This is a genomic window from Streptomyces sp. NPDC014894 (assembly GCF_043080985.1).
GTDB lineage: Bacteria > Actinomycetota > Actinomycetes > Streptomycetales > Streptomycetaceae > Streptomyces.
In genome coordinates, this window is record NZ_JBIBWD010000003.1 from 170682 (window position 1) to 227757 (window position 57076).

General features: G+C 74.1%; 48 protein-coding genes and 2 tRNA genes (2 of these 50 only partly in view). 24 read left to right on the forward strand and 26 right to left on the reverse strand.

Translation table 11 applies throughout. From position 1 onward, the window contains the following. Window positions 1-1035 carry the 5' portion of an amidase gene (locus tag ACF089_RS08735; RefSeq protein ID WP_392023759.1) on the reverse strand. The gene continues 378 nt to the left of window position 1, outside the view, so the window shows 1035 of its 1413 coding nt (coding positions 1-1035); it begins with the start codon at window positions 1033-1035; its stop codon lies beyond the left edge, outside the window. Window positions 1036-1369: 334 nt separating this feature from the next. Here ACF089_RS08735 and ACF089_RS08740 point away from each other — a divergent pair, with 334 nt between their 5' ends. The 3 genes from ACF089_RS08740 (at window position 1370) to ACF089_RS08750 (ending at window position 5449) form a co-directional block, all read left to right on the forward strand. After that, window positions 1370-2089, forward strand: coding sequence for a decarboxylase (locus ACF089_RS08740; RefSeq protein WP_392023761.1), 720 nt, complete (start codon window positions 1370-1372; stop codon window positions 2087-2089). Between the two features lie 292 nt (window positions 2090-2381). Beyond that, on the forward strand, window positions 2382-3503 hold the full coding sequence (locus ACF089_RS08745; RefSeq protein WP_392023763.1) for an LLM class flavin-dependent oxidoreductase: 1122 nt from the start codon (window positions 2382-2384) through the stop codon (window positions 3501-3503). Between the two features lie 227 nt (window positions 3504-3730). Continuing rightward, window positions 3731-5449: a glycosyl hydrolase family 18 protein gene (locus ACF089_RS08750; RefSeq protein WP_392023765.1), complete on the forward strand. Its 1719-nt coding sequence runs from the start codon at window positions 3731-3733 to the stop codon at window positions 5447-5449. Window positions 5450-5668: 219 nt separating this feature from the next. Here the strand turns inward: ACF089_RS08750 and ACF089_RS08755 are convergent, their stop codons facing one another. Next, the gene (locus ACF089_RS08755; RefSeq protein WP_392023768.1) at window positions 5669-7447 is read right to left on the reverse strand and encodes a putative bifunctional diguanylate cyclase/phosphodiesterase; all 1779 of its coding nucleotides are present in this window, start codon (window positions 7445-7447) and stop codon (window positions 5669-5671) included. Between the two features lie 454 nt (window positions 7448-7901). On the opposite strand from ACF089_RS08755, the gene ACF089_RS08760 reads away from it, so the two are divergent. Beyond that, a complete protein-coding gene (locus ACF089_RS08760; protein WP_392023771.1) occupies window positions 7902-9188 on the forward strand; it encodes a M6 family metalloprotease domain-containing protein in 1287 nt (428 codons plus the stop codon). A 71-nt stretch (window positions 9189-9259) separates the two neighbouring features. Here ACF089_RS08760 and ACF089_RS08765 read toward each other — a convergent pair. Beyond that, window positions 9260-9333: transfer RNA gene (locus tag ACF089_RS08765), tRNA-Lys, on the reverse strand. Further along, the gene (locus tag ACF089_RS08770; RefSeq protein WP_392023774.1) at window positions 9324-9959 is read right to left on the reverse strand and encodes a bifunctional DNA primase/polymerase; all 636 of its coding nucleotides are present in this window, start codon (window positions 9957-9959) and stop codon (window positions 9324-9326) included. Before ACF089_RS08770 ends, ACF089_RS08765 begins: the two co-directional genes overlap by 10 nt. A gap of 377 nt (window positions 9960-10336) precedes the next feature. Between ACF089_RS08770 and ACF089_RS08775 the strand changes: the two genes are divergently transcribed. Further along, complete coding sequence (locus ACF089_RS08775; RefSeq protein WP_392023777.1) at window positions 10337-10870, forward strand: GNAT family N-acetyltransferase; 534 nt, start codon at window positions 10337-10339, stop codon at window positions 10868-10870. Window positions 10871-10900: 30 nt separating this feature from the next. On the opposite strand, the gene ACF089_RS08780 is transcribed toward ACF089_RS08775, so the two are convergent. After that, entirely contained in the window at window positions 10901-11242 is a 342-nt protein-coding gene (locus tag ACF089_RS08780; protein ID WP_392023779.1) for a hypothetical protein, read from the reverse strand. Window positions 11243-11374: 132 nt separating this feature from the next. Next, entirely contained in the window at window positions 11375-11974 is a 600-nt protein-coding gene (locus ACF089_RS08785; RefSeq protein ID WP_392023781.1) for a histidine phosphatase family protein, read from the reverse strand. Window positions 11975-12201: 227 nt separating this feature from the next. Here ACF089_RS08785 and ACF089_RS08790 point away from each other — a divergent pair, with 227 nt between their 5' ends. Genes ACF089_RS08790 through ACF089_RS08805 form a run of 4 tightly spaced genes read left to right on the forward strand, consistent with a single transcriptional unit; the run spans window position 12202 to window position 17117 of the window. Further along, the gene (locus ACF089_RS08790; protein WP_392023783.1) at window positions 12202-13101 is read left to right on the forward strand and encodes a phosphatase PAP2 family protein; all 900 of its coding nucleotides are present in this window, start codon (window positions 12202-12204) and stop codon (window positions 13099-13101) included. After that, window positions 13031-14194: a hypothetical protein gene (locus ACF089_RS08795; RefSeq protein ID WP_392023786.1), complete on the forward strand. Its 1164-nt coding sequence runs from the start codon at window positions 13031-13033 to the stop codon at window positions 14192-14194. The genes ACF089_RS08790 and ACF089_RS08795 overlap by 71 nt, the downstream gene beginning before the upstream one ends. Next, on the forward strand, window positions 14185-15771 hold the full coding sequence (locus ACF089_RS08800) for a hypothetical protein (protein ID WP_392023789.1): 1587 nt from the start codon (window positions 14185-14187) through the stop codon (window positions 15769-15771). Before ACF089_RS08795 ends, ACF089_RS08800 begins: the two co-directional genes overlap by 10 nt. Then, window positions 15768-17117 carry an AAA domain-containing protein gene (locus ACF089_RS08805; RefSeq protein WP_392023791.1) on the forward strand — a complete coding sequence of 450 codons (1350 nt, stop codon included), beginning with the start codon at window positions 15768-15770 and terminating at the stop codon, window positions 17115-17117. Before ACF089_RS08800 ends, ACF089_RS08805 begins: the two co-directional genes overlap by 4 nt. Before the next feature lie 275 nt (window positions 17118-17392). Here ACF089_RS08805 and ACF089_RS08810 read toward each other — a convergent pair whose 3' ends face one another. Continuing rightward, window positions 17393-18847, reverse strand: a complete 1455-nt coding sequence (locus tag ACF089_RS08810) for a tetratricopeptide repeat protein (RefSeq protein WP_392023793.1) — start codon at window positions 18845-18847, stop codon at window positions 17393-17395. 247 nt (window positions 18848-19094) lie between these two features. On the opposite strand from ACF089_RS08810, the gene ACF089_RS08815 reads away from it, so the two are divergent. Beyond that, the gene (locus ACF089_RS08815; RefSeq protein ID WP_392023796.1) at window positions 19095-19541 is read left to right on the forward strand and encodes a hypothetical protein; all 447 of its coding nucleotides are present in this window, start codon (window positions 19095-19097) and stop codon (window positions 19539-19541) included. 506 nt (window positions 19542-20047) lie between these two features. Further along, window positions 20048-20920: a spermidine synthase gene (locus ACF089_RS08820; protein ID WP_392023799.1), complete on the forward strand. Its 873-nt coding sequence runs from the start codon at window positions 20048-20050 to the stop codon at window positions 20918-20920. Window positions 20921-20952: 32 nt separating this feature from the next. Here the strand turns inward: ACF089_RS08820 and ACF089_RS08825 are convergent, their stop codons facing one another. After that, on the reverse strand, window positions 20953-21534 hold the full coding sequence (locus tag ACF089_RS08825; protein WP_392023800.1) for a hypothetical protein: 582 nt from the start codon (window positions 21532-21534) through the stop codon (window positions 20953-20955). Window positions 21535-21643: 109 nt separating this feature from the next. On the opposite strand from ACF089_RS08825, the gene ACF089_RS08830 reads away from it, so the two are divergent. From ACF089_RS08830 to ACF089_RS08840, 3 genes are all read left to right on the forward strand, one after another. Beyond that, on the forward strand, window positions 21644-22369 hold the full coding sequence (locus ACF089_RS08830) for a response regulator transcription factor (protein WP_392023802.1): 726 nt from the start codon (window positions 21644-21646) through the stop codon (window positions 22367-22369). Next, window positions 22366-23781 (forward strand): ATP-binding protein, encoded by a 1416-nt coding sequence (locus ACF089_RS08835; protein ID WP_392023804.1) that lies wholly within the window; start codon window positions 22366-22368, stop codon window positions 23779-23781. The genes ACF089_RS08830 and ACF089_RS08835 overlap by 4 nt, the downstream gene beginning before the upstream one ends. Before the next feature lie 491 nt (window positions 23782-24272). Further along, on the forward strand, window positions 24273-25307 hold the full coding sequence (locus ACF089_RS08840) for a LacI family DNA-binding transcriptional regulator (RefSeq protein WP_392024738.1): 1035 nt from the start codon (window positions 24273-24275) through the stop codon (window positions 25305-25307). Window positions 25308-25433: 126 nt separating this feature from the next. Here the strand turns inward: ACF089_RS08840 and ACF089_RS08845 are convergent. The 4 genes from ACF089_RS08845 to ACF089_RS08860 form a co-directional block, all read right to left on the reverse strand. After that, window positions 25434-25506 (reverse strand) — tRNA-His (locus tag ACF089_RS08845). Between the two features lie 113 nt (window positions 25507-25619). Next, window positions 25620-26222, reverse strand: a complete 603-nt coding sequence (gene orn / locus ACF089_RS08850; RefSeq protein ID WP_392023806.1) for an oligoribonuclease — start codon at window positions 26220-26222, stop codon at window positions 25620-25622. A gap of 9 nt (window positions 26223-26231) precedes the next feature. Then, the gene (locus ACF089_RS08855) at window positions 26232-27434 is read right to left on the reverse strand and encodes a GlxA family transcriptional regulator (protein ID WP_392023808.1); all 1203 of its coding nucleotides are present in this window, start codon (window positions 27432-27434) and stop codon (window positions 26232-26234) included. A gap of 386 nt (window positions 27435-27820) precedes the next feature. Further along, window positions 27821-28270, reverse strand: a complete 450-nt coding sequence (locus ACF089_RS08860; protein WP_392023811.1) for a hypothetical protein — start codon at window positions 28268-28270, stop codon at window positions 27821-27823. Window positions 28271-29076: 806 nt separating this feature from the next. Between ACF089_RS08860 and ACF089_RS08865 the strand changes: the two genes are divergently transcribed. Next, entirely contained in the window at window positions 29077-29598 is a 522-nt protein-coding gene (locus ACF089_RS08865; protein WP_392023814.1) for a universal stress protein, read from the forward strand. Window positions 29599-30084: 486 nt separating this feature from the next. Here the strand turns inward: ACF089_RS08865 and glmS are convergent, their stop codons facing one another. From glmS to ACF089_RS08880, 3 genes are all read right to left on the reverse strand, one after another. After that, entirely contained in the window at window positions 30085-31902 is a 1818-nt protein-coding gene (gene glmS, locus ACF089_RS08870) for a glutamine--fructose-6-phosphate transaminase (isomerizing) (RefSeq protein ID WP_392023816.1), read from the reverse strand. Window positions 31903-32075: 173 nt separating this feature from the next. Then, entirely contained in the window at window positions 32076-32318 is a 243-nt protein-coding gene (locus tag ACF089_RS08875) for a hypothetical protein (protein WP_392024740.1), read from the reverse strand. A gap of 145 nt (window positions 32319-32463) precedes the next feature. Further along, complete coding sequence (locus ACF089_RS08880; RefSeq protein ID WP_392023818.1) at window positions 32464-33363, reverse strand: DUF4429 domain-containing protein; 900 nt, start codon at window positions 33361-33363, stop codon at window positions 32464-32466. Between the two features lie 198 nt (window positions 33364-33561). Here ACF089_RS08880 and ACF089_RS08885 point away from each other — a divergent pair, with 198 nt between their 5' ends. Continuing rightward, complete coding sequence (locus tag ACF089_RS08885) at window positions 33562-35157, forward strand: beta-N-acetylhexosaminidase (protein ID WP_392024742.1); 1596 nt, start codon at window positions 33562-33564, stop codon at window positions 35155-35157. A gap of 171 nt (window positions 35158-35328) precedes the next feature. Here ACF089_RS08885 and ACF089_RS08890 read toward each other — a convergent pair whose 3' ends face one another. The 4 genes from ACF089_RS08890 to ACF089_RS08905 are packed head-to-tail and all read right to left on the reverse strand — an operon-like array spanning window position 35329 to window position 41105. Beyond that, the gene (locus ACF089_RS08890) at window positions 35329-36495 is read right to left on the reverse strand and encodes an acyl-CoA dehydrogenase family protein (protein ID WP_392023821.1); all 1167 of its coding nucleotides are present in this window, start codon (window positions 36493-36495) and stop codon (window positions 35329-35331) included. Window positions 36496-36501: 6 nt separating this feature from the next. After that, window positions 36502-37440, reverse strand: coding sequence for a hydroxymethylglutaryl-CoA lyase (locus ACF089_RS08895; RefSeq protein ID WP_392023824.1), 939 nt, complete (start codon window positions 37438-37440; stop codon window positions 36502-36504). Next, complete coding sequence (locus tag ACF089_RS08900; protein WP_392024744.1) at window positions 37433-39469, reverse strand: acetyl/propionyl/methylcrotonyl-CoA carboxylase subunit alpha; 2037 nt, start codon at window positions 39467-39469, stop codon at window positions 37433-37435. The genes ACF089_RS08895 and ACF089_RS08900 overlap by 8 nt, the downstream gene beginning before the upstream one ends. 19 nt (window positions 39470-39488) lie before the next feature. Then, window positions 39489-41105: a carboxyl transferase domain-containing protein gene (locus tag ACF089_RS08905; RefSeq protein WP_392023827.1), complete on the reverse strand. Its 1617-nt coding sequence runs from the start codon at window positions 41103-41105 to the stop codon at window positions 39489-39491. Window positions 41106-41184: 79 nt separating this feature from the next. On the opposite strand from ACF089_RS08905, the gene ACF089_RS08910 reads away from it, so the two are divergent. Both ACF089_RS08910 and ACF089_RS08915 read left to right on the forward strand, forming a co-directional pair. Then, window positions 41185-41781: a TetR/AcrR family transcriptional regulator gene (locus ACF089_RS08910; RefSeq protein WP_392023830.1), complete on the forward strand. Its 597-nt coding sequence runs from the start codon at window positions 41185-41187 to the stop codon at window positions 41779-41781. 94 nt (window positions 41782-41875) lie between these two features. After that, window positions 41876-42655, forward strand: a complete 780-nt coding sequence (locus ACF089_RS08915) for a phosphatase (RefSeq protein WP_392023833.1) — start codon at window positions 41876-41878, stop codon at window positions 42653-42655. Window positions 42656-42694: 39 nt separating this feature from the next. On the opposite strand, the gene ACF089_RS08920 is transcribed toward ACF089_RS08915, so the two are convergent. The 4 genes from ACF089_RS08920 to ACF089_RS08935 form a co-directional block, all read right to left on the reverse strand. After that, complete coding sequence (locus ACF089_RS08920; protein ID WP_392023835.1) at window positions 42695-43684, reverse strand: cation diffusion facilitator family transporter; 990 nt, start codon at window positions 43682-43684, stop codon at window positions 42695-42697. Window positions 43685-43791: 107 nt separating this feature from the next. Continuing rightward, window positions 43792-44664, reverse strand: a complete 873-nt coding sequence (locus ACF089_RS08925; protein ID WP_392023837.1) for an acyl-CoA thioesterase — start codon at window positions 44662-44664, stop codon at window positions 43792-43794. A 5-nt stretch (window positions 44665-44669) separates the two neighbouring features. Continuing rightward, on the reverse strand, window positions 44670-45827 hold the full coding sequence (locus tag ACF089_RS08930) for an acyl-CoA dehydrogenase family protein (protein WP_392023841.1): 1158 nt from the start codon (window positions 45825-45827) through the stop codon (window positions 44670-44672). A gap of 232 nt (window positions 45828-46059) precedes the next feature. Continuing rightward, window positions 46060-47658, reverse strand: coding sequence for a PucR family transcriptional regulator (locus ACF089_RS08935; protein WP_392023843.1), 1599 nt, complete (start codon window positions 47656-47658; stop codon window positions 46060-46062). A gap of 126 nt (window positions 47659-47784) precedes the next feature. On the opposite strand from ACF089_RS08935, the gene ACF089_RS08940 reads away from it, so the two are divergent. From ACF089_RS08940 to ACF089_RS08950, 3 genes are read left to right on the forward strand one after another with little or no spacing between them, the layout of a single operon-like run. Beyond that, on the forward strand, window positions 47785-49284 hold the full coding sequence (locus ACF089_RS08940; RefSeq protein ID WP_392023845.1) for a sodium:solute symporter: 1500 nt from the start codon (window positions 47785-47787) through the stop codon (window positions 49282-49284). A 52-nt stretch (window positions 49285-49336) separates the two neighbouring features. Further along, window positions 49337-50308, forward strand: coding sequence for an agmatinase (gene speB / locus ACF089_RS08945; RefSeq protein WP_392023848.1), 972 nt, complete (start codon window positions 49337-49339; stop codon window positions 50306-50308). Further along, window positions 50305-51987, forward strand: coding sequence for a thiamine pyrophosphate-binding protein (locus tag ACF089_RS08950; protein ID WP_392023851.1), 1683 nt, complete (start codon window positions 50305-50307; stop codon window positions 51985-51987). Before speB ends, ACF089_RS08950 begins: the two co-directional genes overlap by 4 nt. Before the next feature lie 120 nt (window positions 51988-52107). Here ACF089_RS08950 and ACF089_RS08955 read toward each other — a convergent pair whose 3' ends face one another. Together ACF089_RS08955 and ACF089_RS08960 are read right to left on the reverse strand one after the other, a co-directional pair. After that, window positions 52108-52758 (reverse strand): response regulator, encoded by a 651-nt coding sequence (locus ACF089_RS08955; protein WP_392023853.1) that lies wholly within the window; start codon window positions 52756-52758, stop codon window positions 52108-52110. Window positions 52759-52792: 34 nt separating this feature from the next. Continuing rightward, complete coding sequence (locus ACF089_RS08960; RefSeq protein ID WP_392023856.1) at window positions 52793-54007, reverse strand: sensor histidine kinase; 1215 nt, start codon at window positions 54005-54007, stop codon at window positions 52793-52795. A gap of 107 nt (window positions 54008-54114) precedes the next feature. On the opposite strand from ACF089_RS08960, the gene ACF089_RS08965 reads away from it, so the two are divergent. Both ACF089_RS08965 and ACF089_RS08970 read left to right on the forward strand, forming a co-directional pair. Further along, window positions 54115-55038, forward strand: a complete 924-nt coding sequence (locus tag ACF089_RS08965) for an ABC transporter ATP-binding protein (RefSeq protein WP_392023859.1) — start codon at window positions 54115-54117, stop codon at window positions 55036-55038. Window positions 55039-55040: 2 nt separating this feature from the next. Next, window positions 55041-55784 carry an ABC transporter permease gene (locus ACF089_RS08970; protein WP_392023861.1) on the forward strand — a complete coding sequence of 248 codons (744 nt, stop codon included), beginning with the start codon at window positions 55041-55043 and terminating at the stop codon, window positions 55782-55784. 75 nt (window positions 55785-55859) lie between these two features. Here ACF089_RS08970 and ACF089_RS08975 read toward each other — a convergent pair whose 3' ends face one another. Beyond that, a complete protein-coding gene (locus ACF089_RS08975) occupies window positions 55860-56267 on the reverse strand; it encodes an ATP-binding protein (RefSeq protein WP_392023864.1) in 408 nt (135 codons plus the stop codon). 180 nt (window positions 56268-56447) lie between these two features. Between ACF089_RS08975 and ACF089_RS08980 the strand changes: the two genes are divergently transcribed. Beyond that, a protein-coding gene (locus ACF089_RS08980) for a GntR family transcriptional regulator (RefSeq protein WP_392023867.1) crosses the window boundary here: on the forward strand, window positions 56448-57076 show its 5' portion. It continues 130 nt past the right edge of the window; the window shows 629 of its 759 coding nt (coding positions 1-629); the start codon lies at window positions 56448-56450; its stop codon lies off the right edge, out of view.

A 57076-nucleotide genomic window follows, 5' to 3' on the forward strand; every position in this document is an offset into this window, starting at 1 on the left:
CGCCGCGCTCGCCCGCAGCCCCGGGTCCAGCGACTGCCGCTGCCGGGGGCCGAGCCGGTGCAGCAGCCGGGCGGTCCCCGCCGACCACAGGGTGTGGAAGGCCTCCACCGGATCGGCGATGTCCGGATCCGCCTCCTCGATGTAGGCGCCGAGCCCGGCGAGCGCGCTCACCGCCCCCCGTACCGCGGAGGCCACCGCCGGGCGCACCGCGACCTGGCCGCCGAAGGAGGGCGAGTACGCGATCCGCAGCCCCCGGACGCCGTCCTCCAGCGTCGGGCCCACCGCGTCGGCGGGCGGCGGCTGGTAGCCGTCCCGCCAGTCCGTGCCGCTGATCGCGTCGAGCATCAGGGCCGCGTCGGCGGCGTCCCGGGCCATCGGTCCGACCTGGGTGAGCGTCCCGAACGGGCCGGCGGGGAAGAGCGGGACCCGCCCGTGCGTCGGCTTCAGCCCGAAGATCCCGCAGAAGGCGGCCGGCACCCGGATCGAGCCGCCGCCGTCGGTTCCCAGGGCCAGCGCGCCCGCCCCCAGCGCCACGGCCGCCGCGCCCCCGCCGCTGGAGCCGCCCGCCGTACGGGAGGGATCGTAGGGATTGCCCGTCACCCCGTGCCGAGGCGAGTCGGTCACGGCCTTCCAGCCGAACTCGGACGTCGTGGTCCGGCCCACGAAGACCGCGCCGTGCTCGCGCAGCCGGGCCACCGAGGGCGCGTCCTCGGCGGCCGCCACCCCCTCGCCGACGGTCAGCGAGCCGTGCAGGGCGGCCGTCCCGCGCTGCGGCAGCAGATCCTTCACGGTCACCGGCACCCCGTCGAGCAGCCCCCGGGGCTCCCCGCGCCGCCAGCGGTCCGCCGACGCCTCGGCCAGGGCGAGCGCCCCCTCGGCGTCGGACCGTACGAACGCGTTGACCCGGGGCTGCGCGGCCGCGATCCGCTCCAGCGCGGCGCGGGTGGCGTCGACGGGGGTGAACTCCCCTCCGCGATATCCGAGGAGCAGTCGGCGGGCGGTCAGATCGGCCAGATCGGTCACCGGAACAGTCATACCGGGGACGTACCCACGTTTGACTCCGCCCACGTGCGGGAACGGCGTTCCGGCCGCCCGCCCGGAAGACCGCGCCGGGTCCGCCGCGAGCCGTACGGCGTACGGACCGGCCCGGGCTCACCCGTACGCCGTACGGCTCCCCGCCCGGCTCAGGACGGTCCGGGCGGCGGGCGCGGGGCCCCGGCGCGGGGCGGCGGTCCGGTTTCCGGGGGGTGTGGCCCGCCGGCGACCGGGCAGGCGCGACCCGGGCGCGCCGATCGCGCGGGAGGCTTGGACCGGGGCCCTCGGTGGTACCTGATGGTCCCGAGGGCGCCGACGAACAGGAAGGCTGGACATGACCACGGTCGGACTTCTCTACCCCGGACACTCCGCCGAGGACGACTTCCCGCGGATGGAGGTCCTGCTCGACAGCGACATCAGGCTCGCCGTCGTCCACACGGAGGCCGATGTGGACGCCCACCGGGTCGCCGCCCTGCTGTCGACGGGCGCGGCCGGCCGGCTCGCCCCCGGCGTGGAGGAGCTGCGGCTCGCGGGGGCCGAGTCGGTGGTGTGGGCGTGCGCCGACGGAAGTTTCGTCTACGGCTGGGAGGGGGCGCACGAGCAGATCAGGTCCCTCGCCAGGACGGCGGGGCTGCCCGCGTCGAGCACCTCGTTCGGCTTCGTCCACGCGGCGCGGAAGCTGGGCGCGTCCCGGGTCGCGGTGGCCGCCGCGCACTCGGAGGAGATCGCCGGGTACTTCACCGAGTTCCTCAAGGCGGCGGGGATCGAGGTGGTCGCCGCCCGCGCGGAGGGGGTCCCGCCGGGGGAGTCCGCCGCCTGGGGCCGCGACCGGATCCTGGAGCTGGCCGCGTCGGCGAACGACCCGGCCGCCGAGGCGGTCCTGCTGCCGGACACGGCCCTGCACACCGTCGCCCATCTGCCGGAGCTGGAGGAGCTGCTGGGCAAGCCGGTCCTCACCGCGAACCAGGTCACCGTCTGGGAAGGGCTGCGCCTCGCCGACCGCCGCGCCTGGTCCCCGGACCTCGGCGCGCTCTTCGCCAAGCCCGCGCCCTGACCACTTGGCCCTGACCACCTGGCCCTGACCGCCCGGTCCCGACCGCCCGCGAGGCCCCCGACCGCCCCGCCCCGCCCCGCCGTGTCCGCGTACCGACCCCGCCCGCGCGGACCCCGCCCCGCGCACCGGTCGCGGGCCCCCGAGGCGCGGCTTCCCGGGCCTCGGGGGCGCGGCTTCCCGGGGCCGCGGGCCCCCGGGGGAGCGGCCCCCGGCGCGCGGTCCCGGGAATAAACGGAGACTCCCTCCTGTCACCCCTGCTGTACGTTGCCCCACCCGTAGGAGGACAGACCCCGTGCATCCGACACCCCCCGGCGTGGGCGACGGCGCCGACGGCGCGATCGCGGGCGTGGCCCGCGGCAGCGCGCCCGCCCCCCTCTCCGTCCTCGACCTGGTCACGGTCGGCGCCGGCTCCACCTCCGCCGAGGCGCTCCGCACCAGCGTGCGCATCGCCCGCCTCGCCGAGTCCCGGGGCTACCACCGGCACTGGGTCGCCGAGCACCACTCGATGCCGGGGGTGGCCTCCTCCTCGCCGGCCGTGATCCTGGCCCATCTCGCCGCGCACACCCGTCGCATCCGGCTGGGCTCCGGCGGGGTGATGCTCCCGAACCACGCGCCCCTGGCGATCGCCGAGCAGTTCGGCACCCTGGAGGCCCTCGCCCCCGGGCGGATCGATCTCGGGCTGGGGCGCGCGCCCGGCACCGACGGCGGGACGGCGGCGGCCCTGCGGCGCGGCGTCCAGTCGGGCGAGGGCGCCGAGGACTTCCCGCGGCAGCTGGCCGAGCTGACCCGCTTCCTGGACGACGACTTCCCCGAGGACCACCCCTACGCCCGGATCCACGCCGTCCCCGGCCCGGTCCAGGGCCCCGCCGCCCGCCCGCCGCTGTGGCTGCTCGGCTCCTCGGGCTTCAGCGCCCGGCTGGCGGGGGTGCTGGGACTGCCCTTCGCCTTCGCCCACCACTTCTCCGCGCGGAACACCGTTCCCGCGCTGGACCTGTACCGGGACTCCTTCCGCCCCTCCCCCGCGCTGTCCGCCCCGTACGCCCTGATCGGCGTCTCCGCGCTGGCCGCCGACGACGAGCGGGAGGCCCGGCGGCAGGTCCTCACCGGGGCCCTGTCGATGCTGCGGCTGCGCACCGGGCGGCCCGGGCTGATCCCCACGCCCGAGGAGGCCGAGGCGTACTCCTTCTCCGCCCCGGAGCGCGAGTTCGCCGAGAGCTGGCTCGCGGACGTCGTCCACGGCACGCCGGACGCCGTGCGGGAGGGGCTCGACGCCCTGCGGAAGCGCACCGGCGCGGACGAGCTGATGCTCACCGCGCACGCGCACGGCGGGGAGAGCCGGCTGCGCTCCTACGAACTGATCGCGGACGCTTACGAGTTGCCCCGAGAAGTGGCTTCCGACGGGATTCATTCCTGAACGGTTCCTATGGCTTGTTCAACACACCCTTAACCGGTCCTTAAGCCGCTTGTCATGGAGATGGCAAGCGGCTTTTCTTATGCCTGAACGGCGCTGACGAGCGGTTTCTCTCCGGGATTGGTCTAGTCCTTCTTTGGTCAAGACCATTGACGAGGGTGGCCGGTTCGCCGACTGTTCTCCCAACTCCTGTTTCAGGAGCCCCGTTTCCCCCCACACGGAGGCTGCTCGTGAGCTCCCGCAGACCATTGATCGCGGCCATGACGACGGCGGCTGTCGCCGCCGGCGTCCTGGCAGGCTTCGCCGCCACCGGCACCGCGAGCGCTTCCGCCCCCGGAAACGCCGCCGCTGCCGCCCCCACCACCGGCGGCGTGAAGATCGCGTACTACGACCAGTGGAGCGTGTACGGCAACGCCTTCTACCCGAAGCACCTGGACACCCGGGGCATCGCGGGCAAGCTGGACATCATCAACTACTCGTTCGGCAATATCCACCCCACGGATCTGACCTGCTTCCAGGCCAACAAGGCGGCGGGCGACGACAACAACCCGAACGCCGGTGACGGCGCGGGCGACTCGTACGCCGACTACCAGAAGACGTTCAACGCGGACACCAGCGTCGACGGCGTCGCCGACCGCTGGGACCAGCCGATCGCGGGCGTCTTCAACCAGTTCAAGAAGCTGAAGGCCAAGCACCCCAAGCTGAAGATCAACATCTCGCTGGGCGGCTGGACCTACTCCAAGTACTTCCACGACGCCGCGAAGACCGACGCCACCCGCAAGAAGTTCGTGGCGTCCTGCATCAAGCAGTACATCGACGGCGACCTGCCGGTCGCGGACGGCTTCGGCGGCGTCGGATCGGCCGCCGGCGTCTTCGACGGCATCGACATCGACTGGGAGTACCCCGGCTCGAACGGCGGCCACCTGGGCAACCACTACGGCCCCGAGGACAAGGCCAACTTCACCCTGCTCCTGGCCGAGTTCCGCAAGCAGCTCGACGCCCGCGGCGCGGCCAACGGCGGCAAGAAGTACCTGCTGACCGCCGCCATGCCGGCCGGTCAGGACAAGATCAAGCACATCGAGACGGACAAGGTGGGCGCGTACCTCGACTACGCGAACATCATGACGTACGACATGCACGGATCCTGGCGCTCCAAGGGCCCGACGTACCACCAGTCGCCGCTCTACTCGCCCGCCTCCGACCCGACCGACCCGATCGCGCCGGGCACCGAGAAGTACTCGATCGACAACGCCATCAGCGCGTGGATCGACGGCAAGCCCGCCTACGGCATCGCGGGCGGCTTCCCGGCGAAGAAGATCACCCTCGGGTACGAGATGTACTACCGCGGCTGGAAGAACGTCCCGGCCGGCGCCAAGAACGGTCTCGGCGGCTCCGCCAACGGCGGCAGCGCCCCGCGTCCCCTGAGCCAGGGTGCGGGCATCGCCAACTACAACGAGCTGGGCGGCATCGTCGACAACCCGGCGACCACCTTCTGGGACGACGAGGCGAAGGCCTCGTACTTCTACAAGGACGGCGAGTTCTTCACCGGTCTCGACAAGCGCGCCATCCAGGCCCGCGCCGACTACGGCCACAAGCGCGGCCTCGGCGGCGCGATGCTCTACTCCCTGATCGGTCTGGACACCCAGACCAAGCTGCTCAACGACGTGGTCGCCGCGGTCGGCGCCTCGCCGTCCAACCCGGACCCGTCGCCGAGCAACCCCAACCCCTCGCCGTCCAACCCCAACCCGTCCCCGAGCAACCCGAACCCGTCGCCCTCCAACCCGGGACCGGGCTGCACGGCGGCGGCCTGGACGACGAGCGGTACGTACAACACCAACGCGCTGGTCTCGCACAAGGGCCGCGTCTGGAAGGCCGGCTGGTGGACCCAGGGCGAAGAGCCCGGCACCACGGGCCAGTGGGGCGTCTGGCGCGACCAGGGCCCCTGCTGAACCAACTCCCCGCCCGTAGCGGTCCCTGTCAGCCGGCCCCACACGGCTGACAGGGACGGGCACCCGAACCACTGAGTCCCCCCACACTGCCGCCCCCGCCCGGAAGCCCACCACTTCCGGCCGGGGGCGGTATCCATGCGCCCGCGGCCCTCACGGCGCCCTCGGCCCTCGCGGCCCCGGAGGGAGGGAGAGCCGCGCACCCGGCGGCGGCCCCGCGCCTCAGGCCGAGAGCCGCGCACCGAGCAGCTCGCCGATACGGCCCGGGGGAACGGCCCGCGAGTACAGCCACCCCTGCCCGGTGTCGCAGCCGATCCGGCGCAGCCGGTCCGCCTGCCCGGCCGTCTCCACGCACTCCGCCGTGACGGTGAGCCCCAGCCGGTGGGCCAGCTGGACCATCGCCTCCACGATCGTCTCGTCCGCCGGATTCGGATGGGCCTCGTCCTGGAAGCCGCGGACGAACGAGCCGTCGAGCTTCAGCACCGAGACCGGCAGCCGGCTGAGATACGCCAGATTCGAATACCCGGTCCCGAAGTCGTCGATCGCGATCCGCACGCCCATGTCGCTCAGCGCCTGGAGCGCCTGGAGCGGCCGCCCGGCCGACCCCATCAGCGCCGACTCGGTCAGCTCCAGCTGGAGCAGCCGGGAATCGAGCCCGGTCTCCGCGAGGATCTCCGCCACATCCGCCACCAGGTCCGAGTCCCAGACCTGCCGTACGGCGACATTGACGCTCATGAACAGCGGCGGCGACTGCGGATGGTCCCGCTGCCACTGCCGCGCCTGCCGGCAGGCCGTGCGCAGCACCCACTTCCCCAGCTGGACGATCGAGCCGTCCTCCTCCGCGATCCCGATGAACCGATTCGGCGTGAGAGTCCCGAACTGCGGGTGCTCCCAGCGCACCAGCGCCTCCACGCCGCGCATCGCGCCGTCCGCGAGACCCACCAGCGGCTGGTACTCCAGCGCGAACTCGCCGCGCTCCACGGCCGGCCGCAGGGTGGAGGCGAGGGACTGCCGGGTCACCCGGTGCGCGTTGCGCTCCGGGTCGAAGAGGGTCCAGCGCGCCTTGCCGTCCTCCTTCGCCCAGAACAGCGTGGTGTCCGCGGCCTGCATCAGCGCCGTGGCGGAGGTCCCGGCGACGGTGCGCTCGACCACCCCGATCGACGCCGACACCGACAGCCGCTGCCCGTCGAGGTCGAACGGCCGCTGGAGCGCCTCCAGCACCGTCCGGGCGACGTCGGCGAGCTGCTCCGTCCCCGTGGAGTCCTCCACCAGCACGGCGAACTCGTCCCCGCCGAGCCGGGCCACCAGATGGCCCCCGCCGGTCCCGGCGGCCCCGCCGCTCTCCCGGTCGCCGCCCGCGCACTCGGAGAGCCGGTCGGCGACCGCGGCGAGCAGCCGGTCCCCGACCCGGTGGCCGAGGGTGTCGTTGATGGCCTTGAAGCCGTCCAGATCGAGATAGCAGAGCCCGATCCGGCCGGTGGAGCCGTGCTCGTACGCCGAGGACTCCAGGGCCGCGGTGAGCCGTTCGAAGAACAGCGCCCGATTGGGCAGCCGGGTCACCGCGTCGTGCATCCGCAGATGGCGCAGGCGCGCCCGCAGCGCGCGCCGGTCGCCCACGTCCGCGACGCACAGCAGCACACTGCGGCTCTCGGGCAGCGGGGCGAGGGTGACCTCGGCCCACAGGGTGCGCCCGTCGGGGTGCTTGAGCCGCCGCGTACAGCGGAAACGGGAGCGCCGGCCGCGCAGCACCTCGCGGTAGGCGTGCCAGATGCGCCGGTCCGAGGCGAGATCGATCAGTTCGGCCGCCGGCTGGGCGCACAGCGCCGCGGGATCGCCGCCGAGCAGCGCCCCGAGAGCCGGATTGGCGCTGACGATCTGGCCCTTGTGGTCGACCAGGGCCATGGCGACATGGGCCGCGGCGAACGCGGCACGGTAGTCGCGCAGTTCGGAGATCGAACAGCCGTTACGCTCCGTGATCCGCTGCCGGGTCCTGCCGGGCACTGCGACTCCCGTGGGCCCTGTTCCTTCGGAGGTTGCGCTCACCGCTCACTCCCGTAATGCAGTTGTGTCGTACAGGGGCGTACAGATGTGGTCGGGAAAGGTCGGGTACTTGGGCAAAGAGGTCGGGAAAGTGTGCCGATCATAGGGGCTGCTCCCAGCGCCGTACCAGCTCCGCCACATGGGTGGTGCCCGTTCGCGGGCCCGGTCGATCGTTTCTGCGCGGGTCTTTACCGAGGCCGTTGCCAGAGCGACCGGATGTGACATTCCGTGACCTCCCGGAGTGTCGCCGGATCTCGGCCGGATGACGGACCGATGTCGGGCAGGTCACCCGACTGGGGCACCGGAACAGGGCGTATGCCTGTAAAACACCACAAGGTGGTTGAGGTGTCTCCCATATCCGCAGCCGGAGGTCCACGTGGAGGGTCAGCAGTCACCCGAGGGAACACCCGGGGGAGTGGAACCCGCTCCCGCGCGCGCGGGCGGGCCGCCGGGAGACGCCGTGCCCCGGGGCGGCGACGGCGCGCGGCAGCCCCCGGCCGAGCGCGGCCGGCTGCGCAGCGCCGCCGCGGCCCTCACCTCCCTGATGGCGATCGCCGCCACCTCCCTGGTCACCGGCCCCGCCGTGGCCAAGACCTCCACCGCCCCCTGCGCGCTGCCCCGCACCCAGGCCCACCACTCCCTGGGGCTGGACACCTGGAACGCCGCCTATCCCCGCCCGCTCCGCGAACTCGACGCGGTCATGATCTTCCTGTCCTTCCCGGACGCCGAGCCGGACCTCTCCCCGGAGCTGCTGGCCGCCGACCACTTCCCCGCGACCAGCGAGTTCTTCGAGCGGGCCTCGTACGGGAAGTTCCGGCTGCGCGCCGATCCGCGCCCCGGCTGGGTGCGGATGCCGAAGGCGTCCACCGCGTACGGGATAAGCCGTGACTGGGACCCCGAGCGCCGGGGCGCGTATCTGCGGGACGCCTTCCGGGCCGCCGATCCGGAGGTCGACTTCTCGCGGTACGACATCGTCTATCTGGTCGCCGACCCGGACGCGCCGGGGGTGGACTCCGACGCCACCAAGGTCGTCAACTTCGACCGGCCGCTGAGCGCGGACGGCGTCGAGATCAAACGGGTGGTCACCGTCTTCGAACGGCATCCGCCGGACCGCAATGTGCTGGCCCACGAGACCGGGCACGTCTTCGATCTGCCGGACCTCTACCACCGGCCGACGGACGGGAAGGGCGACTGGGACACCTATGTCGGCGACTGGGACGTGATGGGCAGCCAGTTCGGGATGGCCCCCGACCTCTTCGGCTGGCACAAGTGGAAGCTGGGCTGGCTGGACGGGCGGGCCGTGCGCTGTGTCACCCGGCCGGAGCTGATCACCCTGGAGCCGATCTCCGCCCCCGCGCCGGGCGGGGGGCTCGGCACCCGGCTGGCGGTGGTGCGGACCGGGGCGGGCACGGCGCTCGCCATCGAGGCGCGCGGGGCGACGGGCAACGACGCGTCGCTCTGCACCGAGGGGGTGCTGCTCTACCGGGTGCAGTCGGACACGGCCTCCGGCGGCGGTCCCATCGAGGTGCTGGACACCCACCCGGAGAGCGAGGCGTGCTGGGACCAGTCGGTCTATCCGCAGCTGGCGGACGCCCCGCTGGGGGTGGGGGAGACCTTCACCCTGGGCGAGGAGCGGACCCGGGTGGAGGTCGCCGACCGGACCGGGTCGGGGGCGTGGACGATCAAGATCACCACGGCGTAGGCCCGGCCGTCCGGACCTCGCCGGGCGCACGAAAGAGCCCCTCGGCAATGCCGAGGGGCTCTCTCCGTCTGTGCGCCGCCAGGGACTCGAACCCCGGACCCGCTGATTAAGAGTCAGCTGCTCTAACCAACTGAGCTAGCGGCGCCTGCTGACGTCGTAGACCTTAGCACCCTGGTCGGCGCGGTGAAAAATCGATAGAGCGACCTCCGGGGCGGCGGTGTCGCGGGCGGCCCGGACGCAGGCCCAGAGCAGCACCTCGGGCCCCGGCAGCCAGGGGTGCCGGGCCTCCGGCGCGACCAGCCAGCGCGAACAGGCCCCGCTCCGATCGGCCTCCTCGGGCGGCGGGACGGTCACCGCGTCCCCCGTCCCGTGACAGAGCAGCGGCGGTACGGCCCCGCCCCACTCCTCCCATCTCAGCAGCGCGGGCAGCCGGTCCGCCGAGCCCGGCGCGGCGAAGATCAGCATCCGCCCCCGGTGCGCGGCGACCGGTCCGCAGCCGGGGCCCTCCTCCCGGAGCCGGTCCAGCATGTGCCGGCCGAAGACCGCGGGCGCGCTGACGACGTCGAAGACCGAGCCGCAGGGGAGTACGGCGGGCTCCGTCGGCCGGCTCTCCCAGCGGGCCAGCACGGAGCGCGGGCTCGCCCCCGCGGAGGCGAGCCACTCCGCGCCGGGCCCGGTGACCCGGGCGACGGGGTCGGCGCCCTCGCTCTCGGCCGGGGGCCGGTCCCCGCTCGGCCGGTCCTTGTCGGTGTCGCGCAGCCATCCGCTCATACTCAAGATCTACCCGGAGTAACACTCCGGTCGCCGAGTGTCGGCGAAAGTGGGGACAGGGCGGCGCGCGGGCGGTATCGTGCGCCCCGGCATATGCCAGAAGCCTCGGCTCCCGGGCCCGTACCGCCCCGAACCGGGGCACGGCGGTGGCGCGGAATCGTCTCCGCGCACGGCCCGCCCCGGGCGCGGGGGCCCGCCCGGGGCCGGGCGAGTGTACGGACCGCTCCGGTGCGGCCGTCCGGCTTCGCGCCGGGGTGCGCTTACGCTGTGGCGCGGATTGTTTGGGTGTGGTCCCGTCCGGGGCCCCGGGGCTCCGCCCTGGCCCCGGCTCCTCAATCGCCGGAGGGGCTGGCATTCTCTGCGATACGTTGCCCGCCATGACGCGACTCGCCGCCGCCTGGCCGCCCGCCCCGATCAGTACCGAACGGCTCGTGCTCCGGGAGCCCGAGGCGCGGGACCGGGCGGCGGTCATCGAGCTGCTCGCCTCGCCGGGGGTGAACGCCTACCTCGGCGGCCCCCGGCCGCTGGACGAGCTGGAGCGCACGACGCCCGGGACGCCCGCCCGCCGCCCCGGCCTCTTCGTCGTCGAACTGGACGGAGCGATGATCGGCCAGGTCATGCTCACCGTGGACTCGGGACACCTTCCCCAGGCCGCCGGCGCGGCCGAGCTGGGCTATCTGTTCCTGCCACAGGCATGGGGAGGCGGATACGCCGCCGAGGCGTGCGCGGCGGCCCTCGGCTGGTTCGACGCGGCGCACCCCGGCGAGCCGGTGGTGCTCGCCACCCAGACCGCCAACGTCCGCTCGACGCGCCTCGCGGCGAAGCTGGGGTTCACCGAGACCGAGCGGTTCGAGGCCCACGGCGCCGAGCAGTCCTTCGCCGTCCGGCCCCCGGTCACACCGTCCGGCTGAGCCGTCCGGGAGCCCCCGGGGCCCCCGGGGTCACTGGCGCGTCCCGTCGCGGAGCAGCCCCCGGCCGAACTCGATCATCTTCAGGGCGTAGTCCTCGGTCCACCCCGCCCGGTCGGCCACATCGCCCGGGGTGAGCCGGTCGAACCGCCGGGGATCGGCCAGCTGGGCGGCGGCGACCGCCTGGAACTCCACGGCCCGGTCGGTGGCGGCGCGGAAGGCCAGCGCCAGCTCGGTCGACCGGGCGAGCAGCTCCCGAGGGTCCTCCATCGACTCCAGGTCGAAGAAGTGCTCGGGATCGGCGACGGCCTCCGAGGGCTCGAAGAGCAGGGGCGCGGGCCGCATCCTGCGGGCCGGCTGCTGGGGTTCCGCCATGTGCCGCTTCCTCCTCGCACGGGTAGCCGGGTGATCCGGACCGCCCTCCATTGTCCAGGCCCGCGCAAGAGGGCGCGGCCGGGCGCGGGCGGTCGCCCGCGCCCGGCCGCGTACAGCCGGATACCGCCCGGACTACCCCTCCAGATGGCCCGCGTCGTTCCAGCGGTCCACCGCCGGAGCGCCGTACGCCCAGCCCAGGACCGACAGCGACGCCGGATCCAGCTTCAGCCGCGCCGCGAACGACGGGTCGAGACCGAGCCACCGGGAGGCCAGCACCCGCAGAATGTGCCCGTGCGCGAAGACCAGCACATCGCGGTCGGCCGAGCGCGCCCACTCGACGACCTCGTCCGCCCGCGCCGCGACCCGGGACAGCGCCTCGCCGTCCCGTACCCCGTCCCGCCAGATGACCCACTCCGGGCCCGCGATCTCGCGGATCTCCGGCGGCGTCAGCCCCTCGTACGCCCCGTAGTCCCACTCCATCAGCGCGTCCCAGGCGACCGCCCGGTCGCCGAACCCGGCCAGCTCGCACGTCTCAGCCGCCCGCACCAGCGGAGAGGTGCGGACCTCCACGCCCTCCAGGGACGACCACGGGGAGCGCCGCAGCCGCTCGCCGAGCAGCTTCGCGCCCCGCCTGCCCTCCTCCAGCAGCGGAAGATCCGTCCGGCCGGTGTGCCGCCCGGACAGGGACCATTCGGTCTGACCGTGCCGGACAAGCAGGATCCGCGGTGCCATATCACGGCCTCCGTCTGTAATAAGTGCTGGTGATGGCGTTCCATCATCGCTCAAACCCGTACCGCGCAACCTCGGGGGCGAACTCCGCGTCCCTCTCTCAGTCGGCGCTCGCCGACCGCCGGGACCCGCAAAGACGGACCGGTCCGCCGACACCGTACGGTTGTCCGGTGCCCGCCCACCCGAGGAACACCGGGCCACCGGACGACAAACAGGGGGAGAACGCTCGGATGCCGCACCTCGCACCCGGACACCGGCCCCGCTGGTGGACCGAGCTGCTCCTGATAGCCGTGGTCTACGTGGCCTACTCGGCGGGCCGGCTCCTCGCCCGCGGCGACGTGAACACCGCGGTCGACCACGGCCTCGCGATACTCCGGGCGGAGCGGGCGCTCTTCCTCGACGCCGAGACCCCGCTCAACAAGCTCTTCACCGAGACGCCGGCGATCGGCATACCCGCCGACTTCCTCTACGCCTCGCTCCACTACCTCGTCACCCCGGCCATCCTCGTCTGGCTCTTCCGCCGCCGCCCCGCGCACTACCGGGCCGCCCGCACCTGGCTGATGGCCTCCACCCTCCTCGGCCTCGTCGGCTTCACCCTCGTGCCGACCTGCCCCCCGCGCCTGCTCGACGCGAGCCACGGCTTCGTCGACACCATGGCCCAGTACAGCTCCTACGGCTGGTGGGGCGCCGAGGCCAGCGCGCCGCGCGGCATGGGCGGACTGACCAACCAGTACGCGGCGATGCCGAGCCTCCACGTCGGCTGGGCCGTGTGGTGCGGAGTCATCCTCTGGCGGCACGCCCGGACGCCGCTGATGCGCACCCTCGCCGTCGCCTACCCCGTGATCACCGTGATCGTGGTCATGGGCACGGCCAACCACTACTTCCTGGACGCCGTCGCCGGAGCCGCCGTCATGGGTCTCGGAGCGCTCGCCGCCCGGCCCGCGATGCGTCTCGCCGACCGGCTGCGCGAGCGGTTCGCCACCCCCGCCGCCCCCTCGGCGCAGGCGTCTTCGGGCGGTGAGCCCCCGATTGTCGGTGGCGGATGCCAGACTTCCCCGGGTGAGCGAATCCCTGGACAGCGGACCACCTCCGCAGGCGCCGACGACACCACTGCGGCAGCGGCTCGCTGAGCTGCGCGGCCCTGACGCCCGCCCGCGTCCGCTCGACGCCCGTGCGCTGGCCGCCCTCGCGGCCAACCCCGGCTGCGACCGGCGCGCCCTGCTGGACGGCGCCGGGGTCGACAAGGCGGCGCTGGCCGCCGCCCTCGGATCGCCCACCGCCTTCGGCCAGTCCCAGTTCGCCTTCATGCGCGGCAACGCCTTCGAGGCCCGGGTCATCTCCGACGGCGGGGCCGAGCTGATGCGGCTGCTCGGCGCGGAGAGCCCCGGCGGATTCCGGCTGCCCGACCTCGGCGCCGCCGGCCCCGAGGGCCGCGCCGCCCGCACCGCGCTGGCGCTGCGGGAGGCGACCGCCGACGGCGTCTGGACCCTGCTCACCCACCCCATGCTCGCCCTGGAGGTCGCGGGCTCGCCCGCCTATCTGGAGCCCGACGCCGTCGTCGTCGGCCCCGACGGCCGCTGGACCGTGGTCGAGATCAAGTCCTTCCCGATGATCGACGCCTCCGCCGACGCCGCGAAGGTCGGCGCCGCCGCCCGCCAGGCCGCCGTCTACGTCCTGGCGCTGGAGCGGGTCGCCGCCCGCACCGGCGGCGCGAGCGTCGCCCACAGCGTGCTGCTGGTCTGCCCCAAGGACTTCTCCAACCTGCCCACCGCCTCCGCCGTCGACGTCCGCAAACAGCTCTCCGTCACCCGCCGCCAGCTGGCCCGGCTCACCCGCGTCGAGGACATCGCCGCCGCGCTCCCCGACGGGACCACCTTCGACCCGGAGCGCCCGGCCGAGCAGCTGACCGCCGCCGTCGAGTCCGTCCCCGCCGCGTACGCCCCCGAGTGCCTCGCCGCCTGCGAGCTGGCCTTCCACTGCCGGGAGCGGTCCCGGCGGCGCGGCGCGGTCGAGACCCTCGGCCGCTCGGTCCGCGGCGAGCTGGGCGGGCTGCGGACCGTCGGCGATGTGCTGGCCGCCGCCCGGGGCGCCGCCGGCGATCCCGACGACCCGGCCGTCGCCGCCCTCCGCCGGGCCGCCGCCCTGCGCGCCGAGGCCCTGGCGTCCGTGCCGGCCGCCCGCACCGGCCGGCAGCCCCTCCCGGAGGCCGCCGGATGTCGCTGATCGCCACCCTCGCCCGGCTGGAGGCCGTGGAGTCCGGCCGGGCCCGCCCGCTGACCACCGTGCGCCACCGCCATCTCGCCGAGCGCCCCCTCGTCCTCGTACCGCTCACCACCGCGGGCGAGGCCGGGGCCCCGCTGGGCGCGCTCGTCGGCACCGACCCCGAGCGGCCCCGGCTGCTCACCGTCGCCCAGCCGCGCGACCGCGAGCTGCGCTTCGCCTTCCTCGCCGAGCTGGCCGACGCCGTCCTGCCCCATCTGGAGAGCTACGCCGACGACGTCGAGACCGTCGAGCGCAAGGAGACCGACCCGGCGACCGGCAAACGCGTCACCGCCGAGGCCGAGCTGTGCGCCGACGCCCCCCAGCTGATCGTCCCCGGCCGCGCCGCCCTCGACCTCGTCCGCCTCCTCGGCCGCTCCACGCGCTTCCGCCGCACCGCCGAACAGGACCCCGACACGCCCTACCCGGCCCCGCCCCGCGTACCGCTCCTCGGCCGCTGGCTCACCCACTACGGAGAGCGGGCCCGCGTCCCCGGCTCGTCGCTGCTCCTCGCGGCGACCGATCTGCTCAACCGGCACTGGGCGACCGGCCAGTCCTCGCTGGAGGACCAGCACCTGGGCGCGCTGCTCGCCTGGATCGACCCGCCCGACGGCGGCTCGGGCGCCGACGCCGCGCTCCGCGCCGAGCTGGGCCGGGACGCCCAGGGACAGCTGCTCTGCCCGCCCGCGGGACCGGCCACCGACCCCGCCTTCGACAATCGGCTGCTCGCACCCGCGGTGGAGGCGTACGACCGGGTCCGGCTCGCGCTGGGCGCGGCCCAGGAGGGCGCCGAGGCCGACGGCTGGCTCGGCCAGCTCTCCGTCGCCGAGCGGGAGATCCGCCGGCTGCTGCTCACCCAGCTGGAGCCCACCTGGCGGGCGGTCTGGCGCTCCCTGGAGCTGCTGAACGAGCTGCCGGAGGGCCCGAGGGCCGACGACCGCTGGACCAGGGACCGCTGGTCCTTCACCGCCCACCGCGACCGGGTGCGGGCCGGGGAGCCGCCGCAGCCCCGCCGCGACGACGCGGTGACCGCCGCCCGCAAGCTCGCCGCGCGGGAGACCGCCCAGACCCAGCTGGAGGCCCAGGAGGCGCTGGACGACCCGCTGGTGCTGGCCGGGCGCAGGCTGGCCGGCGAGGCGTTCGTCGGGGAGGTCGTCGAGGTGACGATGGCGTGGTCGGAGTCGAAGCGGCCCTCGCCCCGGCCGCTGGTCGCCCTGCGCACCGACGACCGCCCGCACCTCGGCGAGCGCGTCAAGGTGTACCGCTCGCTGGACGGCAGGCCCCAGTCCGCCGAGTTCGTCCGCCAGGAGTCCGACGGCGTGCTCCTGCTCCGGATCACCGACCGGATGGGCCGCGCCAAGGACCCGGCCGAGGGATCCGTGCCGGTCAAGGGCGACCGGATCGCCTGGACCCTGTTCGAACACGACCAGCGGGGCGGCCCGAGGCTGCCGGAGCCGGAGGAGACGCCGTGGACGCACGGCGGCCCGCCCGGCACGGCCGCGGAGGACCCCGACCCGGTGACCCCGGAGGACATTCTGTGACCGTCTTCGAGCCCGCGACCGCCGTCGACCCGGCGGCCGCGGCGGCGGCAGCCACCGAGCGCATCCTCGCCGACACCCTGCGCGGCGCCGACCGGGGCGTGGTCGTGGACTCGCCGCCCGGCGCGGGCAAGTCCACCCTCGTGGTCCGCGCCGCCCGGGAACTGGCCGCCGCGGGCCGCCCCCTGATGGTGATCGCCCAGACCAACGCCCAGGTGGACGATCTGGTGCTGCGCCTCGCCGAGAAGGACCCCGAGCTGCCCGTGGGGCGGCTGCACAGCAATGACCCCGATCCGTACGACAAGGCGCTCGACGATCTGGCGTCCGTCCGCAAGTCCGCCAAGGCCGCCGATCTCGCGGGACTGGACGTGGTGATCTCCACCGCGGCGAAGTGGGCGCACGTCCAGGGCGTCGAGCCGTGGGAGCACGCGATCGTGGACGAGGCGTACCAGATGCGCTCGGACGCGCTGCTGGCCGTGGCCGGCCTCTTCGAACGGGCCCTGTTCGTGGGGGACCCGGGCCAGCTCGACCCGTTCTCGGTGGTGGGCGCGGACCAGTGGGCCGGACTGTCGTACGACCCCTCCGCGAGCGCCGTCTCCACCCTCCTGGCGCACAATCCGGAGCTGCCGCAGCACCGGCTGCCGGTCTCCTGGCGGCTGCCCGCGTCGGCCGCGCCGCTGGTGTCGGCCGCGTTCTACCCGTACACGCCCTTCCGCAGCGGCACGGACCACGGGGACCGCAGGCTCTCCTTCGGGACCGCGTCCGACGGCTCGGCGCACGACCGGGTGCTGGACGAGGCGGCCGAGTCGGGATGGGGTCTGCTCGAACTGCCCGCCCGGCACACCCCGCGCACCGACCCCGAGGCGGTGCGCGCGGTGGCCCGGGTGGTGCGCCGGCTACTGGACCGAGGGGGCGTCGCGACGAGCACCGCCGACGCCGACCCGGCCCCGGTCACCGCCGACCGGATAGCGGTCGGCACCGCCCACCGCGACCAGGCGGCGGCGGTCCGGGCCGCCCTGGCGGAGCTGGGCGTCCTCGAGGTCACCGTCGACACGGCCAACCGCCTCCAGGGCCGCGAGTTCGACGTCACCGTCGTGCTGCACCCCCTCTCGGGCCGCCCCGACGCCACCGCCTTCCATCTGGAGACCGGCCGTCTGTGCGTGCTCACCTCCCGCCACCGCCACGCGTGCGTCGTGGTCTGCCGGGCCGGAGTGAGCGACCTGCTCGACGAACACCCCTCGACCGAGCCGGTCCAGCTGGGCGTGACCGTCAAGTTCCCCGACGGGTGGGAGGCGAACCACGCGGTGCTGGCGCGGCTGGCGGAGCACCGGGTGGCGCTGACGCCGTGAGGCCGGGGGCCCCGCGCGGGGCCCCGAACTCACGCCGATGGCGGGCACGCGGCGGGCGTCGCGGCGGACGGCTGCCGTGACGACCGCCGGCCGCGGACCGTGCTGTGTGCCGTCATGAGCCATCCCCAGAGGTCGGACACCGGCGGGTCGGGGCGAGGGGGTGTTCCGTTCGAACCCCCCGTGCCGTCGCTTGACCCGCGGAGCCGCGGAATGGTTGTGCCGCGCTCCGTCTTCCCGCGGTGATAACCCCGGGCGGCCGGAGCGCGCCGCCCCGGCTACACCTCGCGCACGGAATCCCCGCGTACCGGATCGGCGCGCACCGCGTCCGCGTGCCGGGCGAGGAACTCCGGCACCCCCTCCGCCGACCGGTACGGCCGCAGCCCCGCCGCCGCCGTGCGCAGCATCGAGCGGATACGGGCCGACTGGACCCCGTCCAGCAGATCCAGCACCCGGCTCCCGGCCGCCGCCGACTCCTCGGGGACGCCGCCGTGCGCCAGGTCCACCGCCAGCTCGGCCCGGTAGAGCGCCAGATTGCGGGTGAAGCGGCGGTCCTGGAGCGAGACGGCCCGGCGGGCGTGGCCGGCCGCGCGGTGCCAGTCGCCGAGCGCGGACCAGCACTGCGCCTGGAGCGCCTCCAGCTCCGGCTGCCCGAAGAACGTCATCCACTCGGGATCCGCCTCCGCCGGGCCCCGGTCGAAGTGCCCATGGGCCCGGGCCAGGGCGTGTTCGCACTCGCCGCGGTCGCCGAGACCGGCCCAGCCCCCGGCCTCCCGCAGCGCCAGCAGCGAGAGCAGCCGGGCGGAGCCCAGGTCCCGGGCGGCCCGCAGACCGGCCTGGGCCGAGCGGACCGCCTCCCGGTGCCGGCCCGCGTCCCGGGCGAGGAAGGAGGTGTTGGAGAAGGCGTGCGCCTCCAGCGCCGGATCGCCCGCGACCCGGGCCGTCGCCAGCGCCTCCGCATAGTGCGAGCGGGCCTCCTCGAACCGGGCCGAGTCATGCGCCAGCCAGCCGACCGAGAGGGCCAGCTCGCCCGCGCCGGTGTGCAGCCGGTCCGCCGTGGAGCGCCGGGCCGAGATCCCCGAGTCGAGCAGCGCGTACGCCGCCCGCAGCGGCTGGGCGGCCCGCTGATAGAGGCCGTCGGCGCCGTGCCGGTCGTCCAGCAGCCGGATCCGGCGCACCGCCGACTCCACGGCGGCCACCTCCGGCTCGCCGACCCGCCGCTGCCCCGGTACGGCCCCGGGCTGCCCGCCGCCCGCGCGCAGCGCGGACCCGAGGCCGAGCCCGGAGCCCAGTCCGAAGGAGGCGGCCGCCACGGTGGCGGATCCGCTCGTCATGAACGCGCGACGCAACACATCGGTCTCCTCGTCGCCGTGGCCGGGGCCGTCGCCGGGGGCGGCGGTCCCGCGTCCGGTCAACTCCTCTGAAGGCGGGTCCGGTTCGGCCGGTACGGGGCGGCGCGGCCGTCCGCCGCCGCCCCGTACCGTCTCCCGGGCCGCGAAGCCCAGATCCGCCAGGGTCAGACCCGGGTACATATGAAGGAATACCCGTTCGTACGCGTAGTTGGGGCAGCGGATCTCGCCCGCCTCGACCCGTCCGACATAGCGGGCGTCGCACGACACCTGCTCGCCGATCTGCCGGGCGGCCTTGCGGACGGCCGCGGCGAACTCCCCGGGGGAGAGCTGTCCGCGCAGCCGCCGGAAGGCGGTGTTGGGAACCGCTGGTGGTGCCCCCATGGCCGAGCCCTCTCTCCCAGGCGGCCGCGGACCTCCCGGCGGGCGCGCCGGGACCGTACCCGCTGTGACTGCCTCTCTCACCGCAGTTTGGCCGCAAAAGGGATGAGTCCGCCGCGATCTGCCATGAACTGCCATCCTTTGGGCGGTGTGGTGCCGTAGCCCTTGACGGCCCGGTCCGTTGAACACCTTGGAGGCGCGCTCCGTGCCTCCAGTCGAGCGAGGAGTGATCCCCGTGATGGAGGCCGGCATGCAGACCAGCGCTCTCGGCGGTGTCCGTACGCCCGCGACACCCGAACCGATCTCCGCGGCCCGGCACGGCGGCGGCACCCCACCGGGCGACCGGGGCCGGGGCCGCTGCGATCTGGTGACCGTCCCGGCCCGCCAGGGGCTCGAAGCCGTCGACATCCTGCGCCGCACCGCCGCGCCCGCCGTCGGGCCGGTTCTGCACGACGGCGGCTGCGACACCCTCGGCTTCCTCGTCCCGCCGGGCACGGCCGACGGCTGGGACCTGCCCGGCAGCGCCTGCACCCGGACCGCGGACCGCGCCGCGCGCACCCCCGCCGAACCCCCGGTCCGCGGCACCGGCTGGCTCCTCCCGCCGGACGACACCGACCAGGTCACCGACCCCGCCGTGCTCCGCCACGCCCTCGGCGAAGCCGCCCGCCTCATCGCCGCCGCCGACAGCCGCCGCTGACCACCCCGCCCCGGTCCGCGCCTCCCGCCTGCCCCGCCGGACCCGCCCCGGCCGCACCATCCGGGCGGTGCTCCCCGCACCGGGGCGTTCCTCCGCCATCGGGCCCGCCCCGGTCGCCCCACCACCACGGGCTTCCACCCGGGACCGCCCTCCCGCCACTCGGCCCCCCGGCCGCGCCCCGCGCCGCTCCCGCCCGTACGACGACACCTCCCGTCCGCCCCGTACCCCTCTCCGGCAGGCGGGCCCGAGCGGCAGACCCACCGCCGCCCGCACCCCCTCCGGCAGGCGGGCCGGGCACCCCGCGCCCCCTCCGGCAGGCGGGCCCCCCGCGCCCCCGGGCCCCCCGGGCCCCCCGGGCCCCCGCACCCCCGCACCCCCGGGCCCCCCGCACCCCCGGGCGGCAGGCGGCCCCCGGGCGGCACGCCACGCCGCCGCCCGCCCCGCGCCCCCGGAGGGCCACCCCACCTGCCCGGACGGGCACCCCCACCTGCGGGGATAATGGAGCGATGGCGAAGAGCAAGCGGCGGCGCGCGGGTGGGGGCGGGAAGGTCGAGGCGGTTGTGGCGCGGGTCGGGGGCGGGGTGGCGGAGCTGGTGCCGGATCCGGAGCGGGCGCGGGGGTGGACGCTGCTGATCGACGGGGCTCCGCAGTCGCATGTGGATCTGGACGACCCGGCCGTGCTCACCTTCGAGTACCAGCGCCGTCTCGGCCACGCCATCGATCTCGCCGCGCCGCCCGGCCGGCCGCTCCAGGCCGTCCATCTCGGCGGCGGCGCCTTCACCCTCGCCCGCTATCTCGCCGCGACCCGCCCCCGCTCCACCCAGCAGATCGTGGAGCTGGACGCGGCGCTGGTCCAGCTGGTCCGCGAGCGGCTGCCGCTGGACCCGAACGCGCGGATCCGCGTACGGTCCACCGACGCCCGCGCCGGGCTCGGCAAGCTCCCCGACGGCTGGGCCGATCTCATCGTCTCCGACGTGTTCGGCGACGCCCGCACCCCCGCGCACCTCACCAGCGCGGAGTTCCTCGCCGAGGTCCGCCGGGTGCTGCGCCCCGGCGGGCTCTACGCCGCCAATCTCGCCGACGGCCCGCCGCTCGCGCATCTGCGCGCCCAGGTCGCCACCGCCGCGACGGTCTTCCCCGAACTGGCCCTGGCGGCCGACCCCACCGTGCTGCGCGGCAGGCGCTTCGGCAACGCGGTGCTGCTCGCCTCCGACACCGCCCTGCCGGTCGCCGAGTTCACCCGACGGGTGGCGAGCGACCCGCACCCCGGGCGCGTCGAACACGGCAGGGCGCTCATCGACTTCACCGGCGGCGCGGCCGTCGTCACCGACGCCGACGCGAAACCCTCGCCCGCGCCCCCGCCGACCGCCTTCCAGTGACCGTCCCCCGGCGGTGACCGGGGCCGGCCGCCTCAGCGGTCGTCGAAGACGACCGTCGGCCGGCCGCCGTGCCAGGTGCAGTACGCCGACACCTCACGGCCGTCCTTGGTGAAGGTCACCCGGATCCAGAAGTCCTGCTTCCACACGTCCATCTGCCAGCCCGCGTTGGGCGTCGCCGACACCAGCTCCGCCGACTTCTCGCCGAGATCGAACACCACCCGGCCGCCGTCCACGGTGTACGACTTCACCGTGCCGGCCGACTTCGCGGTCTGCGGAGAGCCGGACGCCATGGGCGTCTTCTCGCCCGCGACCGAGGCCGATTTCGACGCCGTGGCCGACGGCTCGGGCACGGCCTGGCTCGACGGTCCCGGCGAACTCACGGGCGGCTGGGCGCTGGGCTTCGACGTGGGGCTCGGCGGCCGCTTCGTCGAGGAGCCCTGCTCCTTCGTCGGTTCCTTCGTCTCGGGCTCGGTGTCGATCTCGACCGCCAGCGGCCGGTCGTACGCGGTGCCGGACATGACCGTGTGAACGCCCCACCAAGTCAGCGTGACCGCCGCGCCGGTGGCCAACGACCACGCCATGGCATGTACAAGTCCTCTACGCATCGGCCCCATCTTGCACCACCCGCCCCAACTATGTCCCCGACGGGATCGAGCTATTCCGGCCCCCCGCCCCAACTCCCCCGCGCGACCCGGCTGCTCGGCATGGCGTACGGTGCCGCTCATGGCAAGTGTGCTCGTGGTCGAGGACGATCAGTTCGTACGTTCCGCCCTCATCCGGCATCTGACGGAGGCCTCCCATACGGTACGGAGTGTCGGCACGGCCCTGGAGGCGCTCCGCGAGGTCGCCCACTTCCGGTTCGACGTGGTCATCCTGGACCTCGGACTGCCCGATCTGGACGGCTCCGAGGCGCTGAAGATGCTGCGCGGCATCACCGACGTACCGGTGATCATCGCCACCGCCCGCGACGACGAGACGGAGATCGTCCGGCTCCTCAACGACGGGGCCGACGACTACCTCACCAAACCCTTCTCCGTGGAGCACCTCTCCGCCCGGATGGCGGCGGTGCTGCGCCGCTCCCGCGCCTCCGCGGGCGACTCCCCGCCCTCCCGGCTGATCCAGGTCGGCGGACTCTCCATCGACCCGCTGCGCCGCCAGGCCGAACTCGACGGCGCCGGACTCGATCTGACCCGCCGCGAGTTCGACCTGCTGACCTTTCTCGCCGGACGCCCCGGGGTCGTCGTCCCCCGCAAGGAGCTGCTCGCCGAGGTCTGGCAGCAGAGCTACGGCGACGACCAGACCATCGACGTCCACCTCAGCTGGCTGCGGCGGAAGCTCGGCGAGACCGCCGCCCGGCCGCGCTATCTGCACACTCTCCGGGGCGTCGGAGTGAAGCTCGAACCGCCCGGCGACTCCCGTACCGGACATATACGAGGACATCAAAGATGAGATGGGCGCTGGTCAAGGTCTCCCTGGCCGTCACGGTGATGGTGGTGGTGGCCTTCGCCATTCCGCTGGGTCTGGTCATCAAGGAGATGGCCCGGGACCGGGCCTTCACCAACGCCGAGCGGCAGGCGGCCGCCCTCAGCCCCACCCTCTCCATCACCAACGACCGGGTCCAGCTGGAGAAGGCCGTCCAGTCCACCCACGCCGGATCCGTCCAGCGGATGGCCGTGCACATCCCGCCGTCCGAGGCGACCGGCGGCGTCTCCATCGAGATCGGGACGCGCCGCGCCGCCCAGGCCGATCTGGCCACCGTCCAGCGGCTCGGCCGGGCCTCCACCACCGAGGTGCCGCACGGCTGGGCGCTGATCCAGCCCACCGCCATCAACTCCGGCATCGCGCTGGTCGAGGTCTTCATCCCCGACGACGAGGTCTCCAAGGGCGTCACCACCGCCTGGCTGATGCTGGCCGGCGTCGGAGTGGCGCTGATCGTGGGCTCGGTCGCCGTCGCCGACCGGCTCGGGATCCGGATGGTGCAGCCCGCCCAGCGGCTCGCGGGCGCGGCCCACGACCTGGGCGAGGGCAAACTGGGCGCCCGGGTCCCCGAGGAGGGCCCGCCCGAACTGCGCTCCGCCGCCATCGCCTTCAACGCCATGGCCGACCAGGTCGTCCAGCTGCTGGCCAATGAGCGGGAGCTGGCCGCCGACCTCTCCCACCGGCTGCGCACCCCGCTCACCGTGCTGCGGCTGAACGCCGCCTCGCTCGGCGAGGGCCCCGCCGCCGACCACACCCGGGCCGCCGTGGAGCAGCTGGAGCGCGAGGTCGACACGATCATCCGCACCGCCCGGGAGGCCAAGCCGCAGACCACGGCGGTCGGCCCCGGCTCCGGCTGCGACGTCTCCGAGGTGGTCCGGGAGCGGATGGACTTCTGGTCGGCGCTCGCGGAGGACGAGGGCCGCAAGGTCCGGGTCGCCGGGGTGGACCGTCCGGTACGGATCCCGGTGGCCCGCCCGGAGCTGGTCGCCGCCCTCGACGCGCTGCTCGGCAATGTCTTCCGCCACACCCCGGAGGGCACCGCCCTCTCGGTCGACGTCCACAACGGCGACGACGCGGTGATCGTCCTGGTCTCCGACGCCGGGCCGGGGATCGCCGACCCGGAGGCGGCGATGGCCCGCGGCAACAGCAACGGGCGGGACGGCTCCACCGGCCTGGGCCTGGACATCGTGCGCCGGGTCGCCGAGTCCACCGGCGGGGACGTCCGTATCGGCAGCTCCGTCCTCGGCGGCACCGAGGTGCGGATCTGGCTCGGCCTCGACGCGCGCGCCGCGGTCCCGGGGGAGCGCCGGCGCGGCCACCGCCAGTCGGAGCGCAGGCGCTCCCGGATCCCGATCCGCTCCCGAGGCGGCTCCGGGAGGTAGTCCGGTACGCGCCGCCACACCGCCGTACCCCCGGTACGGCGGGCCGCCCCGGCCCCCGGGAGGGCTGTCGCGCGGCTTCGGCGGGGCCTTTTGGGGCCTCAGGGTTAATCGGTTCCGATGCTGCCCTTAAGAGGACTTTAAGAACTCTGGCCAATGTCCTGAATGGTCACTTTGTCTGTTCCGGGGTCGCTAGCGTGCTCATGTACAGCGCTTCCGCGAGGCTTCTCTCTCCGTTCACCCTGCGATCACCCCCCCCCCACAACGGAGAGACGGGCGACCGGGGGCGAGCGTTTCCGCACTTCCGCACCGCCCTTCGAGCAACTCCTGCCCCCCACCCGCGCGTCCCGGTCGGTTCCCCCAATCCGACCGGGACGCGCCTTTTCCCGTTCCCGGATCTCCCGTCGTGGACCTGATGCAACGTCAAACTCCCCTGGGCGTAAGGTTCTCCGCAATTCGGGAAGCCAGGGAAGGCGGTCACGGTGTCTGGGACGATCCGTACGGAGAACGGGGGGCGGAGCACCGGCAGACCCACCCTCGAAGAGGTCGCGGCCCTCGCCGGGGTGGGGCGCGGCACGGTCTCCCGGGTGATCAACGGATCGCCCCGGGTCAGGGACGCCACCCGGGCCGCCGTGCAGGCCGCCGTCGCCGAGCTGGGGTATGTGCCCAACCGCGCGGCCCGGGCGCTGGCCGCCAACCGCACCGACGCGATCGCGCTGGTCGTCCCCGAGCCGGAGGACCGGTTCTTCGCGGAGCCGTACTTCTCCGAGATCGTCCGGGGCGTGGGCGCGGCGCTCGCGGACACCGAGATGCAGCTGCTGCTGACCCTGGCGGGCGGCGACCGCGAGCGCCGCAGGCTGGCCCAGTATCTGGCCGCCCACCGGGTGGACGGGGTGCTCCTGGTCTCGGTCCACGCCGACGATCCGATTCCCGAGCTGCTGGCGGAGCTGTCCGTGCCGCTGGTGATCAGCGGCCGGCGCTCGGGCGCGGAGACGCTCCCCGCGGTCGACGCGGACAATTTCACCGGCGCCCGGGGCGCGGTCGCCCATCTGGCCGCCCGCGGCCGCCGCCGGATCGCGACGATCACCGGGCTGCTGGACGTGTACGGCGCGCAGTGCCGGCTCGCGGGCTACTCGGCGGGCCTGGAGGCGGCGGAACTGGCCCCGGATCCCGCTCTGACGGCCCGTGCCGACTTCACCGAGGAGGGGGGCCGCCGGGCGATGCGGGAGCTGCTGGCGCGCCGCCCCGGGCTGGACGCGGTCTTCGCCGCCTCCGACGTGATGGCGGCGGGCGCCCGGCAGGTGCTGCGCGAGGCGGGCCGCCGCATCCCGGACGATGTGGCCCTCGTCGGCTTCGACGATTCGGCGGTGGCCCGCCTGATGGATCCGGCGCTCACCAGCGTCCGCCAGCCGATCGAGGAGATGGGCCGCACGATGGCCCGGGTGCTGCTGGAGGAGATCGGCGGCTGCGCGGGGGACCGGCCGCCGATCGTGCTGCCGACGGAGCTGGTCGTACGGGACTCCTCGTAGCGGAGCCCGGGGCCGCGGGGCCGAGCGCCCCGGGGCCCCGGGCGGGCGGTCGCCCGTGTTCCCGCGGGAACGGGGTACGACGAAGGGGCTGACCCGTTCTACCGGATCAGCCCCTTGATCGTTCAGGGTGAGTGACGGGACTCGAACCCGCGGCATCCTGGACCACAACCAGGTGCTCTACCAACTGAGCTACACCCACCATGACCGGTCTTTTTTCTGACCGGCCGAGGAAAAGTGTACAGGGTTTCGGAGGGTGCTCGCGCCAGGGTTGAAACGGGCCTGACGCAGCGCCCGTCCGCACCCCTGTCGACGTCACTCCGCGGGGAGCACGTGCCTCGCCGCGATCGACTTCGCCGTCTCCGAGTCGGGCCCGGGCTGCGGCACGAAGACCGCCTCCCGGTAGTAGCGCAGCTCCGCGATGGATTCGCGGATGTCCGCCAGCGCCCGGTGGTTACCGCTCTTCTCCGGGCTGTTGAAGTAGGCCCGCGGGTACCAGCGGCGGGCCAGCTCCTTGACCGAGGAGACGTCCACGATCCGGTAGTGGAGGTGGCTCTCCAGGGCGGACATGTCCCGGGCGAGGAAGCCGCGGTCCGTGCCCACCGAGTTCCCGCAGAGCGGAGCCTTGCGGGGTTCCTTCACATGCCGGCGGATGTAGGCCAGGACCTGCTCCTCGGCGTCGGCGAGCGTGGTGCCGCCCGCCAGCTCGCCGAGCAGGCCCGAGGCGGTGTGCATCTGCCGCACCACCTCGGGCATGGTCTCCAGGGCCGCGTCCGGGGGGCGGATGACGACATCCACCCCTTCTCCGAGCACGTTCAGTTCCGAGTCGGTGACCAGTGCGGCCACCTCGATGAGTGCGTCGTCCGTCAACGAGAGCCCGGTCATCTCGCAGTCGATCCACACCATGCGATCGTTCATGCGACTACCTTATGGCGCGCTCCGCTGGCCGGGCAGGCTGGGACGGCCGTGGCCTGCCGCGTATGCGCCGGTCGGCGGCTTCCCCAGCTCCGGAGGGAGGGTCGAGGAAGCGCTGTGACCGGTGATGCCCGCCGCGGCGGTGCGTCTGGCCTGGAGCGGCACCACGGACTCCACCACCGAGGTGGGGGAGGGGTCTCCCTGGGGACGCCGGACCCGGTAGGCCGCCCGGTAGGCGGCCGGGGACGAGCCCAGCTGCCGCCGGAAGTGCCCGCGCAGGGCCACCGGCGACCGGAAGCCGCAGCGTCCGGCGACCTCGTCCACGGAGTAGTCCGAGGTTTCGAGGAGCCGCTGGGCCTGAAGCACCCGCTGGGTGATCAGCCACTGGAGCGGTGCGCTGCCGGTCAGGGATCGGAATCGCCGGTCGAAGGTCCGCCGGCTCATGTACGCCCTGGCCGCCAGCGTCTCCACGTCGAACTGCTCGTGAAGATGCTCCAGCGCCCAGGAGACGACCTCGGCCAGCGGGTCCGACCCGATTTCCTCGGGTAAAGACCTGTCCAGATAGCGTTCCTGCCCGCCGCTGCGCCTCGGCGGCACGACCAGCCTGCGGGCGAGCGCCCCGGCGGCCTCGGTGCCGTGGTCGGTGCGCACGATGTGCAGGCAGAGGTCGATTCCGGCCGCCGTGCCCGCGGAGGTGAGCACATCGCCGTCGTCGACGAACAGCTCCCGGGGGTCCACATGGACCGACGGGTACCGCTTGGCCAGTGTCGGCGCGTACATCCAGTGCGTGGTCGCCGGACGTCCGTCCAGCAGTCCCGCCGCGGCGAGGACGAACGCGCCCGTGCACAGTCCTACTATCCGTGCTCCTTCCTCGTGCGCCCGGCGCAGTGCGTCGAGCGCTTCCGGCGGTGGCGGTGATGTGATCGACCGCCAGGCCGGTACTACCACGGTGCCCGCCCTGCCGATGGCCTCCAGGCCGTACGGCGCGGTCAGCTCAAGACCGCCGGTGGTCCGGAGCGGTCCCTCCTCGCCTGCGCAGACGAGCAGTCGGTAGCGAGGAACTCCGGCGTCCTGACGGTCGATTCCGAACACCGAGAGCGGGATGGAACTCTCAAAGATGGGGCCGCCGCTGAAGAGCAGCACGGCGACGACTTCCCGGCGCCTGCGCCCCGAGAGCTTTCGAGCAACCTCCGGTGCGGCGGAGTCCTGACTCATGACGCTAAGCCCCCCTCGGTATTCGCGTCTCCCCGTTCGTTTCGGGCCTTTCGCTCCTGCACGTTTCCCCTCGGTTTTGCACGAGTTACGAGCCTTCGATACTCAAGATCGAATCTACTGCGTCCCGTGGCGCCGCCGTGACAAGTTCGGCATGCCCCGCTATGTCTGCTCAGGAACTTGGCGCGAAGCATTCGATCACGAAGGGTTCCACTCGCAGGCCCCGCAGGGAAGTGCGCCGTACGCGCATGGCCCGTCCCCGTAGGGTGCGAGCGACGCGAATAGTCCTTTCCTGCCTGGTGACAAGGGGGTAGGCAGGCCATTTCCCCAAGGGATGGGTACCAGCACGAAGTTGGCTGAAACTATACGGGTGCGGGTGTGCGAATGGGTCAGCCCCCGGGTGTCCGTCCACCGCCGTGCCGACCGCCGCGGTGCGATCCGCCGACCGGCCGGCCGCGCCGTCTGCGGCCCGTGCCGGACGCCCCCGGGCGGCGGCCGCCCCGGCCGCGCGAGGCGCCCCGCGCCCGGCCCCCGGCCGCCCCGCGCTCCGAGCGTCTCAGCAGCAGCCGGCAGGCGGTCGTCACGGCGGCGAGACCGAGCGCGGCGGCCGCGGCCCCGCCCACGGACGCCCCGTAGAGCACGAGGACGACGGGCACCAGCAGACAGCTGAACGCCGCCCAGCGGACCACATCGCTCGCCGAGTCGGACGGGGAGGGGCGGGGAGCGGGCCGGCGCCGGGCGGCCGAACGGTGTCCGGGGGGCTGCTCGGGGCCCGCGTACCGGCCACCGGACGGCGCTCGGGTGCGGGCTCGGGGGCGGGGGGACGGGCGTGCGGGCACGGAAGCTCCCTCGGGCTGCGGGGTGACCGAGGAGCCAACGAGGAGTGGACCCTTCCGGTCACTGCGGCACAGGGCGTACCGGCCGGTCGCCGCGGGCCTCCGCCGCCGCCCCGGACGGTGGCGCGTCCCCGCCGCCCGCCCGCGCTCCGCGCCCGGCGGCCCCCCGGCCTCCCGCGACCGCCTCCGGGGCCCGCCGGAAGTGTGCGACTTTGCCACAGTGATCACCACATCGCCCCTGCCTCCGCCCGTTCGCGAGGCCCCGGCGCGGGCGTCCGGCCGCTCCCCGGACCCGTCGCCCCAGGCGCCCCTCCGCACCCGGAATTCCGCCGCCGGAGCCCCCGGCGGCCGTCCGAGGACACTCCGCGCCGCCCCGCCACCGGACGGCCCGCCCCGCCCCGCTCCGGCCCGCCTCCACCCCGCCGCCCTGCCCCGCGCCGCGTCCATGACCAGCCGGTCCGCGGCCCTCCGCGGCCCCCGGCCCGCCTCCGGGCCCGCCGCGGCCCCCGCCGCCGTCTGCGCGGCCCGTCGGCCGCCCCGGGCGGGAAAACCCCCGCCGCGCCGCCGCACGCCCCCGGCGGGCCGTCCTCCGCCTCTCCGGGGGCGGACGGCTGTACACGCCAAGCGGCATTGCCATCCGGCACGGCCTCGGGCATGCTCCCTGAAACGTCCGATTGGGCCGACCGGCCCTGGGCAGGAGAGGAGTGTCGCCGTACCCTTACGGGTAGGGCCAGGGAAGATGCTTCCCGGACACCGCATCCGTCGCCATGTCGTTCCCTCCACTGAGGACTTCCTTCGCCGAGAACCCGATGGCAGGACACGAGATCCCCGAACCCGCGGACCGCAAGCAGGTGGCCGACCCCACGTCGGATCTGCGCGCGGCCGAAGAGGCACGCCCTTCGTGCGACCCCGCGTTCCGGCACGGCGTAGTCGTCGGCTTCGACGGCTCCACGTCCAGTGAGCGGGCGCTCGCCTACGCCATCGGCATGGCACGGCGCTCCGGCTCCGGACTGATCATCGTCCATGTCGCCAACCGGCTGCCCACCACGGTCTGGGCGGGCTGCGAGCCCCCGGTCTTCGTGGACGTCCCCGACCACCGCACCGAGGTCCTCGGCCTGGAGCTGGCCTGCGCGGACTATCTCGCGGAAGTGCCGTGGATCCTGGTCGAGCGCGGCGGCGACATCTGTCACGAGCTGGAGGAAGTCGGCCGGGAGTACTCCGCCGACGCGATCGTGGTCGGCTCCACGCACGGCATCGTCGGCCGGATCTTCGGCTCGGTGGCCGGACGGCTCGCGCGGCGCGCCCAGCGCCCCGTCGTCGTCATCCCGTAGCCCCGGCCCCGTACGGCCCACGGCCCCGCAGCACCGCGCGCCGTGCGCGGCCCCGCCCCGGCGGACCCTCCTCTGCGTGGCGTATGACGCTCGGTCAACTCGGCGGGCGGACGGGGAAACTACTCATCCGTAGAGGTGCGTTGTGCGCCGGTGAAGGGTACATAACGGTCGTCGGCCCGTCGTGCGACGCCGTGTCAGCACCGGTTCTGGAGGGGAGTCCGCCGTGCGTGAGGACGTCTTGGGGGAAGCGCGGCCGCTTCGGCGCGCGGTCCCGGCGGCCGCGCCGGAGCTCCCGTACTCCGGTGCGGAGACGGGCGGTCGGCGGACGGTGTCCGGCGCACGCGCCGCCGGCCGGGGAGTGACGGCCACCGGCTGAGGCCGCGCGGGCCGGCGCGCACTGGGCCGCGTGCCGGCCGACCCGGCCCCCCGCACGCCCCGACGGCGGCGTGCGGGGGGACCATGGCGCTCAGGGCGCGAGAGCGCCGGTCATTCGACGGTGACGGACTTCGCCAGATTGCGCGGCTTGTCGATGTCCCGGCCCATCGCCAGCGCCGTGTGGTAGGCGAAGAGCTGGAGCGGAATGCCCATCAGGATCGGGTCCAGCTCGTTCTCGTTCTTCGGTACGACGATGGTGTGGTCGGCCTTCTCCTGCTCCCGGTGGGCCACCGCGAGGATCCGGCCGCTGCGGGCCTTGATCTCCTCCAGCGCCGCGCGGTTCTTCTCCAGCAGCTCGTCGTCGGGCACGATCGCCACCGTCGGCAGCGCGGGCTCGATCAGCGCCAGCGGCCCGTGCTTCAGCTCGGACGCCGGATACGCCTCGGCGTGGATGTAGGAGATCTCCTTGAGCTTCAGCGACGCCTCCAGGGCCACCGGATAGCCCCGCACCCGGCCGATGAACATCATCGACTGGGCCCCCGCGTACTCCTCCGCCAGCTTCTTGATGTCGGCCTCGGCCTCCAGGATCTCGGTGATCTGCTCGGGGAGCCTGCGCAGCCCCTCGATGATCCGCCGGCCCTCGGAGACCGAGAGGTCCCGGATCCGGCCCAGATGCAGCGCGAGGAGCGCGAAGGCGACCACCGTGTTGGTGAAGCACTTGGTGGAGACCACGCAGACCTCGGGCCCGGCGTGCACATAGGTCCCGCCGTCCGCCTCGCGGGCGATCGCGGAGCCGACCACATTGACCACGCCCAGCACCCGCGCGCCCTTGCGCTTCAGCTCCTGGACGGCGGCGAGCACGTCGTAGGTCTCGCCCGACTGGGAGACGGCCACATAGAGGGTGTCGGGGTCCACCACCGGATTGCGGTAGCGGAACTCGGAGGCCGGCTCGGCGTCCGCCGGGATCCGGGCGAGGGACTCGATGAGCCCCGCGCCGATCATTCCCGCGTGGTACGAGGTGCCGCAGCCGAGGATCTTCACCCGGCGGATGGAGCGGGCCTCGCGCGGGTCCAGATTGAGCCCCCCGAGATGCACGGTGGCGAAGCGGTCGTCGATCCGGCCGCGCAGCACCCGGTCCACGGCGTCCGCCTGCTCGGAGATCTCCTTGTGCATATAGGTCTCGTGGCCGCCCATGTCGTACGACTCGGCCTCCCACTCCACGGTGGTCGGCGTGGCCGTCGTGGTCGAGCCCTCGGTGGTGTACGTACGGAAGTCGTCGGCCTTGATGGTGGCCATCTCGCCGTCGTCCAGGGTGACGATCTGGCGGGTGTGGGCGATCAGCGCGGCGACGTCGGAGGCGACGAACATCTCCTTCTCGCCGATGCCGAGGACGACGGGGGAGCCGTTGCGGGCGACGACGATCCGGTCGCCGAAGTCCGCGTGCATCACGGCGATGCCGTAGGTGCCCTCGATCAGCTTCAGCGCCTGGCGGACCTTCTCCTCCAGGGTGTCGGCGGGGGCGCGGGCGATGAGATGGGTGAGCACCTCGGTGTCGGTCTCGGAGGCGAAGACGACGCCGTCGGACTCCAGCCGGACGCGCAGTTCGGCGGCGTTGTCGATGATGCCGTTGTGGACGAGCGCGACCCGGCCGTCGGGGGAGAGGTGGGGGTGGGCGTTCTCGTCGCTCGGCGCGCCGTGGGTGGCCCAGCGGGTGTGGGCGATGCCGGTGGTCCCGGTGAAGCGCTTGGGGACCCTGGCCTCCAGATCGCGGACCCGGCCCTTGGCCTTGACCAGCTTCAGCCCGGCGGACCGGGGGCCGGTGATCACGATGCCGGCGGAGTCGTACCCCCGGTACTCCAGCCGCTGGAGTCCCTCCAGCAACAGTGGTGCCACATCACGCCTGCCGATGTATCCGACAATTCCGCACATGAGGTCGAACCCCTCCGTAAGTCGTCCGTGGGTCGTTCGGGCGCCCGGTCGACGGCCTCGCACAAGGCCGTCCGGGCGTGGGTGGTGGTGTGCCGTGCGCTGTGCGCGGGGCCGGCGGGGCGGTGAGGGCCGCCCCGCCGGCCGTCCGTCGCGGGCGGGCCGGGCCGGCCGGCTCAGCCGTAGACGATGCGGCGCAGCTGGCGGAGCGACAGCTCCGGCGGCGACACGGCGCGGTGCGGCAGCTCGGCCGCGATCCGCTCGAAGATCTCCGGATTCGCCAGGCCGCCGGACTGCAGTTCCCGGTGCCGGCGGCGGACGTAGTCCTCGGTTCTCTCGTCGAAGTACGCGAGCACATCGAGCACCACCCGGGCCGCTTCGCCGCGTCGGAGCGCGGTGCTGCGGACCAGATGGTCTATGAGGTCGTCGTGCGCGCGGTCCGCCGGGGAGGCGGTGGCCGAGGGTGGCGGGCGACCGGTTCGATGATGTTCGAGCACTCGTCGATATTGAGGGGCGAAACGCTGCTATTGCAAGAATCCTGCCCGATTCCGGGCAGGAAGGACGCTACATCTGTCGGAGGATCGCCTGTTTGGCGGCGGCGAACTCCTCGTCGGTGAGGATTCCGCTCTGCCGCAGCTCGCCCAGCTCCCGCAGCCGGCGCAGCAGCGCGTCATGGTCCCCGTCGCCCCCGCGCGGCCCGGCGCCGGGGCCCGCCGCCTCGGGAGGGGCCTCGGCCGGCGCGCCCGGGGTCTGCTCGACCGGGCCGTACGGATGGGGCATCCGGGCCACGACCGCCGCGCCGACCAGCGCCATCAGCGGATCCTTGCGAAAGCCCCACAGCTCCACCGAGTACGGGTCGTACTTGGCCGGGGCGGTGGTCGGGGCGCGGGTCACGCCGAACCGCAGCGCGCCGTTCTCCAGCCCCGACGACGGCAGCCACTCGACCGCCTCCACATCCTCCAGGGCCAGCACCCGGGGCCCGCCCGAGGCCTTGGACTCCTCGGTCTTCCAGTTCCACGACAGCCGGATCCGCTCCCCGTCGAAGGCGACCGTGCCGTCGCCCGCGCCGACCGAGATCGGCAGCGCCGGTCCGGGCAGCAGATAGCGGTCGACCGGGCCGGCGGGGATCTGCTCCAGCAGCAGCGCGTCGCGCACGGCGTCCACGAAGTACTCGGCGACCCCGGTCCGGTCGTTCTCCACGGTCAGCCGGTACGGGTCGGAGCTGTCGCCCAGCTTGTTGCCGGTGATCTGGAGCAGCGGATCGGCCCCGTCGCGCAGCCGCAGTCTCAGCCGCCCGGCCTTCTTGCCCGGCTCGTAGGAGATCCCCGAGAGCGCCGCCAGCGGTACGGCCAGCTCGCCGAGGGACTTGCGCAGCGGACTCACGTTCTTGTCCGCCCCCGGCACCACGCGCACGGTGTCCCCGTCGAAGGTCCAGGTGCCGTCCTTCTGGATGATTTCCGCCATGGGGCGATTCTTTCACCCGCAAGAGTGGGGCGGGGGCCGCCCGAAATGCCGTAGTGGTCTATACCTTGAGCCCGGTCGAAGGCACCATGGTCACAATGGGCGTCCTCAGGCGCGGCGCCCGGTGAAGGGACTCGGCCCGTGAGACTGTCCACGCTTCCCCGCCTCTTCGGCGCACTGCTCCTCGTCGCCGGAGTCGGCATGAGTTGCTCCATCGACGGCGGCGGCCGGGGCAGAGGCGGCAGAGGCGGGGACGGTCAGGGCTCCGGCGACGGGCCCGCCGCCGGCGGGGGCGAGTCCCCGGCCCGCACCCCCGCGCTCGGCCGGGTCGTGCCCGCGCCCTCCTCCGTGGAGCCCGCGGCGGGGGTGCACACCCTCACCGCCGACACCGCGATCCGGGTGGGCGAATCCGACGACGCGCGCGCCGTCGGCGAGTACCTCGCCGGGCTGCTGCGCCCGTCCACCGGCCATCCGCTGCCCGTCACCTCCGAGGACGGCGCGGACGGCGTCCGGCTGCGGCTGGACGCGGCGGAGAGCGCGCTGGGGGCGGAGGGATACCGGCTGGAGTCCTCGGACGCCTCGGTGACCCTCACCGCCCGGGAGCCCGCCGGGCTCTTCCACGCCGTCCAGACGCTGCGTCAGCTGCTCCCGGCCGCCGTGGAGAAGGACACCGCGCAGCCGGGGCCGTGGACGGTCCCGCGGGGCACGATCACCGATGTGCCCGCGTACGCCTACCGGGGCGCGATGGTCGATGTGGCCCGGCACTTCTTCACCGTCGAGCAGATCAAGCGCTATGTCGACCAGCTGGCCCTGTACAAGATCAACAAGCTGCATCTGCATCTCACCGACGACCAGGGCTGGCGGATAGCCGTCGACTCCTGGCCGAAGCTGACGTCCGTCGGCGCGGTCACGGCGGTCGGCGGCGGAAGCGGCGGGTTCTACACCAAGGACGACTACCGGGAGATCGTCCGGTACGCGGCCTCCCGCCATCTGGAGGTGATCCCCGAGATCGACTTCCCCGGGCACACCGCCGCCGCGCTCGCCTCCTACCCGGAGCTGAACCCGGAGGGCGAGACGTCCGAGATCCACACCGGGGTGGAGGTCGGCTTCAGCTCGCTCACCGTGGGCAAGGACATCACCTACGACTTCGTGGACGATGTGATCCGCGAGATCGCGGAGCTGACCCCGGGCGAGTACCTCCACATCGGCGGGGACGAGGCCGACGCCACCAGCCAGGAGGACTACGCGGTCTTCATGGAGAAGGCGCAGGCCGTGGTCGCCAAGTACGGCAAGACCGTGGTCGCCTGGCACCAGCTGGCGGGGGCCCGGCCCGCGCCGGGCGCGGTGGCGCAGTACTGGGGGTACGACGACACCTCGGCCGCCGAGCGGGCCGGGGTGCTCGGGCTGGTGGGCCAGGGCGTGCGGCTGATCCTCTCCCCGGCGGACCGCACCTACCTCGACCACAAGTACACCGCCGAGGAGGAGCTGGGCCTGAAGTGGGCCGGTCTGGTGGAGGTGGACCGCTCCTACGACTGGGACCCGGCCGCCTATCTGGACGGGGTCCCCCGGGAAGCGGTGCTGGGCGTGGAGGCCCCGGTCTGGACGGAGACCCTGGAGACCACCGAGCAGCTGGAGTACATGGCCTTCCCGAGGCTGCTGAGCACGGCGGAGCGCGGCTGGTCCTCGGGCGGAGAGTGGGACGAGTTCCGGCTGCGGCTGGCGGGGCAGGCGGGGCGCTGGGAGGCGATGGGGATCACGTACTACAAATCGCCGACCGTGCCGTGGGACGAGGTCTGAGAGCCGGACCTCCGCCCGCGCCGGGCGCTGCGTACCGGCGCGTGAGGACGGCCCGCCCCCGGGCGTGAGACCGGCCGGGGGTACGGGGCTCCTCCCGGCGAGGAGCCCGCTCCGACGGCTCGCCGGTCCGGGCTCCTCGCCGGGAGCGGACCGGGGGCCGTCGCGCGGCTGTCAGCCCGTGAGCCCCAACTCGCGGGCGATCAGCATTCTCTGGACCTCGCTGGTGCCCTCGCCGATCTCCAGGATCTTGGAGTCGCGCCACATCCGGGCCACCGGGTACTCGTTCATGAAGCCGTAGCCGCCGTGGATCTGGGTGGCGTCCCGGGCGTTGTCCACGGCGATCGTCGAGGAGTACAGCTTGGCGAGGGCCGCCTCCTTCTTGAAGGGCTCGCCCCGCACCAGCCGGGAGGCGGCGTCCCGCCAGCCGACCCGGGCCATGTGCGCCCGCATCTCCATGTCGGCGATCTTGAACTGGATGGCCTGGTTGTCGCCGATCGGCCGGCCGAAGGCGTGCCGCTCCTTGGCGTAGGCCACCGATTCGTCCACACAGCCCTGGGCGAGCCCCGTCGCCAGCGCGGAGATCGCGATCCGGCCCTCGTCGAGGATGCGCAGGAACTGGGCGTACCCCCGGCCCTCCGCGCCGACCAGATTGGCCAGCGGCACCCGTACCCCGTCGAAGGACAGCTCACGGGTGTCCGAGGCGTTCCAGCCGACCTTGGAGTAGGCCGGGGCGACGGTGAAGCCGGGGGTGCCGGAGGGGACGATGATCGAGGAGATCAGCGGCTTGCCCTCGGGGGTGCGGCCGGTGACGGCGGTGACGGTCACCAGGGCGGTGATGTCCGTGCCCGCGTTGGTGATGAAGCACTTGGAGCCGTTGATCACCCACTCGCCCGCCGCCTCGTCGCGGACGGCGGTGGTCCGGGTGCCGCCCGCGTCGGAGCCGGCCCCGGGCTCGGTCAGCCCGAACGCGCCGAGCGCCTCGCCGGAGCAGAGCCGGGGCAGCCACTCGCGCTTCTGCTCCTCGGTGCCGAAGCGGTGGAGCGGCATCGCGCCGAGCGAGACCCCGGCCTCCAGGGTGATCGCCACCGAGGAGTCGACCCGGGCCAGCTCCTCCAGCGCGATGCCGAGGGCGAGGTAGTCGCCGCCCATCCCGCCGTACTCCTCCGGGAAGGGCAGTCCGAAGAGCCCCATCCGGCCCATCTCGGCGACGATCTCGTAGGGGAACTCATGGCGCTCGTACAGCTCGCCGATCCTCGGCGCGATCACATCGTGGGCGAACTGCTCGACGGTCCGGCGGAGTTCGTCGTGCTCCGAGGTGAGCCGGTGGTCCAGGGACATGGGGAGTCACTCCTTGTGGGAGAGCGCGCGAACGGTACGGGAGGGGCTGGGGCGGCCCAGCCGCCCGGCGAGCCACACGCTGGTGGCGGTGAGGCCCGCGAGGTCGACGCCGGTCTCGACGCCGAGGCCGTGGAGCATCCACACGAGGTCCTCGGTGGCGAGGTTCCCGGTGGCGCTGCGCGCGTACGGGCAGCCGCCTAGGCCGCCCGCCGAGGCGTCCACGGTGCTCACCCCGTGCTCCAGCGCGGCGAGGGTGTTGGCCAGCGCCTGGCCGTAGGTGTCGTGGAAGTGCACCCCGAGCGCGGGGGTGGGCACCCCCGCCGCGTTCACCCCGAGCAGCAGGGCGCGGACATGGCCGGGGGTGGCGGCGCCGATGGTGTCGCCGAGGGACAGCTCGTCGCAGCCCAGCTCGTAGAGCGATCTGGCGACCGCGACGACCCGGTCGACGGGGACCGGACCCTCCCACGGGTCGCCGAAGCACATGGAGAGATAGCCGCGCACATGGACGCCCTCGGCCTTCGCCCGGGCGACGACCGGCGCGAACATGGCGAGCGACTCGGCGACGGTGCGGTTGAGGTTCTCGCGCGCGAAGGTCTCGGTGGCGGAGCCGAAGACGGCGATCCGGCGGACCCCGAGGGCGAGCGCGCGGTCCAGCCCGCGTTCGTTCGGCACGAGGACGGGGAGCGCGACGCCGTCCAGACCGGCCAGGCGGGGGTACAGCTCCTCGGCGTCGGCGAGCTGGGGGACCCAGTCGGGGCGGACGAAGCTCGCGGCCTCGATCGTGGTCAGCCCGGCGGCGGCGAGCCGGTGCACGAACTCGGCCTTGACCTCGGTGGGGACGATCGTCTTCTCGTTCTGGAGGCCGTCGCGGGGGCCGACCTCGTGGACGCGGACCCGGGGCGGGAGGCCCGGCGCGGGGAACCGCATGGGCAGTCCGTCAGTCATGGCGGGGCTCCTCGGGCGCTGCGGGCTTCTCGGGCGGATCCGGGCGTACGGCGCCGGCGGGCGGCGGGCTCCCGGCCGAGGGACCGTCCCCGTCCTTCTCGTCCCGGGGCGCGAGCACGGCCAGCACCTGGTCCATGGCGACGGTGGAGCCGGGGGCCACGTCCAGCTCGGTGACGGTCCCGGCGTGCGGCGCGGAGATGACGTGCTCCATCTTCATCGCCTCCACCACCAGCAGACTCTGTCCGGCGGCCACCTCGTCCCCGACGGCCACCTTGACCACGGTGACGGTGCCGGGCATGGGCGCGGCCAGGGTGTCCGCCCCGGCGCGGGCCGCGCCCGCGAGGGCGGCGGCGACCGGGTCGTGGTCGCTCACCCGCCAGGCGTCGCCGTCGCGGCCGAGCCACTCGCCCGCGCGGTGGAAGGTGTGGACGAGCCCGTCGACGGTGACGGCGACCGTGTCCGGGGTGACGTCGAACTCGGCCGGGGCCCGGCGGGCGACCGGCTCGGCCCCCGGGGCCGCCAGCGGGAAGGCGGGCGGGGCCGGGGTCCCGCCCAGCCGCCAGCCGCCGGGGACGGAGAACGGGTCCGTCCAGCCGTTCGCGTCCGGCGCGGGGGCCAGCGCCGCCAGCCGGACGGCCGCGGCCGCCGCGTACACCTCGTCCGGGACGCCCGACGGGAGCAGACCGGCGGCCTCGCGCTCCACCAGCCCGGTGTCCAGCTCGCCGGAGACGACGTCGGGGTGGGCGAGGAGCCTGCGCAGGAAGCCCGCGTTGGTCGGGACGCCGAGGGTGACCGTTTCGGCGAGCGCGGCGCGCAGCAGGCGCAGGGCCGTGGGGCGGTCGGGGCCGTGGGCGACGACCTTGGCGAGCATCGGGTCGTAGCGGCTGGAGACCTCCGAGCCCACGCTGAGGCCCGAGTCGGTGCGCACCCCGCCGCCCCGCGGCTCGCGCAGCGCCAGCACTCGGCCGCCGGAGGGCAGAAAGCCCCGGGCGGGGTCCTCCGCGCAGATCCGGGCCTCCACGGCGTGACCGGTGAGGACGATGTCCTCCTGGGCGAACGGCAGCCGTTCGCCGGCCGCGACCCGCAGCTGCCACTCCACCAGGTCGAGGCCGGTGACCAGCTCGGTGACGGGGTGCTCGACCTGGAGCCGGGTGTTCATCTCCATGAAGTAGTACGAGTCCGGGTCGCCGCCGGGGACGATGAACTCGACGGTCCCCGCGCCGGTGTATCCGCAGGACCGGGCCGCCTGGACGGCCGCCTCGCCCATGGCGGCGCGGGTGCGCTCGTCCAGCAGGACGGAGGGGGCCTCCTCGACGACCTTCTGGTGGCGGCGCTGGAGGGAGCACTCGCGCTCGCCGAGGTGGATCACCCGGCCGTGTCCGTCGGCGAGCACCTGGATCTCGATGTGCCGGGGCCGGTCGATCCACCGCTCCACCAGCAGGGTGTCGTCGCCGAAGGAGGCGAGGGCCTCGCGCCGGGCGGTGGCGATCTCCTCCGCGAGCGCCGACTCCTCCCGGACCAGCCGCATGCCCTTGCCGCCGCCGCCCGCCGAGGGCTTGAGCAGCACCGGCATGCCGATCTCCCGGGCGGCGGCGGCCAGTTCCCCGTCGCCGAGGCCGGAGCCGGTGGAGCCGGGCACCACCGGCACCCCGGCCGCCCGTACGGTCTCCTTGGCGCGGATCTTGTCGCCCATGAGGGAGATCGCGGCGGCGGGCGGGCCGATGAAGACGAGCCCGGCCTCCTCGCAGGCGCGGGCGAAGTCCGCGTTCTCCGCGAGGAAGCCGTAGCCGGGGTGGACGGCCCGCGCGCCGGTCCGGGCGGCGGCCTCCAGCAGCCGTTCGGCGCGGAGATAGCTCTCGGCGGCGGGCGGCGGGCCGATCCGGACGGCCGTGTCCGCCTCCCGTACGTGCCGGGCCCCGGCGTCCGCGTCGGAGAAGACGGCGACCGAGCGCACCCCCATCGCCCGCAGGGTGCGGACGACGCGGACGGCGATCTCGCCGCGATTGGCCACCAGGACTGTGTCGAACATCGTCATCGCTGAGGTCCCCTCACATCCGGAAGACGCCGAAGCCGGGTTCGCCCAGCGGCGCGTTGGCGCAGGCCGTCAGGGCGAGACCGAGCACCTGGCGGGTCTCCAGCGGGTCGATCACCCCGTCGTCCCAGAGCCGGGCGGTGGCGTAGTAGGCGCTGCCCTGCCGTTCGTACTGGCCGCGGATCGGGTCCTTGAAGGCCTCCTCCTCGTCGGCCGTCCACTCCTGGCCGCGCGCCGCGAGCTGGTCGCGCTTGACGGTGGCCAGCACCGAGGCGGCCTGCTCGCCGCCCATGACCGAGATCTTCGCGTTGGGCCACATCCACAGGAAGCGGGGGGAGTAGGCGCGGCCGCACATCGAGTAGTTGCCCGCGCCGTAGGAGCCGCCGACGACGACCGTCAGCTTGGGGACGCGGGTGCAGGCGACGGCGGTGACCATCTTCGCGCCGTGCTTGGCGATGCCGCCGGCCTCGTAGTCCCGGCCGACCATGAAGCCGGAGACGTTCTGGAGGAAGAGCAGCGGGATGCCGCGCTGGTCGCACAGCTCGATGAAGTGGGCGCCCTTCTGGGCGGACTCGGAGAACAGGATGCCGTTGTTGGCGACGACACCGACCGGGTGGCCGTGGATCCGGGCGAAGCCGGTGACCAGGGTCTGCCCGAACTCGGCCTTGAACTCGGCGAACCGGGATCCGTCGGCGATCCGCGCGATCACCTCGCGGACGTCGTAGGGCGTACGGGAGTCCACCGGCACCGCGCCGTACAGCCCGGCGGGGTCGTGGCGGGGCTCCTCGACGGGGGCGGTGGTCCAGGGCAGCGGGCCGCGCGCGGGGAGGGTGGCCACGATGTTCCGGACGATCCGCAGGGCGTGGGCGTCGTCCTCGGCGAGATGGTCGGTGACGCCGGAGACCCGGGAGTGGACCTCGCCGCCGCCCAGCTCCTCGGCGGTGACGACCTCGCCGGTCGCGGCCTTCACCAGCGGCGGTCCGCCGAGGAAGATCGTGCCCTGGTTCCGCACGATCACGGCCTCGTCGCTCATCGCCGGGACATAGGCCCCGCCCGCCGTGCAGGAGCCGAGGACGGCCGCGATCTGCGGGACGCCGGCCCCGGAGAGCCTGGCCTGGTTGTAGAAGATCCGGCCGAAGTGGTCGCGGTCGGGGAAGACCTCGTCCTGCATCGGCAGGAACGCGCCGCCGGAGTCCACCAGATAGACGCACGGCAGCCGGTTCTCCAGGGCGATCTCCTGGGCGCGCAGATGCTTCTTGACCGTCATCGGGTAGTACGTGCCGCCCTTGACGGTGGCGTCATTGGCGACGATCACCGTCTCGCGCCCGCCGACCCGTCCGATGCCGGCGATCACGCCGGCCGCCGGGGCCTGGTCGTCGTACATCCCGTGGGCGGCGAGGGGGGCCAGCTCCAGGAAGGGGGAGCCGGGGTCCAGCAGGGCGTCCACGCGATCGCGCGGAAGCAGTTTGCCGCGTGCGGTGTGGCGGGCGCGGGCCTTCTCCCCGCCGCCGAGTCTGGCCCCGGCCAGCTTGCCGCGCAGGGCGTCGGCCAGCTCGCGGTGGGCCGCCTCATTGGCCTGCCAGGCCGGGGAGGCGGGGTCGGCCGCGCTGGTGAGCACGGGTGCCTGCTGCATCGCGTCACTCCTGTTAATGAGCGTTAACGAGTGGCTTCAGGTTAACGATCGCTAACAGCCTTGTCTAGAATCGGATCCCATGAGCACCAGGACGGATGCGCCCACGCGCCGGGAGCAGATCCTCAAGGAGGCTGCCCGGCTCTTCGCGGAGCGCGGCTTCCACGGCGTCGGCGTCGACGAGATAGGGGCCGCCGTCGGCATCAGCGGCCCGGGGCTGTACCGCCACTTCGCGGGCAAGGACGCGATGCTGGCGGAGCTGCTGGTGGGGATCAGCGAGCGGCTGCTGAGCGGCGGGCGGCTGCGGGTCGAGGAGACGCCGTCCGACCCGGGGGCGCTGCTCGCCGCGCTCATCGACGGCCATATCGACTTCGCCCTCGACGACCGGCCGCTGATCACCCTCCACGACCGTGAGCTGGACCGGCTGCGGGAGGCCGACCGCAAACTCGTGCGCCAGCTCCAGCGGCAGTACGCCGAGCTGTGGGTCACCGCCGTGCGCGAGCTGCACCCCGGGGTGCCGGAGAACGAGGCCAGGGCGGCCGTGCACGCCGTCTTCGGCCTGCTGAACTCGACCCCGCACCTGGGCTCCCGCGACGGCGGCCCGCCCGCCCGCACGGCGATGGAGTCGCTGCTCCGCAGGCTGGCCCACGGAGCGTTCGACGCGCTCGCGCGCGAGTAGCGGGGCTCCTGGGGCTGCCGGTGGCCCCGGTGGCCCAGGGGCTCCCGGGAATCCGGCCCCGCGCGGGCGGCCCGCTGACGGCACAATGGTGCGCATGCCGATACCGAGCCGTGCCGCCCTCGTCGACCACCTCGTCCGCACACGTATCGCCGGGAACGTCGCCACCCCGCGCGACAACAACCTCTCCCACTACCGCAAGCTCGCCAACGGCGACCGCCACTACTGGCTGGGCCTGGAGCTGGGGGAGCGCTGGACCGACGAGCAGGACGTGCTGGCGGTGATGGCCGAGCGGTGCGGGGTCATCGACGACCCCGGCCACCGCGCCGGCCAGGACACCATCGACCCCGAGCTGACGGTCGACGCCCTGGACCGGCTCGCGGCCCGGCTGCGCAAGGCCGCCGCCGGACGGGAGCGGGTGCTCTTCGCCACCGGGCACCCCGGCGGCCTGCTCGACGTCCACCGGCAGACCGCCGACGCCCTGCGCGCGGCCGGCTGCGAGATCGTCCGGATCCCCGGCGGGCTGATGGCCGACGAGGGCATGGTCTTCCAGTTCGCCGGCGTCGCCGTCCTGGAGCGCGGCGCGACCCTCTGGCACACCCACTCCCCGGCCCCCATGGCCGCGATCCTCGACGGCCTGGAGCGCGACGGAAGACCCCGCCCCGACCTGGTCGTCGCCGACCACGGCTGGGCGGGGTGCGCGGGACAGCGCGGAATCGACGCCGTGGGGTACGCGGACTGCAACGACCCGGCCCTCTTCATCGGCGAGGCCGAGGGAACGCTCCAGGTGACGGTGCCCCTGGACGACCACGTGACCGACCCCAGGTTCTACGACCCGATGGCCGACTACCTGCTGGACGCGGCGGGACTGCTCTGACCTCGGGACCCCGGCCCGGGCCCCCGCCGCCCCGGGGGCTCAGGGCCCGGCCGGACCCCGTGACCCCGGGTCGGGATCCCGGTCCGGCTCCCGCTCGGGACCCAGCCCCGGCGTCGGATCCAGATACACCCGCCGGATCGCCGGGAACCGCTCCCTGAGCTGCTCCTCCGCCTCCTCGCACGCCCACTCCACCTGCCGCGCGCTCGACGCGTCCCGGAAGTCGACCTTCGCGGCGATCAGGATCTCGCGCGGCCCCTGGATCAGCGTGGTCAGCTCCAGCACCGCCACGATGTGCGGCACGGTGAGGATCTCCTCCCGGACCGCGTCCCGCATCCGCTCCGGCAGCGGCCGGCCGATGAGCAGCCGGGCGTTGCTGCGGCCCAGCACCCACGCCACGTACACCAGCACCAGTCCGATGAGGATCGACGCGACGCCGTCCCAGACCCCGGACCCGGTCAGCTGCGCCCCCAGCAGCCCGCCGGCCGCCAGCAGCAGCCCCGCCAGCGCCGCCGTGTCCTCCATGACCACCGCCTTCACGGCGGTGTCCGGGGTGAGCCGCAGATAGCGGCCCACGGGCGCGCCGAGCAGCGCCGCCTCGGCGCGGGCCTGGCGGACCCCGGTGCGCAGCGAGTAGCCCTCCAGGACGAAGGCGACCGCGAGCACGAGGTACGAGATCAGGGGATCGCCGGGATCCTCGCCGTGGGTGAGGGTGTGGATCCCGTCGTACACGGCGAAGACCGCGCCGCCGACGAAGGTGGCGACGGAGGCCAGCAGCGCCCAGATGTAGCGCTCGGGGCCGTGGCCGAGCGGATGGTCCTCGTCGGCGGGCCGCTCGCCGCGCTTCAGCGCGACCAGCAGCATGAGTTCGGTGACGGTGTCGGCGACGGAGTGCGCGGCCTCCGAGAGCATCGCGCTGGAGCCGCTGACGACGCCCGCGACGGCCTTCGCCACCGCGATGCCCAGATTCGCGGCGGCGGCGACGATCACCGTGAAGGTGCTCTCGGTGGGCGTGATGTCCGTTTTCGTCATACGCCGGACGCTATGCGCGGCCGGGCCCGCGCCCGCTCCCGCCACGCACACGCCCGCTCCCGCCGCGCCCGCGCCCGGTCGCCGTACGGGCCCTCGGCGGGCTCCGGTCAGCGGGGGGTGCGGACCACGCCCTCCTGGATGACGGTCACGGCGAGGCGGCCGTCCTGGGTGTGGATGCGGGCCTGGCCGAGCCCTCGGCCGCCGGAGGCGGAGGGGGACTCCTGGTCGTAGAGCAGCCATTCGTCGGCGCGGAAGGGGCGGTGGAACCACATCGCGTGGTCCAGGGACGCGCCGACCACGTCGCCCACCGTCCAGCCGCCCCGGCCGTGGGCGAGCAGGACCGAGTCGAGGAGGGTCATGTCGGAGACATAGGTGGCCAGACAGAGATGGAGCAGCGGATCGTCGGCCAGTTTGCCGTTGGCGCGGAACCAGACCTGGGAGCGGGGTTCGCGCGGCTCGCCCACCGTGGCGTAGGGCGGGGCGTGCACGTACCGGAGGTCGACCGCCGCGCGGGAGTCGAGCAGCCGGCCGGCCACCGTGGGGTCGCGGAAGTTCTCCCCGTACGAGAGAACGCTCTCCGCCGCCGTCGGCAGCGTCTCCGGGTCGGGCGCGGCGGGCATCGGCGTCTGGTGCTCCAGGCCCTCCTCGTACGTCTGGAAGGAGGCCGAGAGATGGAAGACGGGCCGGCCGTGCTGGACGGCGACCACCCGGCGGGTGGTGAAGGAGCGGCCGTCGCGGATGCGGTCGACCGTGTAGACGATCGGCGCGCCGGGGTCGCCGGCCCGCAGGAAGTACGCGTGCAGGGAGTGCGCCGTACGGTCCTCGGGGACGGTGCGGCCGGCCGCGACCAGGGCCTGGGCGGCGACCTGGCCGCCGAAGACCCGGGGCACGACGGACGCCCGGGACTCGCCTCGGAAGATGTCCCGCTCGATCCGCTCCACGTCCAGCAGATCGAGCAGTTCGTCGAGTGCCGTGCTCAAGGCGGTTACAGCCCCATGGACTTGGCGATGATCGACTTCATGACCTCGCTGGTCCCGCCGTAGATCCGGTTGACCCGGTTGTCCGCGTACAGCCGCGCGATCGGGTACTCGTTCATATAGCCGTAGCCGCCGTGCAGCTGGAGGCACCTGTCGATGACCCGGTGCGCCACCTCGGTGCAGAACAGCTTCGCGGACGCGGCCTCGGCCGCCGTCAGCTCGCCCGCGTCGTGCGCCTCCAGGGCCCGGTCCACGACCGCCTCGGCCGCGTCCGTCTCGGCCTTGCAGGCGGCCAGTTCGAACTTGGTGTTCTGGAACGAGGCCACCGGCTTCCCGAAGACCAGCCGCTCCTCGACATAGGCCTGGGTGAACCGGATCGCGGCGGCGGACTGGGCGTACGCGCCGACCGCGATCGCGAGCCGCTCCTGGGGCAGGTTCTGGCCGAGGTAGGAGAAGCCCCGGTGCTCCTCGCCGAGGAGGTCCTCGGCCGGGACGCGGACGTCGGAGAAGGAGAGTTCGGCGGTGTCGGAGGTCTTCAGCCCGAGCTTGTCGAGCTTGCGGCCGACCGCGTACCCCTCGAGACCCGTGTCCACGACGAAGAGCGAGATCCCGTGCCGGCGGTCCTCGGCGGTCGGCGGGGCGGTGCGGGCGCAGACGATGACGCGGTCGGCGTGGACGCCGCCGGTGATGAAGGTCTTCGCGCCGTTGAGGACGTAGTGGCCGCCGTCGGCCGAGAGCTTGGCCGTGGTCTTCATGCCCGCCAGGTCGGAGCCGGTGCCCGGCTCGGTCATGGCGATGGCGTACATGGTCGCGCCGGAGACGAATCCGGGCAGCCAGCGCTTCTTCTGCTCCTCGGTGGCGTAGCCGAGGATGTACGGCAGACAGAGGGCGACATGCACGCCCGAGCCGCCGAACGAGACGCCCGCGCGGGCGCACTCCTCGGTGATGATCGCCTGGAACTTGAAGGACTCCTGGCCGGCGCCGCCGTACTCCTCCGGCACCTCGATGCCGAATATGCCCAGCTCACCGAGCTTGTGGTAGAAGTCGCGCGGTGCCTGGCCCGCCGCGTACCACTCGTCGTACACGGGCACGACCTCGGCCTCGACGAAGGCGCGGACGGTCTCCCGGAACGCCTCGTGGTCCTCGTTGTAAACGCTGCGGCGCACGGACGCCTCCCTTGAAGTCCTGGACACAGAAGACTGGCTAAGCGCTTGCTCAGCTAGAAGTTACCCGCTGGTTATCGAGGCTGTCCAGAGAGGGGCGGATATCACCGGGGGCGGTGGGGGTCGCGGGGCGGCTGTGCCGCGAGGTGCCGAGGGGGCGGTGCGGACGCCCCGAGACCTGACGGCGGGGGGTGCGCGGCGCCGCACGGCGGCCCTCGCCGCGTCTCACCGTGCCTCACCGCGCCTCGGGCGCCGACCGCAGCGCGAACCACAGCTCCATCCGCACGTCCGTGTCGTCCAGATCCTCGTCCAGCAGCGCCGCGCACCGGGCGATCCGCTGCCGGACGGTGTTGCGGTGCACCTCCAGCAGCGCGGCCGTCCGGTCCCAGCCGCCGTGCAGCGACAGCCAGCCGCGCAGGGTCTCCACGAGCACCGGGGAGTCCGCCAGCGGGGCCAGCCGCAGCCGGGCGTGCGCGGCGGCCTCCTCGGGGGAGAGCAGCGAGGTCAGCCCGCCGCCCCGGTGCTTCACCAGCTCCGCGCGGGCCGCCGTCGCCCGGCGCAGCGCCCGCGCCGCCCGGGCGTCCGCCGCCGCGAGATCCTCCGGGCCGACCGGGTCGCTGACCCCGAGCGTCCAGCCGGGCTGCGCGCGCACCTCCCGGCCCGCCGGGACCAGGACGCGTACGGTCCCGTCGTCGGCCCGGTCCACCAGCGCGCTGCCGAGGGCCGCGCCGAGCGCCGGGGCGGCGAAGGGCGTGGGCCGCCCGCCGCGCGCGTGCACCACCGTCCAGCGGTCGGCCCCCAGCAGCCCGGCGGCCTCGGCGGGGGCGGCCCCCAGCAGCAGCCGGACCAGGGCGGCGCTCCGGCCCGCGCCGTCGAGCCCCTGGTGCGGTGCGGTGAGCAGCGAGAGCAGGACGACGGCGACCCCGGCGACCGTGTGGTCCCCGGCCTCCCGCGCGGGCGTCGCCAGCCCGAGGACCAGCCCCTGGCCGCCGCCCAGCGCGTAGGCGCTGAGCCGGACCCCGCCGGCGGTGTCGCTGGCGGAGGCGGGAGCGGGACCGCCCCGCCCGCCGACCGCCCCGCCGACCGCCCCGGCGTCCGTACCGTCGCCCGCGCCCGCGCCCGCGCCCGTGCCTGTGCCTGTGCCCGCGCCCATGCCCGCGCTCTCGTCCGCGACGGGCCCGCCCGGGTCCTGGTCCGCGCCCCGCGCCGGCCCCACCACCCTCGCCAGCCGCAGCAGCGCCCCGTGCGCCGCCGCCGGCGGGCGGGGGCCCGCGCCCGACAGCTCCGCGCCGTCCCGGGTCAGCAGCACCGCCCGGCCGCCCAGCCGGGCCGCCAGCTGCCCGAGCACGGCCGGCACGGGATCCGGTCGGGCCGCCGCCGTCGCCAGCCCCTGCTGGGCGTGCGCCGTCCGGCGCAGCTCCCGGTGGCGCGCCTCGGCCATCAGCCGCCACACCGCGCGGGCCACCGCCGAGAACGTGGTCCTCGGCGGGACCTCCAGGAGCGGCAGCCCGTGCCGGTCGCACGCCTCGGCCAGCCCCGCCGGGACCGTGTCGTACACCGGGGCCACGCCGAAGCCGAGCGCCGCGCCCCGCGCCGCCGCGATCCGGGCGACGTACGCGTCCGGATCGCTGAGCAGCACCCCGGCGCTCAGCAGCAGCTCCCCGCCGAGCAGATACGGATACGGGTCGGCCATCTCCGAGGTGTGCACCCAGTGGACCACCGCGCCCCGGTCCGCCGGCGGACCGGCGATCTGACGCAGCCCCAGCTCCGCGCGGTCCAGCAGCGCGGTCAGCGGGACCGGTGGGGTGGGCGGTGCGGCCGTGGCGTCCGACATGGACGAACCATCCCTTTCCTTCGCCATCGATGGAGGAAACGTACACTTCAGCGTTGCTTTCCGGCCACCTACCGTCTTGGAGCAGCGGGACCCGGCGACCCGGGGGACGAGACGGAGGGAGAGCACATGGCTGTCGACTACGCGGTGATCGCCGTCTATCTGGCCGGCATGCTCGGCATGGGCTGGTGGGGCATGCGCCGCGCCAAGTCCAAGAGCGAGTTCCTGGTCGCCGGACGCCGCCTCGGGCCCTGGATGTACTCCGGGACGATGGCCGCCATCGTCCTCGGCGGCGCGTCCACCATCGGCGGCGTCGGCCTCGGCTACAAGCACGGCCTCTCCGGGGCCTGGATGGTCTTCACCATCGGCCTCGGGCTCCTCGCCCTCTCCGTCTTCTTCTCCGCGCGGATCGCCCGGCTGAAGGTCTACACCGTCTCCGAGATGCTCGACCTGCGCTACGGCGGCCGGGCCGGGATCATCTCGGGCCTGGTGATGTGGGCGTACACCCTGATGCTGGCGGTCACCTCCACCATCGCCTACGCCACGATCTTCGACGTCCTCCTCGATCTCGACCGGACCGTCTCGATCGTCCTCGGCGGCGCGATCGTCGTCGCCTACTCCACCCTCGGCGGCATGTGGTCGATCACCCTGACCGACATGGTGCAGTTCGTCGTCAAGACCGTCGGCGTGCTGCTGCTCCTGCTGCCGATCGCCGTCGTCAAGGCGGGCGGGATCAGCGAGATGCGGGCCGAGCTGCCCGACGAGTACTTCGCCCCGCTCGGCGTCGGCGCCGAGACGATCTTCACCTATGTGCTGATCTACACCTTCGGCATGCTCATCGGCCAGGACATCTGGCAGCGGGTGTTCACCGCCCGCGGCGACAAGGTGGCCCGCTGGGGCGGCACCGCCGCGGGGACCTACTGCCTGGTCTACGCGATCGCCGGAGCCATGATCGGCACCGCCGCCAAGGTCCTCTACCCGAACCTCGACAACCCCGACGACGCCTTCGCGCTGATCGTCCGGGACGAGCTGCCCATGGGCGTCCGCGGACTGGTGCTGGCCGCCGCCCTCGCCGCCGTCATGTCGACCTCCTCCGGCGCGCTGATCGCCTGCGCCACCGTCGCCAACAACGACATCTGGTCCCGGCTGCGCGGGCTCACCTCGCGCGAGGCGCCCGCCGGGGACCATGACGAGGTCAAGGGCAACCGCGCCTTCATCCTCGCCATGGGCGTCGCCGTCATCTGCATCGCCATCGCCCTCAACGACGTGGTCGAGGCGCTGACCGTGGCGTACAACCTGCTGGTCGGCGGACTCCTCGTACCCATCCTCGGCGGACTGCTCTGGAAGCGCGGCACCGTCCAGGGCGCGCTCGCCTCCGTCGCCGCCGGCGGACTCACCGTGACCGGCCTCATGGCGGTGTACGGGATCCTCGCCACCGAGCCCATCCTGATCGGCCTGCTCGCCTCCCTCGCCGTGTACACGGCCGTCAGCCTGCTCACCCCGCCCACCGACCCCGCCGTCCTCGCCCACTGGCGGGAGCGGCTGGCCGGCCGCGGCGGCGAGGAGGACGGACCGGCCGGCGGGGCCGGGAGCGGACCCGGGCCCGAGGCCGCCGTAGCCCGCCGCTGAAACCCTGACTACAGTCGGAAAACGCAACGAAGCGTAGGAAAGAAGGCATCCCATGAGCAGCAACGAACAGCCGCGCGGCCCCATCGACTCGTCCCGTGTCCCGCGGTACGCCGGACCCGCCACGTTCGCCCGGCTGCCCCGGCTCGACGAGGTCGGCCGCGCCGACGTCGCCGTCGTCGGCGTGCCCTTCGACGCCGGGGTCTCCTACCGCCCCGGCGCCCGCTTCGGCGGCAACGCCATCCGCGAGGCCTCCCGGCTGCTCCGCCCCTACAACCCGGCCCAGGACGCCTCCCCCTTCGCCCTGGCCCAGGTCGCCGACGCCGGAGACATCGCCGCCAACCCCTTCGACATCCACGAGGCCGTCGAGACCGTCGAGGCCGCCGCCGACGACCTCATCGGCACCGGCGCCCGCCTGATGACCCTCGGCGGCGACCACACCATCGCCCTGCCGCTACTCCGCTCGGTCGCCAAGAAGCACGGCCCGGTGGCCCTGCTCCACTTCGACGCCCACCTGGACACCTGGGACACCTACTTCGGCGCCGAGTACACCCACGGCACCCCCTTCCGCCGGGCCGTCGAGGAAGGCATCCTCGACACCTCCGCCCTCTCCCACGTCGGCACCCGGGGCCCCCTCTACGGCAAGCAGGACCTCACCGACGACGAGAAGATGGGCTTCGGCATCGTCACCTCCGCCGACGTCTACCGCCGGGGCGCCGACGAGGTCGCCGACCAGCTGCGCCAGCGGATCGGCGACCGGCCGCTGTACATCTCCATCGACATCGACTGCCTCGACCCGGCGCACGCCCCCGGCACCGGCACCCCCGAGGCCGGCGGCATGACCTCCCGCGAACTCCTGGAGATCCTGCGCGGCCTCTCCTCCTGCCACCTCGTCTCGGCCGACGTCGTCGAGGTCGCCCCGGCCTACGACCACGCCGAGATCACCTCCGTCGCCGCCTCCCACACCGCGTACGAACTGACCACGATCATGGCCCGCCAGATCGCCGCCGAGAAGGCCGCCCGGTGACCCACGACCACGATGTGGTGCTGCGCCCCACCGCCGCGCAGACCGAGGCCGCCCTGAACCCGCCCCCCGGGCGCACCGGCGGCGACCTCGTCGTCGAGACCCTTCAGGGCCTCGGCGCGACCACCGTCTTCGGCCTTCCGGGACAGCACGCGCTCGGCATGTTCGACGCCCTGCGCCGCTCCTCCCTCACCTATGTCGGACTGCGCGTCGAGAACAACGCGGGCTTCGCCGCCGACGCCTACGGCCGGATCACCGGCGAGGTCGCCCCGCTGCTGCTCTCCACCGGCCCCGGCGCGCTGATGTCGCTGGCCGCGCTCCAGGAGGCGGCGGCGGGCAGCGCGCCCGTGCTGGCGATCTCCAGCCAGGTGCCCACCCCCGGGCTCGGCGGCGGCCGCCACGGCTATCTCCACGAGCTGCGGGACCAGCAGGCGTCCGCCCGGCACATCGTGAAGTCGGTGCACACCGCCCGTACCGCCTCGCAGATCCCGTCCGCGATCGCGGCGGCCTGGGAGTCGGCGCTGACCGTCCCGCACGGACCGGTCTGGGTGGAGATCCCGCAGGACGTCCTGCTCGCCGAGACGCTGCTGCCGGTCGTCACCGCCGTGGACGCCTTCCCCGAGGACATTCCGCCGAGGCCCGAACTCACCGCGCTCGCCGCCCATCTGCTGGCGAACGCGGAACGTCCGGCGATCGTCGCGGGCGGCGGAGTCGTACGCTCCGACGCCTCCGGGAAGCTGCGCGCGCTCGCCGAGCGGATCGACGCGCCGGTCGTCACCACCTTCGGCGGCAAGGGCGCCTTCCCCTGGGACCATCCGCTCTCGCTCCAGTCCTGGCTGGAGGACCGGCACACCACCGACTTCCTGGAGGACGCCGACGTCCTGCTCGTGGTCGGCTCCGGCCTCGGCGAACTCTCCTCGAACTACCACACCTTCGCCCCGCGCGGCCGGGTGATCCAGATCGAGGCCGACCCGGGCAAGCTGGAGTCCAACCACCCGGGCATCGGCATCCACGCGGACGCCCGCCTCGCCCTCTCCGCGCTCCTGGAGACCGTGGACGAGCGCTCCGACGCCACCGCCCCCGAGCGGGTGCGCGCCCTGCTCGCCGCCGTCCGCGAACGCATCGACGCCCAGGACCTCACCCTGGAACGGAGCGTCCTCGACGCGGTCCGCCGGGCCCTGCCCGACGACGCCCCCAGCTTCTGGGACATGACGATCCTCGCCTACTGGGCCTGGTCCGCCTTCGACGCCCGCCGCCCCAACACCATGCACTCCGCCCAGGGCGCCGGCGGCCTCGGCTACGGCTTCCCGGCCGCCCTCGGCGCGGCGGCGGCCGACCCCGGCCGCCCCGTCCTCGCGGTCTCCGGCGACGGCGGCGCGATGTACTCGATCGCCGAACTGGCCACCGCCAAACAGTACGAACTGCCCGTGACCTGGCTGATCGTGGACGACGGCGGCTACGGCATCCTCCGCGAGTACATGACCGAAGCCTTCGGCGCGGCGACCGGCACCGAACTCTCCCGGCCCGACTTCACCGTCCTCGCCGCGTCCTTCGGCGTGCCCGCCGTCCGCACCACCCCCGAACGGCTCTCCGACGACCTGGCGAAGGCCCTGGCCGAACCGGGCCCCTCGGTCGTGGTGCTCCCGGCGCTGCTGCGCATGTTCGCGCCGACGCACCTCTGAGCAGGGGCGCGCCGCCGAGCACGGGCGCACGTCCGAGCGCCGACGCGCCGCCGAGCACGGGCGCGGGGCGCGCCTCCGCTCGGCGCGGGGCGGCGTGGGGTCCCGTCGTGCCGGGCCCGTTCAGCCCGGCACGACGAACCCCGACTCGTACGCGGCGATCACCGCCTGGGTGCGGTCCCTCGCCCCCAGCTTGGCGAGGACCGCGCTCACATGGGTCTTCACCGTCTCGGTGCCCACCACCAGCCGGGCCGCCATCTCCGCGTTGGTCATGCCCCGCGCCATCAGCCGCAGCACCGCCGCCTCCCGCTCGGTCAGCCGCGCCCGCTCCATCGCCGTGCGGGCCGGAGCGCTGCCGTACGCGGCGGCCAGCGACCGCACCGCCGCCGGGAACAGCAGCGAATCCCCCTCCGCGACCAGCCGCACCGCGTGCACGATCTCGGCGGGCCGGGCCCGCTTCAGCAGAAACCCGTTCGCGCCCGCGCGCAGCGCCTCGTACACGTACTCGTCGTTCTCGAACGTCGTGACGACCAGGATCTTCGGCGGCCGGTCCACGGAGGCGAGCACGGCCCGGGTCGCCGCGATGCCGTCCAGCAGCGGCATCCGCACGTCCATCGCCACCACGTCCGGCCGCAGCCGCCGCACCAGCGGCACCACCGCCGCGCCGTCGGCCGCCTCCCCGGCCACCTCGATGTCCGGCTGCGCCTCCAGCACCGCGCGCAGCCCGGCGCGCACCAGGGGTTCGTCGTCCACCAGCAGTACGGAGATCGCCACCCCGCCAGCGTAGGGCCCGCCGTGCGGGCCGGACTCAGCCCGCACCGTCCAGAGGGAGCGTCGCGCGGACCCGCCAGTCGTCGCCGTCCGGTCCGGCGGCGGCCCGGCCGCCGAGGAGGGCGGCGCGTTCGCGGATGCCGCGCAGCCCTCCGCCCCCGCCGCCGCCCGCCGGGAGCGGGACCGGCGGCGCATCCGACGCGTCCGGCGGCGCCGGCAGCGGGCTCGTCACCTCCAGTTCGAGCTGATCGCCGACGACGGCGACCCTGACGTGGACCGGCACCGGGCCCGCGTGCCGCAGCACATTGGTCAGGGCCTCCTGCACGATGCGGTAGCCCTCCCGGGAGACGGGCCCCGGCACCCGCTCCGCCGGGCCGCTCACCTCCGCGCCGACCGTCGCGCCGGAGGCCCGCGCCGACTCCAGCAGCCGGTCCACCTCGGCCAGGGTGGGCCGTGCGGAGGCGGGCTCCCCGGACTCGCGCAGCACCGCCAGCACCCGTTCCAGATCCGCCAGCGCCGCCCGGCCGGTCTCCTCGATCGCGACCAGCGCCCGCCGGGTGAACTCCTCGTCCCCCGTCGCCCGCGCCGCTCCCGCCTGCATCACCGCCACCGTCAGCGCGTGCCCGATCGAATCGTGCAGCTCCCGGGCGATCCGGGTCCGCTCCAGCAGCCGTTCCGTACGCTCCTCCAGCGCCGCGACCCGCTCCGCCGCCGAAGGCCCCAGCAGCCGGCGGGCGATCACGGTGATCAGCTCCCCGAGGCCCACCACCGCCGCGAGCAGCACGACCACCGGCAGCGGCGCGAGCGGCGCGTACCACCAGTGCCCGCCCGTCACACTCCCCGGCAGCGCGCCCAGCGGCGCCGACTCCGCACCGCCCGCCGCCCGCGCCAGGGCGACGGCGAGCCCGGCGAGACCCGCCGTGAGATAGGCGGTCACCAGCCCGAGGCCCAGCCGGACCTCCATCCACAGCGCGGTGCGCCACCGGTCCGCCCATGTCGCGGAGGGCACGGCGGCGATCCCCGACGCGGCCTCCCGATAGCCGTCGCCGGTCAGCAGCAGCCGGGCCTGAAGTCCCTCCACGAGCCGCGCCGCCGGGACCAGACCCACGAGCCCGACCACCGCGAACGGCGCGAACAGCCCCTCGCTGTCGATGAACTCCCACACCCCCCAGAACACCGCGCCGACGAACAGATGCAGCCAGCGGGTGTAGGTGAGCGGACGGATCAGCGGGTGCGGCGGCGAGCGGAGCATTCCGTCATCGTGACAGCGGCCCGGCCCGTCCGGCTCCCCCGCACGGGGGAGCGCCCGCCCCCGTGCGGGGGAGGCCCCGGGGCCGTCTCGGCGGCCAGGCTGCTGTCATGACCAGCATCGACATCGCCGACCTCACCAAGGTGTACGGCCCGGTCCGTGCCGTGGACGGGCTGACCTTCTCCGTACGCCCCGGCCGGGTCACCGGCTTCCTCGGGCCCAACGGCGCGGGCAAGTCCACCACCCTGCGCCTGATCCTCGGCCTGGACCGCCCCACTTCCGGGAGCGCCGCCGTCGGCGGACTGCCGTACGCGGCACTGGACGAACCGCTGCGCCGGGTCGGGGCGCTGCTCGACCCGGGGGCGGCGCCGGGCGCCCGTACCGCCCGTGACCAGCTGCGGATCCTCGCGGCGGCCGGCCGGATCCCGGCGCGCCGGGTGACCGAGGTGCTGGAGCGGACCGGCATCGCGAGTGCGGCGGACCGCCGGATCCGCACCCTTTCCCTCGGGATGCGCCAGCGCCTGGGCATCGCGGCGGCACTGCTCGGCGACCCGGAGGCGCTGCTGCTGGACGAGCCGTCGAACGGGCTCGATCCCGAAGGCATCGTCTGGATCCGCGCGCTGCTGCGCGAACTGGCGGCGGAGGGGCGCACCGTCCTGGTCTCCAGCCATCTGATGGGGGAGACGGCGGAGTTCGCCGACCATCTGGTGGTGCTCGGCCGGGGCAGGCTCCTCGCCGACAGCGGCGCCCGGGAGCTGATCGACGCCTGGACCACTCCCCGGGTGCGGCTGCGGACCACGGACGGCGAGGGGCTGCGCACCCTCCTCACCGGACGGGGGTACGCGCCGGAGGCGTCCGCCGACGGCCGCTGGACGGTCGACGGGGCCCGGGCCGCGGACATCGGCGCGCTCGCCGCCGACGCGGGCATCCCGGTCCTCGAACTCGCCGACGAGACGGGCTCCTTGGAGGAGGCGTTCTTCGCGCTGACCGCCGGTTCGCCCGAGTTCGTCGCCACCCGCGCCCAGGAGGTCTGACCATGTCGTTCACGGACGCCCTCCGTTCCGAGTGGCTGAAGATCCGCTCGATGCGCTCGCTCGTTCTCACTCTCGGCGTCACCCTGCTGGTGACGGCCGGCTTCTCGGCGCTGATGAGCGCCTCTCTCGGCCCGGAGGAGACGGCCCGGCCGGACTTCGACCCGCTGTGGGCCGGGTACTTCGGACTGAACTTCGGCCAGATCGCCGCCGTCTGCTTCGGCGCGCTCGCCGTCGCGGGGGAGTACCGGGGCGGCGCGATCCGCGTCTCGCTGGCCGCCGTGCCGCGCCGGGGCCGTTTCTACGCGGCGAAGCTCACCGCGATCGCCGTTCCCGTGTTCGCGGTGGGGCTGGTCGCGGGGGCGGTCTGCGTCCTGGCGGGCGCGCCGCTGCCGGCCGGGGAGGGCGGGGGCGGGAGGGTCGGCCTCGGCGGGCCGGGCGCGCTGCGTTCCGTGCTGGGCTGCGGGCTCTATCTGGCGCTGGTCGCCCTTCTCGCGGCCGGGCTGGCGACGCTGCTGCGCGGCGCGTCCGCCGTGCTGGGGCTGCTCACCCCGCTGCTGCTGGTGGTGCCCTTCGTCTTGAAGGGCGACGGCCCGGTCGAGTTCCTCCCCGACCGCGCGGGCCGCCAGATCCTCTTCCAGGATCCGGTGGGCGTGCTGGGCCCGTGGACCGGCCCCGCCGTCCTCTCCCTCTGGGTCGCGGCGGCCCTGTGGGCGGGCTGGGAGGCTTTGCGCCGCCGGGACGCCTAGCCGCCCGACCTGCCGAGCCGCCCGGACCGCCCGATCCCCGGTGGCCGGGCGCCCGCGTCGGCTCCCGGCCACCCGCTAGTGGGTCTTCAGCTCCGCCCAGACCGTCTTCCCGATGCCGTACGGCCGAGGGGCGCAGCCCCAGCGCTCGGCGAGCGCGGCGATCAGGGCCAGCCCCCGGCCGCCCTCCTCGTCGGCCGCCGCCGTGCGGGGCTCCGGGCGGCGGGCGTCGGCGTCGGCGACCTCCAGGCGGAGCATTCCGTCGGCGTGGACGAGCCGTACGCCGATCTCGCGGCCGGGCGGCAGGGGCGCGTGCCGCGCGGCGTTGGCGACCAGCTCGGAGAGCAACAGCTCGGCGTTCTCCGCCGCTTCGCCGGAGATCTCCCAGGCGGCGAGCCGCTCCCTCAGCAGGGCCCTGGCCCGCCCGGCGCTCCGGGCCGAGCGAGGGAGCCGCCAGCGGGCCTCGACGGAATGGGTGTGGGACATGAGGGCCTCCAGGGGTTGTCACTCAACGCATCTCTAGAGATGCGTTGAGTGAAGCGCGCAGGGAGTCGTGCCGTCAAGTCGTCTCTAGAGATGTTCGATTGCGTCCGAGGTTCCGGGGTGACGAGTGGTGAACATGGATGCGTGCCTAGGATGCCTAGAGATGATCAGGGAGGACTTCTCATGGGAAGCCAGGGCGGCGGCCGACAGCCCAAGTACCAGCGCATCGCCCTCGAACTGAAGGCCGCCATCGAGACCGGGCAGTACGGTCCGGGCGACCGGCTGCCCGGTGAGAACGACTTGATGGCCGCTCACGCCGTCGCCCGGATGACCGCCCGGCAGGCGCTCGGAGTCCTTCAGACCGAGGGGCTCGCCGAGGCGCGCAAGGGCGCGGGCGTCTTCGTGCGCGAGTACCGGCCCATCCGCCGACGCGGTGTCCAGCGGCTCTCGGCCGGGCTGTGGGGCGAGGGCCGATCGGTCTGGGCGGTGGAGGCCCAGGGCTGGGATCTGGAGGTCGACGCGGTCTCGGTGTCCGAGGAGGAACCGCCGGAGGCCGCCCGGCGGCTGCTCGGTCTCGCCGACGGCGCGCCCGCGTGCGTCCGCAGACGGCGGTTCTCGCTCGACGGGCGGCCCGTCATGCTGGCCACCTCCTGTCTCGACGCCGAACTCGTGGCGGGCACGGCGATCACCGAGATCGATACGGGCCCTGGCGGCATCTACGCCCGGCTCGCCGAGATCGGCCACAAGCCGGTCCGCTTCCGTGAGGAGATCCGCTCGCGGATGCCCGCTCCGGCCGAGGCCGACCGGCTCGG

Bases quoted from the DNA above. Each gene is read 5' to 3' on its own strand.
- ACF089_RS08740 (WP_392023761.1), top strand. From the start codon at position 1,370: ATGACCACGGTCGGACTTCTCTACCCCGGACACTCCGCCGAGGACGAC.
- ACF089_RS08770 (WP_392023774.1), bottom strand. From the start codon at position 9,959: ATGAGCGGATGGCTGCGCGACACCGACAAGGACCGGCCGAGCGGGGAC.
- ACF089_RS08775 (WP_392023777.1), top strand. From the start codon at position 10,337: ATGACGCGACTCGCCGCCGCCTGGCCGCCCGCCCCGATCAGTACCGAA.
- ACF089_RS08780 (WP_392023779.1), bottom strand. From the start codon at position 11,242: ATGGCGGAACCCCAGCAGCCGGCCCGCAGGATGCGGCCCGCGCCCCTG.
- ACF089_RS08785 (WP_392023781.1), bottom strand. From the start codon at position 11,974: ATGGCACCGCGGATCCTGCTTGTCCGGCACGGTCAGACCGAATGGTCC.
- ACF089_RS08790 (WP_392023783.1), top strand. From the start codon at position 12,202: ATGCCGCACCTCGCACCCGGACACCGGCCCCGCTGGTGGACCGAGCTG.
- ACF089_RS08800 (WP_392023789.1), top strand. From the start codon at position 14,185: ATGTCGCTGATCGCCACCCTCGCCCGGCTGGAGGCCGTGGAGTCCGGC.
- ACF089_RS08810 (WP_392023793.1), bottom strand. From the start codon at position 18,847: ATGGGGGCACCACCAGCGGTTCCCAACACCGCCTTCCGGCGGCTGCGC.
- ACF089_RS08815 (WP_392023796.1), top strand. From the start codon at position 19,095: ATGCAGACCAGCGCTCTCGGCGGTGTCCGTACGCCCGCGACACCCGAA.
- ACF089_RS08820 (WP_392023799.1), top strand. From the start codon at position 20,048: ATGGCGAAGAGCAAGCGGCGGCGCGCGGGTGGGGGCGGGAAGGTCGAG.
- ACF089_RS08825 (WP_392023800.1), bottom strand. From the start codon at position 21,534: ATGGGGCCGATGCGTAGAGGACTTGTACATGCCATGGCGTGGTCGTTG.
- ACF089_RS08830 (WP_392023802.1), top strand. From the start codon at position 21,644: ATGGCAAGTGTGCTCGTGGTCGAGGACGATCAGTTCGTACGTTCCGCC.
- ACF089_RS08835 (WP_392023804.1), top strand. From the start codon at position 22,366: ATGAGATGGGCGCTGGTCAAGGTCTCCCTGGCCGTCACGGTGATGGTG.
- orn (WP_392023806.1), bottom strand. From the start codon at position 26,222: ATGAACGATCGCATGGTGTGGATCGACTGCGAGATGACCGGGCTCTCG.
- ACF089_RS08855 (WP_392023808.1), bottom strand. From the start codon at position 27,434: ATGAGTCAGGACTCCGCCGCACCGGAGGTTGCTCGAAAGCTCTCGGGG.
- ACF089_RS08865 (WP_392023814.1), top strand. From the start codon at position 29,077: ATGGCAGGACACGAGATCCCCGAACCCGCGGACCGCAAGCAGGTGGCC.
- glmS (WP_392023816.1), bottom strand. From the start codon at position 31,902: ATGTGCGGAATTGTCGGATACATCGGCAGGCGTGATGTGGCACCACTG.
- ACF089_RS08880 (WP_392023818.1), bottom strand. From the start codon at position 33,363: ATGGCGGAAATCATCCAGAAGGACGGCACCTGGACCTTCGACGGGGAC.
- ACF089_RS08885 (WP_392024742.1), top strand. From the start codon at position 33,562: ATGAGTTGCTCCATCGACGGCGGCGGCCGGGGCAGAGGCGGCAGAGGC.
- ACF089_RS08890 (WP_392023821.1), bottom strand. From the start codon at position 36,495: ATGTCCCTGGACCACCGGCTCACCTCGGAGCACGACGAACTCCGCCGG.
- ACF089_RS08895 (WP_392023824.1), bottom strand. From the start codon at position 37,440: ATGACTGACGGACTGCCCATGCGGTTCCCCGCGCCGGGCCTCCCGCCC.
- ACF089_RS08900 (WP_392024744.1), bottom strand. From the start codon at position 39,469: ATGTTCGACACAGTCCTGGTGGCCAATCGCGGCGAGATCGCCGTCCGC.
- ACF089_RS08905 (WP_392023827.1), bottom strand. From the start codon at position 41,105: ATGCAGCAGGCACCCGTGCTCACCAGCGCGGCCGACCCCGCCTCCCCG.
- ACF089_RS08910 (WP_392023830.1), top strand. From the start codon at position 41,185: ATGAGCACCAGGACGGATGCGCCCACGCGCCGGGAGCAGATCCTCAAG.
- ACF089_RS08915 (WP_392023833.1), top strand. From the start codon at position 41,876: ATGCCGATACCGAGCCGTGCCGCCCTCGTCGACCACCTCGTCCGCACA.
- ACF089_RS08920 (WP_392023835.1), bottom strand. From the start codon at position 43,684: ATGACGAAAACGGACATCACGCCCACCGAGAGCACCTTCACGGTGATC.
- ACF089_RS08935 (WP_392023843.1), bottom strand. From the start codon at position 47,658: ATGTCGGACGCCACGGCCGCACCGCCCACCCCACCGGTCCCGCTGACC.
- ACF089_RS08940 (WP_392023845.1), top strand. From the start codon at position 47,785: ATGGCTGTCGACTACGCGGTGATCGCCGTCTATCTGGCCGGCATGCTC.
- speB (WP_392023848.1), top strand. From the start codon at position 49,337: ATGAGCAGCAACGAACAGCCGCGCGGCCCCATCGACTCGTCCCGTGTC.
- ACF089_RS08960 (WP_392023856.1), bottom strand. From the start codon at position 54,007: ATGCTCCGCTCGCCGCCGCACCCGCTGATCCGTCCGCTCACCTACACC.
- ACF089_RS08965 (WP_392023859.1), top strand. From the start codon at position 54,115: ATGACCAGCATCGACATCGCCGACCTCACCAAGGTGTACGGCCCGGTC.
- ACF089_RS08970 (WP_392023861.1), top strand. From the start codon at position 55,041: ATGTCGTTCACGGACGCCCTCCGTTCCGAGTGGCTGAAGATCCGCTCG.
- ACF089_RS08975 (WP_392023864.1), bottom strand. From the start codon at position 56,267: ATGTCCCACACCCATTCCGTCGAGGCCCGCTGGCGGCTCCCTCGCTCG.